The sequence below is a fragment of the Micromonospora sp. CNZ299 genome (genome assembly GCF_002754415.1).
Map to the genome: position 1 here is coordinate 5,139,071 of NZ_PEFG01000001.1, position 55,800 is coordinate 5,194,870.

The 55,800-nt window shown below is 71.4% G+C and carries 57 protein-coding genes (1 of these 57 running past the window's edge); 32 read left to right on the forward strand and 25 right to left on the reverse strand.

Annotation, left to right across the window (positions count from 1 at the left end):
- The first annotated feature begins 178 nt into the window (after positions 1-178).
- Complete coding sequence (locus CLT68_RS23455; RefSeq protein WP_099854061.1) at positions 179-1,000, forward strand: hypothetical protein; 822 nt, start codon at positions 179-181, stop codon at positions 998-1,000.
- 130 nt (positions 1,001-1,130) lie between these two features.
- Here CLT68_RS23455 and CLT68_RS23460 read toward each other — a convergent pair whose 3' ends face one another.
- On the reverse strand, positions 1,131-1,370 hold the full coding sequence (locus CLT68_RS23460; protein WP_099854063.1) for a winged helix-turn-helix domain-containing protein: 240 nt from the start codon (positions 1,368-1,370) through the stop codon (positions 1,131-1,133).
- A 322-nt stretch (positions 1,371-1,692) separates the two neighbouring features.
- On the opposite strand from CLT68_RS23460, the gene CLT68_RS23465 reads away from it, so the two are divergent.
- Complete coding sequence (locus CLT68_RS23465) at positions 1,693-1,977, forward strand: DivIVA domain-containing protein (protein WP_088951787.1); 285 nt, start codon at positions 1,693-1,695, stop codon at positions 1,975-1,977.
- Positions 1,978-2,299: 322 nt separating this feature from the next.
- Here CLT68_RS23465 and CLT68_RS23475 read toward each other — a convergent pair whose 3' ends face one another.
- The 6 genes from CLT68_RS23475 to CLT68_RS23500 form a co-directional block, all read right to left on the reverse strand.
- A complete protein-coding gene (locus CLT68_RS23475) occupies positions 2,300-3,064 on the reverse strand; it encodes a hypothetical protein (RefSeq protein WP_486482285.1) in 765 nt (254 codons plus the stop codon).
- Between the two features lie 493 nt (positions 3,065-3,557).
- Positions 3,558-4,127: a carboxymuconolactone decarboxylase family protein gene (locus tag CLT68_RS23480; RefSeq protein ID WP_486482286.1), complete on the reverse strand. Its 570-nt coding sequence runs from the start codon at positions 4,125-4,127 to the stop codon at positions 3,558-3,560.
- Between the two features lie 123 nt (positions 4,128-4,250).
- Positions 4,251-4,877 (reverse strand): restriction endonuclease, encoded by a 627-nt coding sequence (locus CLT68_RS23485; protein WP_199177128.1) that lies wholly within the window; start codon positions 4,875-4,877, stop codon positions 4,251-4,253.
- Between the two features lie 242 nt (positions 4,878-5,119).
- Complete coding sequence (locus CLT68_RS33435) at positions 5,120-5,830, reverse strand: hypothetical protein (RefSeq protein WP_199177129.1); 711 nt, start codon at positions 5,828-5,830, stop codon at positions 5,120-5,122.
- Positions 5,831-6,016: 186 nt separating this feature from the next.
- On the reverse strand, positions 6,017-7,642 hold the full coding sequence (locus CLT68_RS23495; protein ID WP_099854068.1) for an anibiotic ABC transporter: 1,626 nt from the start codon (positions 7,640-7,642) through the stop codon (positions 6,017-6,019).
- Positions 7,639-8,583, reverse strand: coding sequence for an ABC transporter ATP-binding protein (locus CLT68_RS23500; RefSeq protein WP_099854070.1), 945 nt, complete (start codon positions 8,581-8,583; stop codon positions 7,639-7,641). The genes CLT68_RS23495 and CLT68_RS23500 overlap by 4 nt, the downstream gene beginning before the upstream one ends.
- Before the next feature lie 109 nt (positions 8,584-8,692).
- On the opposite strand from CLT68_RS23500, the gene CLT68_RS23505 reads away from it, so the two are divergent.
- Positions 8,693-9,520 carry a TetR family transcriptional regulator gene (locus CLT68_RS23505; RefSeq protein WP_099857533.1) on the forward strand — a complete coding sequence of 276 codons (828 nt, stop codon included), beginning with the start codon at positions 8,693-8,695 and terminating at the stop codon, positions 9,518-9,520.
- Between the two features lie 45 nt (positions 9,521-9,565).
- Here the strand turns inward: CLT68_RS23505 and CLT68_RS23510 are convergent, their stop codons facing one another.
- Entirely contained in the window at positions 9,566-11,344 is a 1,779-nt protein-coding gene (locus tag CLT68_RS23510; protein ID WP_199177267.1) for an ABC transporter ATP-binding protein, read from the reverse strand.
- 99 nt (positions 11,345-11,443) lie between these two features.
- Between CLT68_RS23510 and CLT68_RS23515 the strand changes: the two genes are divergently transcribed.
- Both CLT68_RS23515 and CLT68_RS23520 read left to right on the forward strand, forming a co-directional pair.
- Positions 11,444-11,875, forward strand: a complete 432-nt coding sequence (locus CLT68_RS23515) for a MarR family winged helix-turn-helix transcriptional regulator (RefSeq protein WP_099854075.1) — start codon at positions 11,444-11,446, stop codon at positions 11,873-11,875.
- Between the two features lie 114 nt (positions 11,876-11,989).
- Positions 11,990-13,774, forward strand: a complete 1,785-nt coding sequence (locus CLT68_RS23520; RefSeq protein WP_099854077.1) for an N-acetylglutaminylglutamine amidotransferase — start codon at positions 11,990-11,992, stop codon at positions 13,772-13,774.
- Positions 13,775-13,784: 10 nt separating this feature from the next.
- Here the strand turns inward: CLT68_RS23520 and CLT68_RS23525 are convergent, their stop codons facing one another.
- The 3 genes from CLT68_RS23525 to CLT68_RS23535 form a co-directional block, all read right to left on the reverse strand.
- Positions 13,785-14,918, reverse strand: coding sequence for a carboxylate-amine ligase (locus CLT68_RS23525; RefSeq protein WP_099854079.1), 1,134 nt, complete (start codon positions 14,916-14,918; stop codon positions 13,785-13,787).
- 69 nt (positions 14,919-14,987) lie between these two features.
- Positions 14,988-16,196, reverse strand: coding sequence for an RNA polymerase sigma factor (locus CLT68_RS23530; protein ID WP_099854081.1), 1,209 nt, complete (start codon positions 16,194-16,196; stop codon positions 14,988-14,990).
- Between the two features lie 2 nt (positions 16,197-16,198).
- Positions 16,199-16,555 carry a YciI family protein gene (locus CLT68_RS23535; RefSeq protein WP_088948464.1) on the reverse strand — a complete coding sequence of 119 codons (357 nt, stop codon included), beginning with the start codon at positions 16,553-16,555 and terminating at the stop codon, positions 16,199-16,201.
- A 273-nt stretch (positions 16,556-16,828) separates the two neighbouring features.
- Between CLT68_RS23535 and CLT68_RS23540 the strand changes: the two genes are divergently transcribed.
- Entirely contained in the window at positions 16,829-18,169 is a 1,341-nt protein-coding gene (locus CLT68_RS23540; RefSeq protein ID WP_486482287.1) for a flavin monoamine oxidase family protein, read from the forward strand.
- Positions 18,170-18,280: 111 nt separating this feature from the next.
- On the opposite strand, the gene CLT68_RS23545 is transcribed toward CLT68_RS23540, so the two are convergent.
- Together CLT68_RS23545 and CLT68_RS23550 are read right to left on the reverse strand one after the other, a co-directional pair.
- Positions 18,281-20,917, reverse strand: coding sequence for a discoidin domain-containing protein (locus CLT68_RS23545; protein WP_099854083.1), 2,637 nt, complete (start codon positions 20,915-20,917; stop codon positions 18,281-18,283).
- Between the two features lie 230 nt (positions 20,918-21,147).
- Positions 21,148-22,347 (reverse strand): ROK family transcriptional regulator, encoded by a 1,200-nt coding sequence (locus CLT68_RS23550; protein ID WP_099854085.1) that lies wholly within the window; start codon positions 22,345-22,347, stop codon positions 21,148-21,150.
- A 237-nt stretch (positions 22,348-22,584) separates the two neighbouring features.
- Between CLT68_RS23550 and CLT68_RS23555 the strand changes: the two genes are divergently transcribed.
- The 5 genes from CLT68_RS23555 (at position 22,585) to CLT68_RS23575 (ending at position 27,958) form a co-directional block, all read left to right on the forward strand.
- Positions 22,585-23,883 (forward strand): ABC transporter substrate-binding protein, encoded by a 1,299-nt coding sequence (locus CLT68_RS23555; RefSeq protein WP_099854087.1) that lies wholly within the window; start codon positions 22,585-22,587, stop codon positions 23,881-23,883.
- Positions 23,884-23,953: 70 nt separating this feature from the next.
- Positions 23,954-24,946 (forward strand): carbohydrate ABC transporter permease, encoded by a 993-nt coding sequence (locus CLT68_RS23560; RefSeq protein ID WP_088948468.1) that lies wholly within the window; start codon positions 23,954-23,956, stop codon positions 24,944-24,946.
- Positions 24,939-25,778 (forward strand): carbohydrate ABC transporter permease, encoded by an 840-nt coding sequence (locus CLT68_RS23565; protein ID WP_088948469.1) that lies wholly within the window; start codon positions 24,939-24,941, stop codon positions 25,776-25,778. Before CLT68_RS23560 ends, CLT68_RS23565 begins: the two co-directional genes overlap by 8 nt.
- 29 nt (positions 25,779-25,807) lie before the next feature.
- The gene (locus tag CLT68_RS23570; RefSeq protein ID WP_099854089.1) at positions 25,808-27,184 is read left to right on the forward strand and encodes a GH1 family beta-glucosidase; all 1,377 of its coding nucleotides are present in this window, start codon (positions 25,808-25,810) and stop codon (positions 27,182-27,184) included.
- A gap of 105 nt (positions 27,185-27,289) precedes the next feature.
- A complete protein-coding gene (locus CLT68_RS23575) occupies positions 27,290-27,958 on the forward strand; it encodes a TMEM175 family protein (protein WP_099854091.1) in 669 nt (222 codons plus the stop codon).
- Here the strand turns inward: CLT68_RS23575 and CLT68_RS23580 are convergent.
- Positions 27,945-28,532 (reverse strand): nucleotidyltransferase family protein, encoded by a 588-nt coding sequence (locus tag CLT68_RS23580; RefSeq protein ID WP_099854093.1) that lies wholly within the window; start codon positions 28,530-28,532, stop codon positions 27,945-27,947. The genes CLT68_RS23575 and CLT68_RS23580 overlap by 14 nt on opposite strands.
- Before the next feature lie 65 nt (positions 28,533-28,597).
- Between CLT68_RS23580 and CLT68_RS23585 the strand changes: the two genes are divergently transcribed.
- From CLT68_RS23585 to CLT68_RS23620, 8 genes are all read left to right on the forward strand, one after another.
- Complete coding sequence (locus CLT68_RS23585) at positions 28,598-29,149, forward strand: 2Fe-2S iron-sulfur cluster-binding protein (RefSeq protein WP_486482288.1); 552 nt, start codon at positions 28,598-28,600, stop codon at positions 29,147-29,149.
- A complete protein-coding gene (locus CLT68_RS23590) occupies positions 29,146-30,129 on the forward strand; it encodes an FAD binding domain-containing protein (protein WP_099854095.1) in 984 nt (327 codons plus the stop codon). The genes CLT68_RS23585 and CLT68_RS23590 overlap by 4 nt, the downstream gene beginning before the upstream one ends.
- Complete coding sequence (locus CLT68_RS23595) at positions 30,126-32,222, forward strand: xanthine dehydrogenase family protein molybdopterin-binding subunit (RefSeq protein WP_099854097.1); 2,097 nt, start codon at positions 30,126-30,128, stop codon at positions 32,220-32,222. Before CLT68_RS23590 ends, CLT68_RS23595 begins: the two co-directional genes overlap by 4 nt.
- A gap of 28 nt (positions 32,223-32,250) precedes the next feature.
- Positions 32,251-32,616 (forward strand): metalloregulator ArsR/SmtB family transcription factor, encoded by a 366-nt coding sequence (locus CLT68_RS23600; protein ID WP_099854099.1) that lies wholly within the window; start codon positions 32,251-32,253, stop codon positions 32,614-32,616.
- Positions 32,616-33,257 carry an SRPBCC family protein gene (locus tag CLT68_RS23605; RefSeq protein ID WP_099854101.1) on the forward strand — a complete coding sequence of 214 codons (642 nt, stop codon included), beginning with the start codon at positions 32,616-32,618 and terminating at the stop codon, positions 33,255-33,257. The genes CLT68_RS23600 and CLT68_RS23605 overlap by 1 nt, the downstream gene beginning before the upstream one ends.
- Positions 33,258-33,310: 53 nt before the next feature.
- Positions 33,311-33,820 carry an NUDIX domain-containing protein gene (locus CLT68_RS23610; protein WP_099854103.1) on the forward strand — a complete coding sequence of 170 codons (510 nt, stop codon included), beginning with the start codon at positions 33,311-33,313 and terminating at the stop codon, positions 33,818-33,820.
- A gap of 52 nt (positions 33,821-33,872) precedes the next feature.
- Complete coding sequence (locus tag CLT68_RS23615; protein WP_099854105.1) at positions 33,873-34,310, forward strand: Rossmann-fold NAD(P)-binding domain-containing protein; 438 nt, start codon at positions 33,873-33,875, stop codon at positions 34,308-34,310.
- Positions 34,311-34,420: 110 nt separating this feature from the next.
- Positions 34,421-35,230: an SAM-dependent methyltransferase gene (locus CLT68_RS23620; protein WP_099854107.1), complete on the forward strand. Its 810-nt coding sequence runs from the start codon at positions 34,421-34,423 to the stop codon at positions 35,228-35,230.
- 155 nt (positions 35,231-35,385) lie between these two features.
- On the opposite strand, the gene CLT68_RS23625 is transcribed toward CLT68_RS23620, so the two are convergent.
- The 3 genes from CLT68_RS23625 to CLT68_RS23635 all read right to left on the reverse strand — a co-directional run bounded on the left by CLT68_RS23625 (position 35,386) and on the right by CLT68_RS23635 (position 38,953).
- Entirely contained in the window at positions 35,386-35,631 is a 246-nt protein-coding gene (locus tag CLT68_RS23625) for a hypothetical protein (RefSeq protein WP_099854109.1), read from the reverse strand.
- Positions 35,632-35,793: 162 nt separating this feature from the next.
- Entirely contained in the window at positions 35,794-37,233 is a 1,440-nt protein-coding gene (locus CLT68_RS23630) for an ATP-binding protein (protein ID WP_099854111.1), read from the reverse strand.
- 61 nt (positions 37,234-37,294) lie between these two features.
- On the reverse strand, positions 37,295-38,953 hold the full coding sequence (locus CLT68_RS23635; RefSeq protein ID WP_099854113.1) for an NAD(P)/FAD-dependent oxidoreductase: 1,659 nt from the start codon (positions 38,951-38,953) through the stop codon (positions 37,295-37,297).
- 153 nt (positions 38,954-39,106) lie between these two features.
- Between CLT68_RS23635 and CLT68_RS23640 the strand changes: the two genes are divergently transcribed.
- The 3 genes from CLT68_RS23640 (at position 39,107) to CLT68_RS23650 (ending at position 42,399) form a co-directional block, all read left to right on the forward strand.
- Positions 39,107-41,362 carry a hypothetical protein gene (locus CLT68_RS23640; protein ID WP_099854115.1) on the forward strand — a complete coding sequence of 752 codons (2,256 nt, stop codon included), beginning with the start codon at positions 39,107-39,109 and terminating at the stop codon, positions 41,360-41,362.
- 25 nt (positions 41,363-41,387) lie between these two features.
- Positions 41,388-41,879, forward strand: coding sequence for an SsrA-binding protein SmpB (gene smpB, locus CLT68_RS23645; RefSeq protein ID WP_088948483.1), 492 nt, complete (start codon positions 41,388-41,390; stop codon positions 41,877-41,879).
- Positions 41,880-42,006: 127 nt separating this feature from the next.
- Positions 42,007-42,399 (forward strand): SCO5389 family protein, encoded by a 393-nt coding sequence (locus tag CLT68_RS23650; RefSeq protein ID WP_099854117.1) that lies wholly within the window; start codon positions 42,007-42,009, stop codon positions 42,397-42,399.
- Between the two features lie 48 nt (positions 42,400-42,447).
- On the opposite strand, the gene CLT68_RS23655 is transcribed toward CLT68_RS23650, so the two are convergent.
- Positions 42,448-43,314 carry an aldo/keto reductase family oxidoreductase gene (locus CLT68_RS23655; protein ID WP_099854119.1) on the reverse strand — a complete coding sequence of 289 codons (867 nt, stop codon included), beginning with the start codon at positions 43,312-43,314 and terminating at the stop codon, positions 42,448-42,450.
- A 139-nt stretch (positions 43,315-43,453) separates the two neighbouring features.
- Between CLT68_RS23655 and CLT68_RS23660 the strand changes: the two genes are divergently transcribed.
- The 7 genes from CLT68_RS23660 to CLT68_RS23690 all read left to right on the forward strand — a co-directional run bounded on the left by CLT68_RS23660 (position 43,454) and on the right by CLT68_RS23690 (position 48,596).
- Positions 43,454-43,897: a winged helix-turn-helix transcriptional regulator gene (locus CLT68_RS23660; protein ID WP_099854121.1), complete on the forward strand. Its 444-nt coding sequence runs from the start codon at positions 43,454-43,456 to the stop codon at positions 43,895-43,897.
- A gap of 134 nt (positions 43,898-44,031) precedes the next feature.
- The gene (locus CLT68_RS23665; protein ID WP_088948486.1) at positions 44,032-44,454 is read left to right on the forward strand and encodes a TOBE domain-containing protein; all 423 of its coding nucleotides are present in this window, start codon (positions 44,032-44,034) and stop codon (positions 44,452-44,454) included.
- On the forward strand, positions 44,451-45,236 hold the full coding sequence (gene modA / locus CLT68_RS23670; protein ID WP_199177130.1) for a molybdate ABC transporter substrate-binding protein: 786 nt from the start codon (positions 44,451-44,453) through the stop codon (positions 45,234-45,236). Before CLT68_RS23665 ends, modA begins: the two co-directional genes overlap by 4 nt.
- Entirely contained in the window at positions 45,233-46,048 is an 816-nt protein-coding gene (locus CLT68_RS23675; protein WP_099854125.1) for an ABC transporter permease, read from the forward strand. Before modA ends, CLT68_RS23675 begins: the two co-directional genes overlap by 4 nt.
- Positions 46,045-47,112 (forward strand): ABC transporter ATP-binding protein, encoded by a 1,068-nt coding sequence (locus CLT68_RS23680; RefSeq protein ID WP_099854127.1) that lies wholly within the window; start codon positions 46,045-46,047, stop codon positions 47,110-47,112. The genes CLT68_RS23675 and CLT68_RS23680 overlap by 4 nt, the downstream gene beginning before the upstream one ends.
- Positions 47,113-47,265: 153 nt before the next feature.
- Positions 47,266-47,844: a dihydrofolate reductase family protein gene (locus CLT68_RS23685; RefSeq protein ID WP_088948490.1), complete on the forward strand. Its 579-nt coding sequence runs from the start codon at positions 47,266-47,268 to the stop codon at positions 47,842-47,844.
- Positions 47,845-47,921: 77 nt separating this feature from the next.
- Positions 47,922-48,596 (forward strand): uridylate kinase, encoded by a 675-nt coding sequence (locus tag CLT68_RS23690; protein WP_099857539.1) that lies wholly within the window; start codon positions 47,922-47,924, stop codon positions 48,594-48,596.
- Between the two features lie 68 nt (positions 48,597-48,664).
- Here the strand turns inward: CLT68_RS23690 and CLT68_RS23695 are convergent, their stop codons facing one another.
- From CLT68_RS23695 to CLT68_RS23710, 4 genes are all read right to left on the reverse strand, one after another.
- Positions 48,665-49,078: a type II toxin-antitoxin system Phd/YefM family antitoxin gene (locus CLT68_RS23695; protein ID WP_099854129.1), complete on the reverse strand. Its 414-nt coding sequence runs from the start codon at positions 49,076-49,078 to the stop codon at positions 48,665-48,667.
- A 39-nt stretch (positions 49,079-49,117) separates the two neighbouring features.
- Positions 49,118-49,690, reverse strand: coding sequence for a GNAT family N-acetyltransferase (locus CLT68_RS23700; protein ID WP_099854131.1), 573 nt, complete (start codon positions 49,688-49,690; stop codon positions 49,118-49,120).
- A gap of 80 nt (positions 49,691-49,770) precedes the next feature.
- The gene (locus CLT68_RS23705) at positions 49,771-50,211 is read right to left on the reverse strand and encodes a hypothetical protein (protein WP_099854133.1); all 441 of its coding nucleotides are present in this window, start codon (positions 50,209-50,211) and stop codon (positions 49,771-49,773) included.
- A 33-nt stretch (positions 50,212-50,244) separates the two neighbouring features.
- Positions 50,245-51,555: a glycosyltransferase family protein gene (locus CLT68_RS23710; protein WP_486482289.1), complete on the reverse strand. Its 1,311-nt coding sequence runs from the start codon at positions 51,553-51,555 to the stop codon at positions 50,245-50,247.
- A 95-nt stretch (positions 51,556-51,650) separates the two neighbouring features.
- Here CLT68_RS23710 and CLT68_RS23715 point away from each other — a divergent pair, with 95 nt between their 5' ends.
- Positions 51,651-53,210 (forward strand): NAD(P)/FAD-dependent oxidoreductase, encoded by a 1,560-nt coding sequence (locus CLT68_RS23715; RefSeq protein WP_099854135.1) that lies wholly within the window; start codon positions 51,651-51,653, stop codon positions 53,208-53,210.
- A gap of 49 nt (positions 53,211-53,259) precedes the next feature.
- On the opposite strand, the gene CLT68_RS23720 is transcribed toward CLT68_RS23715, so the two are convergent.
- Positions 53,260-53,757, reverse strand: a complete 498-nt coding sequence (locus CLT68_RS23720) for a YcxB family protein (protein ID WP_099854137.1) — start codon at positions 53,755-53,757, stop codon at positions 53,260-53,262.
- Positions 53,758-53,892: 135 nt separating this feature from the next.
- Between CLT68_RS23720 and CLT68_RS23725 the strand changes: the two genes are divergently transcribed.
- Together CLT68_RS23725 and coaD are read left to right on the forward strand one after the other, a co-directional pair.
- Positions 53,893-54,426, forward strand: coding sequence for a DUF6817 domain-containing protein (locus CLT68_RS23725; protein ID WP_099854139.1), 534 nt, complete (start codon positions 53,893-53,895; stop codon positions 54,424-54,426).
- 5 nt (positions 54,427-54,431) lie between these two features.
- Positions 54,432-54,878: a pantetheine-phosphate adenylyltransferase gene (gene coaD / locus CLT68_RS23730; protein WP_099854141.1), complete on the forward strand. Its 447-nt coding sequence runs from the start codon at positions 54,432-54,434 to the stop codon at positions 54,876-54,878.
- Between the two features lie 28 nt (positions 54,879-54,906).
- On the opposite strand, the gene CLT68_RS23735 is transcribed toward coaD, so the two are convergent.
- Positions 54,907-55,722, reverse strand: coding sequence for a hypothetical protein (locus tag CLT68_RS23735; protein WP_199177131.1), 816 nt, complete (start codon positions 55,720-55,722; stop codon positions 54,907-54,909).
- Positions 55,723-55,758: 36 nt separating this feature from the next.
- Positions 55,759-55,800 carry the final stretch of a hypothetical protein gene (locus CLT68_RS23740; protein ID WP_486482290.1) on the reverse strand. 597 nt of this gene lie beyond the right edge of the window, so the window shows 42 of its 639 coding nt (coding positions 598-639); the start codon falls outside the window, past its right edge; its stop codon occupies positions 55,759-55,761.

Here is a 55,800-nt window from a genome sequence, read left to right on the forward strand (position 1 = left end):
CGAGCCCAGTCTCACCGTTGCCGGTCGTCGGCGACAGCCCCGTCGCCCCAACTGCGCCACAATGCTCGGTGAACCCCGCACGACCCTCCGCCCTCGTGGTCCCTGACGGCGTGGCTACGGGCAAATCGGTCATCGGTTGTTAGCGTGAGACGCGGATCCGCGACCGTGGAGGGGTGCCATGACGGACGCCCCCGACGGGAGGCCGAGGCCCGCGGACCAGTGGCGACATCGGGGCGTTCGAGGGCTGACCATCGCCCGCGACGCGAGCATCCGGGGTTGGCGGTGGTGGGCGCGGCACTGGGATCGACTGGTCGCAGCCCTCCAGGACGAGGCGCCCGTCGGCTCCGGCTCGGCCCCGCCGCTCTCCGGCCCCCTCGTGGAGCAGCGCGACGCGCCCCGGCTGATCGCGGTCCCGGCACGCGGATACGTTTACTCGTTCCACATCCGCGCCACCTTCGCCTGGTCGTCGTCGACGAGCCTGCGCTCCGAGGTGCAGAGCTGGTACGTGCAGTACTTCCAGCCCAACGCGATCCAACGGCTGACCCGGCTCGCCGCCGACGCCGCCCGGAACCTGCCGCCGCATCGCGCGGGTGACCTGGAGGTGGCGTTGCGGCAGGCGCTCGCCGACGATCCGGAGTGGTCCTACGAGCGGGGTGACATCGTCATCACCTGCCGCCCCGACGCCGCCGTCCGGCTCGACGAGCGGATCATGCCGGCGCTGCAACCACACGTCGACCGGCTGCTCGAACTGGAGTACCAGTTCGACGAGCAGGTGCGCAAAGCCCGGTACGCCGAGGAACTGAGCCGCCAGTGGGCGACGCTCCTGAACACCCACGCCGACGACCAGGACGTCGCCGACGCCCGCGATCACATGCTCACCACTCAGCGGGAAGCCGCGCGCTGGATCACCGAACTCCTACGCCGCCACGCCGAATATCCGGCAGACACGGTGAGCAGCCCACTGATCCCGCCACAACAGAGCCGCCCCAGCCCCGACTAATCCCGCCCCCCCTCGCGCCTTCCGGTCGCGTCAAGATCACTTGAGGGTGAGTAGTTCCTGGCAGGCGGGCCACCAAAGCTCATTCGGCAGTGCATCCTCGTGCCGCTGCAGGTCGGACAAGAGCCGCTACCTAAGGCTCCCGCATCCAGGTGTTGGGGTCGGACACGAAGACACCCTTGCCCTGCTGCCGCCGAATCACCCGCAGCGCTTCCAACCGGGCGTAGGCCATCTGCACGGTCCCGTGGCTGACGTCGTAGCGAGCACGCAGCTCAGCAATTGAGGGCAGCTTGTCCCCCGGCTTCAACTTCTTCGACCTGACGTCGGCGATCACATCATCGGCGATGCGCCAGTAATCCGGCACTTCTCGCATGGCACTCCTCGCGTGGCAACCCGATTTGATCACACCGCGACGCGCCTAACAAGCAGCGTTGACTCATCTGACATGTCTAGCTATGTTGATTCCGAGCCGATCCTCGCGTGGCAACGAGTTCGGCTCATCCCCTCGGTCGGGGCGGGTGCGTGTGCCCGTCCCGACCCACCAAACTGCTCTGCTGTCGTACCGCTGAATTGGGCTGCGGCGGCGGAGCGGGCGGGTCGCCCGCGGCCCCCGAGCGGACGGCCCGCCCTTCCAGACCCACCACAAGGACCTTTCGCGCGCCCGCCTGCCCTCAGAGAGGATCGTCGTGACTCAGGTGTATCGAGGTGGCCAGCCCTACCCCGCCGGCTACCCAGGCAGGTTGACGCCGCACGAGGTGCGGACCCGCGCGTTCGCCGCATGCCGACGCGGCGTTGACCCCGATGAGGTACGCGAGTTCCAGGCCCGGGTGGCCGACGAGCTGGCCATGCTCAACGAGACGGTGCGGCTGCTCAGCCAGGAGAACGACCGGATCAAGCGGGCGCTGCGCGACTGGCAGACCATGCACGCGCGGGAGTGCCCGCCACCGCAGGAGCACCACCACAACTCCGGCCGCTGGTGACCGCGCGCCCCTCCCCCGGCGACCTGCTCGTCATCGACAGCCGGGCCTCGGTGCAGTTCTCCGGAGATCGCTCCCTGACCTTTCGCGTCGTCTCAGTCTGCGACCGACCGACGTACGAAGGTTGGATCTGGTTGACGGGCTACGTCCTCAACCGCCGAGGCAGCGCAACCGCCAAACGCGAGGTCTACGTCCAACTCGCCGGCCTCTGTCCCAGTCTCGTGCCCGCCGCACCCACTCCGAGATGGCAGGGCCGCCGGGGCGCTCGTTGATCTACACCACCCAGGTGCTTCTCGGCTCACTCGCGGATCCCTCAACATCGGTGTCACTGGGCAGTTGCTGGGCCCTTTCGCTGCCACCACGCGGCGAACAGGGTGTTCACCTGGGCCTTGACCTCCTCTGTGACGAGCCCTCGGGCGTCACCCATGAGCGGGACGACGGCGTGCTGGTAGACGTCCCGGTGCCGTTCGACTGATGGGCAGGCGAACACGGTCAAGATCCGCAGGACGCGCACGGTGTCCGCACCCAGGAGGGGAAAGTGAGCTTCGAGCAGGCGCGTCAGGGCCAACCACACCTTGTCGACAACGATGCCGGCGACGGCGTCCTTCACCTGCTCTGGGATGCGGGACGTGAGGTGATTCGACAAAGCATCCTGGACGGCCCGCTTGGCCGCGTCGGTGAAGATACCGATCGCCTTGTTGACCTTCTCGATCAACTGGATCAGCGCGACCAGCAGGTTGCACCAGCCGTGACTGGCCAGACCCTTCTTGACCTCCCGGGCGGTCTGCTTGTTCTGGACGAGGTCGTCGATACCCTCCGAGATCTCGTCCCACGGGTCAACCATGATTGAATCGGCGAGGATGTTCATCCGCCCGTTATCGAATGCCACCGCCGCCCGGTCGCCGACGTCGAAGGTACGCGGCAGCGGCGCGTCGCCCTTGGGGCGCGGGTCCGCTCCCCACAGGTGATTGGCAAGGTCCAGACGGGCGAGGTCGAGGGACTTCTGCCGATTCTTGGCGTTGAATTTCGGCGCCCCATTCCGATCCTTGCCGATATCCCTCTTGAGCGCGCTTCGCCGCTCGCCACGCACGGCAGGGGGCTCTACGGCGAGCTTCGCCCACCCATCCCAGCCATGCAGGGAGCCGCCGCAGCGAGAGCACGTACAGCCCGGATTCTGGGCGTTGGCGCAGTTCGCAGGGTGCATGTTCACAGCCATCCGCAGTCCGCCGTTCGGCTCGCCGTCGCTTGGGGTGAAGCACCAATGACCCTAAGTACCTGACTGGGCGCTGCCAATCGGGTCCTGTCGCTGAAGATCCGGCATTCCGCCGCTTCAGCGAGATTCCTTAGCTGCCAGACGGGTGTACGCGCCGCCTGCATCTATTGATCGTGTCGGATTTCTGATGGACGTGGCCGAAACGATCTGCAGGCCCGATGCCGACAAGCGTCTGGGCGACTCCGTCCCAGGGCTTACCGAAGGCGACGATGCCGCGCACGGGCATTGCGAGCGGCGAACGCTACCTCCTCGACAAGTCCGCGCTCGCCCGCTGGCGCTAGGACAGCCTCGTCGGTCGTTCTCTCTGGGTCTAACCGCCGAAGCTCAGCGCCTGCCGCAGATCCACGTCCAGACTCTCGTTGTACTGCGGATCGGGCTCAGCCCCGCCAGCGCTGAGGACGGTGCTGAAGAAGCATCTGGCGCCAACGGCGAGGATCACGCGGAAGATGTCCGCGTCATCGAGACCGTGAGCGCGCAGGCGGGCAACGTCGGCCTCGGTGATGGAGTTCGCGTTGGCCGCGGCCTTCCCGGCGAAGTTGACGACTGCGACCTCCTGCGCGGAGAGACCGGCGTCGCCGTAGTCTGACGCGATGGCGGCGACGGTCGACGCGTCGAAGAACTTGTCGCGTAGGACCTTTCCATGAGCCAGGCCGCAGTAGGAGGACTTCAGGGCCCGGGCCGCGGCGAGGGTCGCCAACTCATAGCGACGCAGCTCCATCCCGGCCTTCACCGCACCGTTGAGCTGCTGCCACGCCTGGTACACCGCCGGGCTGTGGGCGAACAACCTGGTGTAGTTGGGCAGGTAGCCCATCGCCTTCGTGTCCGTATCGAACATCCGCTCGGTGTCCGGCGACTGCTCTGCCTGCTGCAGGAAACTCATCCGACTCCTCCCCATTCTTGACCCGGGACGGTACGCCGTTGGAACTGCGGACGCTGTCGGGAAACCGGCCGTGCACGGGGCGCCTCGGGAGCGGCTGGCCAACCCGGCGGGTACTGAAACGCATCAGTGCGGTCCGTCTCCCGCGATGAACCCCGGCGCGGGTCTCCCCGTCCACGCCCACATTTCCAGTGCCTTGCGGTCGATGAGCGTGATGTTGAGCTGCCGGGCCATCCGGATGCCGTCGCCTGCGGTAAAGAAGCTGTTCGTCACGAGGATGCAGATCTCGCCACCGTGGATGTCCCGGCAGGTGCCGGCGAACCGCTGAATCGCGGCACTGCCGACCCGGTTGCTGAGGCTCTGCCGCTTGCACTGCGCCACGACGCGTCGACCGTCAGGAGCGATCGCCGTGACGTCGGCTCCCCGGTCACCGGAGCCGCCGCACACCGTCACATCCCGAAACCCGGAAGCAACCAGGATCCGGGCGAACCACTGCTCGAACTCTGGTCCGCTCATCGTGTCGGTCACCTCGATCAGCCTGTCCCGCTGGGCCTGGTCGGCCCGCTCGCGCGCACGCTGCTTCGACACGACAAGAACCGCCGCGGTCGTCCCCGCAACGAGGAGGCTCACCAGGAAAGCGGACCAGTATGGATGCCGCTGCACGAAATCGAGGACCATGCGGATGAGCACGAAAGCGACGACGGCACAGAGCACCAGAACCCAGCCGTTGGCGGATCTGCCGCCACCGGTCACGCGGCGGACCGTCGATCTGCGCCAAACGATGCCGCCGCGCTGCCTTCGGTAGTGCGCCCGAACCCGCGCGCCACCCTTCCTGGTGTGTGACCTGACGTACGGCACGAGGCACCTCCCCGATCGAGGAAGTCTCAGTGTCGCGGCAGCGTCCGACAAACCGAGTGCACGGCCGTCAACAGTGTCCGGAACCCGTCACTGTGCCCGTACCGTCGGCGTCAGCCGTCGTGCCGGCACCGGTGCACTCAGTTGGCGGGCACCTCCGGAGGCGTCGCGGTGGACGGGTCGACCAATGCCTGCCGCAGCGTCGCGGACTGCTCCACCGATCCCCCACGCACCCCGAGACTCCGCCGAGCCACCCGGTAGTACCCGTCGCGGGCCTCGTCGACGCGGGTCAGCATCTCCGCCACGTCCGGTGGCGCCCCGACAATTCCCCGGGCCAGCCGTTCGACCTGCCAGATCGCGTCCCGCCAGCTGGCGGCGGCGGCGACTGTCGGTTCGTCGCCGAGCAGCAGCAGGTTCTCCCAGACGATGGTGCGTCGAGCGTCCGCCTCGGCCGGCGGTGCGATGAGCAGACCGCGCCGTCGATGCACGACCACCCCGGGTCGGGTGCGCAGGTTGGCGGACGTCGGTGTGCTCAGGTGGACGAGGTCGCCCACAGCCGGCGGACGCAGCCCCCACGCGCTGAGCGCGCTGAGATGACTGAGCGCGGCGCGGCCGCCAGCCCAGGCGAGGGCCGCGCGATGACCCAGAACCGGGTCCAGCCGACTGAGGGCTGGGGCGCCGGGCCGACCGCCGACGAGGTGTGCCGGCACGAACACCTCGGGCAGCACCCTCACCAACTCGCCGTTACGGCAAGCCGACTCCAACGTCCACGATGGCACCACCTGCCGGGCAGCTCCGAGCGTCACCATCCCGCCGCCAAGCTCCACCAGATCCCGAAGCACCGAGTTCACACCACGGACCGTTGCGCCCCACCCAACCCTTGGCAACCACGCCACTCACCCCTCTGTGGACAGCAGGCAACCTGTGGACGGCGCCCGAACGCGCCCGATCTGTGCTGGCCAAGATCGGTGGCAGTTCAGCAGTCTGGTGCGCGGCGTGTCGAGCTGCTCAGCTGCCAACGATCAAGGCGAGCAGGCTCAGCTCGGCACGTCGCGACGGCGGAAGGCCGCCACGCCGACGGCGAGCAGGGCCGCGGCCACCGCCGTCAGCACCACCAGCGGCAGCACCGCCGGGTCGACCGCGGGCACGGACGGCACATGGGTGTACGGCGAGACGTTGAGGGCGGCCTGGGGCAGCTCGAGCACCGCGCCGAGTTGCCCGAGGAGCAGGAAGATCAGCAGGGCTGTCCAGGACAGCACCACGGACCAGCGGGGCAGCAGCCCGAACAGGGTGGTCACCACCCCGGCGACCACGAGCAGGGCGGGCAGTCGCAGCAGCGCGGCGCCGCCCAGCTCGACAGCCTCGCCGAGCGGGTCGTCGGTGACGAGGCCGTAGCCGAGGCCGGTGGTCACGCCGGCGAGCAGCAGCAACGCGACCGCGCCGAGCGCCGCGGCGAGGACCTGGGTGCCGAGCCAGCGGGTACGGCTGACCGCCGTGGCGAGGGCGGCTTCGAGGACGCCGTCGGTTTCGTCGCCGCGTACCCGGAGCAGGGCCTGGACCACGTACGCGCCGATGGTCAGCGCGAAGAGGCCGAGCATCGCGGCCAGGTACGCGTCGAGGAGGTTGGCTCCGCCGCCCATCGCGTTGATCGCCTCGGCGGCGGCCGGATTCTGGTCGATCATGGCGTTGAACTCGTCGCCGGCGATGCCCATGGAGAAGCCGAGTACGGCCACCCCGACCGCCCAGCCGAGGAGCGTGCCGCGTTGCATCCGCCAGGCCAGCCCGGCGGGGCTGAGCAGCCGTGGCGTGCCGCTCGCCGGTCCGCGTCGGGGCGCGATCAGCCCGGCGCCCAGGTCGCGTCGCTCGGCGAGGGCGTACGCCAGTGCCACACCGGCGAGCAGCAGCGCGACGGGTAGGGCGAGGGCCCACCAGCGTTCGCCCTCGAAGGCCCGCACCTGGTTGCCCCAGCCGAGCGGGGAGATCCATGAGGGCCAGGCGCTCTGCACCCGGGTGCCGTTGGCGCTCTGCTCGCCGAGCACGTCGCCGCCTGCGCGCAGCACGAAGGAGAGCCCGACGGTGGCGGCGGCGAGCGCGTTGGCGCCCCGGGAGGTGACGGAGAGCTGGGCGGTGACGGCGGCGATCGCCGTGAAGGCGACCCCGACACCGCCGATCGCGGCGGCTGCGGCGAGGGAGCCGGCCAGCGGTAGGCCGGCGCCGATGAGGGCGAGCGCGAGCAGTCCGGCGGCCAGCACGTTGGTGGCGACGATGACGAGCAGTGCGGCGGTCAGCGGCGCGTACCGGCCGACCACTGAGGCGCCGAGCAGCTCCGCCCGGCCGGTCTCCTCGTTCTGGCGGGTGTGCCGGGTCACCGCGAAGGTGCTCAGCAGGGCGACGATCAGGGCCAGCGTCACGTACGTCTCGGCGACCACCACCGCGCCGAGCTCGGTGCCGGCGATGGGGCCGTTGAAGGCGCGGGCGACCAGGCTGGACGCCGAGGTGGTGGCGTATCCCTGGCGGGCCGCCTGGTCCGGGTAGATGCCGGCGACGCTGGCCGCGAGGGCGTAGCCGAGCAGGGGTGTGCCGAGGACCCAGATCGCGAGGCGGATCCGGTCGCGGCGCAGCACGAGCCGGGCCAGCAGCGCGGTGTTGGTCAGCGCGCTCACCGGGCACCGGCCTGCGGGGCGCCGGCATCCGAGGCGACGGCAGCGCTGGCGCCGGCGGCGGGGTCGTCGCCGTAGTGGCGCAGGAAGAGCTGCTCCAGGGTCGGTGGGGTGCTGGTGAGGGCGCGGACGCCGAAGCGGATGAGCTGGCCGAGCAGCGCGTCGAGGTGCGCGGGGTCGACCTCCAGGTGGGTGCGCCCGTCGACCTCGTGCACGTCGTGCACGCCGGGCAGCGTGTCCAGGCCGGTGACCGGCCGGGCGGTCTCGACGGTCACCGCCGTGCGGGTGAGGTGGCGCAACTCGGTGAGGGTGCCGGACTCGACGGTGCGGCCCTCGCGGATGATGCTGACCCGGTCGCAGAGGGCCTCGACCTCGGCGAGCACGTGGCTGGAGAGCAGCACTGTGGCGCCGGCCTGCTTGACCCGCCGGACCTCGTCCTGGAACACCGCCTCCATCAGCGGGTCGAGGCCGGAGGTCGGCTCGTCGAGCACGTACAGCTCCACGTTGGAGGCGAAGGCGGCGACGATGGCGACCTTCTGCCGGTTGCCCTTGGAGTACGTGCGGCAGCGGCGGGTCGGGTCGAGGTCGAAGCGTTGCAGCAGCTCGTCGCGACGACGCCGGTCGAGGCCGCCGCGCAGCTGACCGAGAAGGTCGATGGCCTCCCCGCCGGTGAGGTTGGGCCAGAGGTTGACGTCGCCGGGCACGTACGCCAGCCGGCGGTGCAGGCCGACGGCGTCGCGCCACGGGTCGGCGCCGAGCACCCGGGCGTCGCCGGAGTCGCTGTGGAGCAACCCGAGCAGGATCCGGATGGTGGTGGACTTTCCGGAGCCGTTGGGCCCGAGGAAGCCGTGCACCTCCCCCTGCTCGACCCGCAGATCCAGCCCGTCGAGTGCCCGGATCGCGCCGAACGTCTTGACCAGGTTGCCGATCGAGATGACGGGCATCGCCCCTCCTGCCGTTGGCTGCGTCGATCGACCTCACTGTACTGACCAGCGGTCAGTCGAATCAACCGTGATCGTGCCCACCGGTCAGGACGTCGCTAGGCTGGCCGGCATGACCGCCGATCCCGCGGACGACACCCGTACCCGGATCCTGCGCGCCGCGCTCGACCTGTTCGCCGAGCACGGCTACCAACGCACCTCGCTGCGCCAGATCGGCGAGCGGCTGCGGCTGACCAAGACCGCGATCCTGTACCACTTCCCGGCCAAGGAGCACCTGCTCGCCGCCCTGGTCGAGCCACTGCTGGCCGACCTGGAGAGGCTGCTCGACGCCGCGCAGACGCAACCCACCGAGCGGGCCCGGTGGACGGTGCTGGAGGGCTGGGTGGACGTCATACTCGCTCATCGTCGACCGCTCGGCATGCTCTACCACGACATCGCGCTGGTCGGTCGGGGCGACACGTACCATCGGTTGATCACGATCGCGATGCGGGCCAACGACATCATCGCGGGGCCGGATGCCGGACGTCGGGAGCGGGTCCGGGCGGTGCAGGCGGTCGCCGCGTGCAGCGATCCGGTCGTCTTCTTCACCGACGTGTCCGACGAGGTGCTGCGCGCCGACATGCTCGACGGCGTACGCCGACTGCTGACCGCACCGACAGCGGACGCCGCAGGTCCGACGGAAGCCGACCGGGCGGGCGCGGCCGTGCGCCCCACGGACCCGGTGGCCGCGGCTCTGGCCCACGCGAACCGGCCGGACGTGGCGCCGGGCGGCGGGGCGGCTGCCCGTCGGCGGCGGCCCGGTCGACCGCCGGCGCTGGGTCGGGAGCAGGTCGAGGCGGCCCGGCGGATGCACGCGGCGGGCACCCACTCGGTAGACGCCATCGCCGCCACGTTGGGTGTCTCGCGGGCCACCGTCTACCGCCACCTGGACCGGCAATAATGAGACAGTTTTAGCGACGGTTTCGAGACGGTTGTGAGCGGATGCTCAGGCCGCCAGGGTGGCGTAGCGGCCGTTGCGGTCCAGCAGGCTGTCATGGGTGCCGGCCTCGACGATCCGGCCGTGGTCCAGCACCGCGATCTGGTCAGCGTCGCGCACCGTGGAGAGCCGGTGCGCGATGGTGATGGTCGTCCGCCCCTCGGCCAGCACGTCGAACGCGCGTTGCACGGCACGCTCGGTCTCGGTGTCCAGCGCGCTGGTGGCCTCGTCGAGGACCAGGATGCGCGGGTCGCGCAGCAGCGTGCGGGCGATGGCCAGCCGCTGCTTCTCGCCGCCGGAAAAGCGGTGGCCGCGGGAGCCGACAGTGGTGTCGTACCCGTCGGGCAGCCCGGCGATCAGGTCGTGGATCTGGGCGGCGCGGGCGGCGTCCTCGATCTCGGCGTCGGTGGCGTCCGGTCGGGCGTAGCGCAGGTTCTCCCGGACGCTGGTGTGCAGCAGGTACGTCTCCTGGCTGACCACGCCGACGATCGCGGCCAGGTCGGCCAGTCGCAGGTCGCGTAGGTCGACGCCGTCGATGGTGACCCGGCCGGCGGTCGGGTCGTGCAGTCGGCTGACCAGACCGGCGAGGGTGCTCTTGCCGGAGCCGGTCTCACCGACCAGGGCGAGGCTGGTGCCTGCGGGCACGTCCAGGGTGATCCCGGCGAGCGCCGCGGTGTCGCTGCCCGGGTAGCCGAAGGTGACGTCCTCCAGGCGCAGGTGGCCGCGCACCCGGGCCGGGTCGAGGCGGACCGGCTCGGTGGGGTCGGCCACGTCGACGGGCAGGTCCAGGTATTCGAAGATCCGGGCGAACAGCGCCAGCGACGCGGTCAGCGAGACGCCCACGTTGAGCAGACCCATCAGCGGTCGGAACAGGCCGCCCTGCAGGGCGGTGAACGCCACCAGGGTGCCGATGCTCAGCGTGCCGGCGGTGCCGGGCAGGCCCGCGGCGAGGTAGATGACCGCCGGTACGGCGGCGAAGATGATGCTCATCGAGGCCATGCGCCAACGGCCGGCCAACTCGCTACGCAGTTCCAGGTCGACCAGGCGGGCCGACGAGGCGGTGAACCGGTCGACCAGAGCGGGGCCGGTGCCGAGGGTCTTGGCCAGTTGCACGCCGCTGATCGAGAGCCCCTCCTCGACGGTGACGTTGAGGTCGGCGAGTTCGCGTTGCCGTTCGGCGGTGATCTCGCGGCGCATCCGGGCGACGCGGCGGGTCAGCCAGATGGCGGGCGGCAGCACCACGAGCGAGACCAGGGAGAGCTGCCAGGAGAGCGCGACCATGGCGACCGCTGTGGCGACCACAGTGGTGAGGTTGGACGCGACGGCGGTGGCGGTGGACGTGACCACCGACTGCATGCCGCCGATGTCGTTGGTGATCCGGGACTGCACCTCGCCCGTGCGGGTGCGGGTGAAGAAGCCGAGCGACTGGCGCTGGAGGTGGCTGAAGACGTCGGTGCGCAGCCGGTGCATGACCTGCTGGCCGACCTGGGTGGAGATCCAGGTCTGCACGACGCCGAGGGCGGAGGTCACCGCGGCCACGGCGACCATGCCGACGACCAGCCAGACCAGCAGGGTCACGTCGCCCTGGGGTAGGGCGCTGTCGATCACGGCACGCAGCAGGAACGGGCTCGCCATCGCGATGATCGAGGAGAGCACGATGATCGCGGTGACGGCGGCCAGCGCGGGACGGTGGGGGGTGAACAGGCGGCCGATGCGACGCAGCGACACCTGGCGGGCCTGCGTCTTCTCTTCGGCGCTGACGGTGCGGTGGCCGCGGTCGCGGCCCATGGGGGTGCGTTCCAAGGGGCACTACCTTCCGGTCAGGGGAACATTGCTGAGGTTACCTCAACATGAGGGAACAACCGCATCGGCTGCTACGGTATTCCGGTGATCGAGCACACGTCCGACGGCGCGGACGACGAGAGCCTGGCCGAGACGTTCTGGGCGGTGGCGTCCCGTCTGCGCCGGCAGACCCGCGAGTCGTTGGCGCCCTGGGACATCACCCCCAGCCAGTCCCGGGCGCTCGGTGTCCTGGGCCGGCACGGCGAGGTCCGCCCCGGCACGCTCGCCGAGCACCTGCACATCGCACCCCGCTCGGCGACCGAGGTCGTCGACGACCTCCAGACCCGTGGGCTCGTCGAGCGCCGGCCCGACCCGGCCGACCGACGGGCGACCCTGGTCGCGCTCACCGAGGAGGGCAACCGGGTCAGCGCCGCCATCCGGGCCGCCCGCCGAGCCGAGGCGGACCGCTTCTTCGGCCACCTGGACGACACCGACCGGGCCGAGCTGTCCCGCATCCTGCGCACCCTGCGCGCCTGACACCACGGGTTTACCCACACCGGGCGGGGGTAGCCAGCGGCCCCGTTCGGGGACGAGGTGACAGGAGGACGCTGTGTCGCTGGTGCTGCCACACCTGAACCACCGTCCCGCCTGATGTGCGGGATCACCGGGGAGGCCCGATTCGACGGCCGCTCCCCCGACGCGGCGGCGGTCACCCGGATGACCGAGGCGATGCGCTCACGCGGCCCGGACGACGAGGGCCTGTTCACCGACGGCTGGGTGACCCTCGGGCACCGCCGGCTGACCATCATCGACCTGTCCGACGCGGGCGGACAGCCGATGGTCCGCGACGACCTGGGCCTGGCGCTGGTCTTCAACGGCTGCATCTACAACTACCCCGAGCTGCGCGAGGAACTGCGGAACGCCGGGTACGCCTTCCACTCGACCAGCGACACCGAGGTGATCCTGGTCGCGTACGCGCACTGGGGCGAACGGTTCGTCGACCACCTGGTCGGCATGTTCGCGATCGGCCTGGTCGACCGGCCGCGGCGGCGGCTGATCCTGGCCCGCGACCGGCTCGGCATCAAACCGCTCTACCTCGCCGAGACACCTGGACGGCTGCGGTTCGCCTCCACCCTGCCCGCGCTGCTGCGGGCCGGCGACGTCGACACCAGCATCGACCCGGTGGCGCTGCACCACTACCTGTCCTGGCACTCCATCGTGCCCGCGCCACGGACGGTGCTGCGCGGTGTGCGCAAGCTGCCGCCGGCCACCCTGCGGGTGATCGAGGCGGACGGGCGCAGCCGCGAGGAGGTGTACTGGCGACCCGACTACGTGCGGGAGCCCGCCGACGCGGGGATGGACGCCGCCGACTGGAAGGCCGCCATCGGGGACGCGCTGCGCGCGGCGGTACGCCGACGGCTGGTCGCCGACGTGCCGGTCGGCGTGCTGCTCTCCGGTGGACTGGACTCCAGCCTCATCGTGGCGCTGCTCGCCGAGGCCGGGCAGCAGCACCTGCGGACGTTCAGCATCGGCTTCGACAGCCGCGACGGCGAGTCCGGCGACGAGTTCCACTACTCCGACCTGGTGGCCCGCGCGTACGACACCGACCACCACCGGATCCGGCTGGCCGACGACGACCTGGTGCCCGCCGTACGGCGTGCCGTGCTGGCGATGACCGAGCCGATGGGCAGTCACGACGTGGTCGCCTTCCACCTGCTGTCCGAGCAGGTGGCGCAGCATGTGAAGGTGGCGCAGTCCGGGCAGGGCGCCGACGAGGTGTTCGCCGGCTACGGCTACCACCAGCCACTGGTGGAGGCGCCCCGACACAGCGCCGCCGAGACGTTCGCCGCCGCGTTCTTCGACCGCGACCACGACGAGCTGCGGGGCATCGTCGGCCCGGCGTACGCGCTGGAGCACGACGCCAGCCGGGAGCTGCTCACCGAACACCTCGCCGCGCCCGGGGCACAGACCGCGCTGGACGCCGTGCTGCGCCTGGACACCCACCTGATGCTCCCCGACGACCCGGTCAAACGGGTGGACAGCATGAGCATGGCGTGGGGGTTGGAGGTGCGTACGCCCTTCCTCGACCAGGACCTGGTCACCCTGGCCGCACACTGCCCGCCGGAACACAAGGTCGCCCAGAACGGCAAGGGCGTGCTCAAGGAGGTCGCCCGGGAGGTGCTGCCGGCCGAGGTGATCGACCGTCGCAAGGGCTACTTCCCGGTGCCCGCGTTGCGCAACGTGGACGGCCCGGTGCGGCACCTGGTCGCCGAGGCGTTGCAGGCGCCGGCCGCGCGCGAGCGGGGGCTGTTCCGCCCGGAGTACGTGGCACAGTTGCTCGCCGAACCGGACCGGGCCGAGGCGGCTGCCGGCAGCAACAAGCTGTGGCAGCTCGGCCTGCTGGAGCTGTGGCTACAGACCCACGACATCCGCTGAACGCCGCCGATCAGCCGGCAGTCGTGCGGGCGGCCAGGTCGTCCACGACGGCGCGCAGGTCACCGGTGCGCTCCAGCACCCGACGCTGCCGGGTCGCGCCGGTGCCGTCGCGGCGCAGCCGGGCCAGTTGCGCCAACACGTACCCCAGGTCGCCGTGGCGCAGCAGGGCCGGGGCGATCACCGCCATCAACTCGTCGACGAGCGCCCAGGCGGGGCGGGTGCCGCCGGCGCGCAGGTCGATCAGTTCGCCGTCGAGGCCGTCGTGGGCGGCCCGCCAGTGGGCGGCGGCGACCAGACAGTCGCGCACGGGCGGCGCGGTCACCCCGGCGCGAACGTCGTCGGCGAGGGTGGCGACCAGTGACCGGACCAGCGCGGCGACCAGCACCGCGTCGTCCACGTCCGGGCAGACGTCGCCCACCCGGATCTCCACCGTCGGGTAGGCCGACGACGGTCGGGCGTACCAGTAGACCATCGCGGCGTCGAGCATGATGCCGGCGGCGATCAGCTCGTCGACGGTCCGGTCGTAGTCGGCTGCGGAGTCGAAGTACGGCGTGGGGCCGATGCTGGGCCAGCGTTCCAGCTGCATGGACCGCCAGCTGGCGTGGCCGGTGTCGTGCCCGTCGTGCAGCGGCGAGTTGGTGGTGATCGCCTGCACCACCGGCAGCCACGTCCGCAGGTGGTTGCAGACCTGCACGGCCAGTTCCCGGTCGGGCAGCCCGACGTGGACGTGACAGCCGCACACCGCCGGGTCGTGCGCCACCGGGCCGTACCGGCGCGACATCGCGTGGTAGCGCGGTTCGTCGGGGACCGTCCGGTGCGGCTCGGCCACCGGGGTGGCGCCGATCGCCACCAGCCGGGCCCCGGCCGCGGTGGCGGCCTCGGCGGCGGAGTGGCGCAGCGCCACCAGGTGCGCGCGCAGCTCGCTGAGGTCGGCGCAGACCGGGGTGACCATCTCCACCATGCTGTGCCGGAACTCCTGGCGGCTCTGGTCCCGGGCGGAGCCGCGAAGCGCGGACAGCACCTGGTCGGCCACCGGCAGGTTGCGCCCGCTGTCCGGGTCGAGCAGCAGGAACTCCTCCTCGACGCCGAGCGTGAGGGTGGACAGGTCGGGCACGGTGCCGGCGGTCGCCGAACGGTACTTCATGGTTTCTCGCCCTCCACTGCTGCGGCCGGCGCCTCGGTTTCCCGGCGCAGCCCGGCGGCAAACGCCCGCTCAGGAGGTCGCCAGGGCCGCCGCGCGGGCGGTGAGGAAGGCCCGTTCGGCCGCGTTGTCCGTCAGGGCGACGGCTGTCCGGTACGCCTCGACGGCCTCCGCCTCCCGACCGAGGCGGACGAGCAGGTCGGCGCGGACCGCGTGGTGCACGTGGTAGCTGTCCAGGTCGAGCCGATCCACCTCGGCCAGCCCCGCGGCCGGCCCGGCCACCTCGGCGAGCGCGACGGCCCGGTTCAGCGCGACCACCGGGCTGGGGGCGACGACCGTCAGGTGGTCGTACAGCTGGAGGATCTGACCCCAGTCGGTGTCGGCGCTTCGCGGCGCGGCGCTGTGCACGGCGGCGATCGCGGCCTGGATCTGGTACGGCCCGGGCCGGTCGCGGCGCAGGCAGCGGCGCACCAGCGCCTGCCCCTCGGTGATCAGCTCGGCGTCCCACCGGGCCCGGTCCTGGTTGGGCAGCGCCACCAGCTCACCTGCGGCGTTGGTCCGCGCGTTGCGGCGGGACTCGGTGAGCAGCATCAACGCGAGTAGACCGAGCGCCTCCGGCTCGTCCGGCATCAGCTCGACCAGCAGCCGGGTCAGCCGGATCGCCTCGACGCACAGCTCGGCGCGGACGAGCTGTCGCCCGGCGCTCGCCGTGTACCCCTCGTTGAAGATCAGGTAGAGCACCGCGAGCACCGCGTGCAGCCGGTCGGGCAGGTCGGCGTCGCGGGGCACGCGGTACGGGATCCGGGCGTTGCGGATCTTCGACTTGGCACGGACCAGCCGTTGCGCCATGGTCGCCTCGGGCACCAGGAAGGCCCGGGCGATCTCGGTGGTGCTCAGCCCACCGAGCAGGCGCAGGGTGAGCGCGACCCGGGCCGCCGGGGCGAGCGCCGGATGGCAACAGGTGAAGATCAGACGGAGTCGGTCGTCGCGCACGGGTCCCTCCTCGACGGGTCCGTCGGCCGCGAACAACAGGGCCGCCTGGGCGTGCCGGTCGACCCGGGACGCGTCGCGGCGCAGCCGGTCGATCGCCCGGTTCCGGGCCGTGGTGATGATCCAGCCGGCCGGACTGGGCGGCAGGCCGGTCGTCGGCCAGCGCGCCACCGCGACGACGAAAGCCTCCTGCACGGCCTCCTCGGCGAGGTCGATGTCGCCGAGGAGGCGAACCAGAACGGCGACCGCGCGCCCGTACTCCGCGCGGAACACCGCCTCCACATCCGGCACGGTCAGTCTCCGGCCCCCGCCTGGAAGGGGCGGACCTCGATCGGCAGCGTCGTGGCCAACGCGTAACGACGGCCCACGTCCAGGGCGGCGTCCAGGTCGGGCACGTCGATGATCGTGATGCCGCCCAGGTACTCCTTGCCCTCGACGAACGGGCCGTCGGTGACCAGGACGTCGCCGTCGCGGGCGCGCAGCACGGTGGCGGTCTCCGGGCCGTGCAGTCCCTGGCCGAAGACCCACGAGCCGGTGGAGACCAACTCGGCGCGCAGCTCACCGAGCTGGCGCATCACCCCGGCCAGAAACTCCGGGTCCGGGGGCAGCTCGCCCTGCGGCTGGTGAAGGCTGAGCAGGTACAGCGTCATCGTTCCTCCTCGCGGGGGGCCGGCCCGTCGCCGGCCTCTCATCCTCCACACGATCGGCCCGGGCCCGGATCGACAGGCCGGCGGAAAGTTTCTCGGAGGCCGGCCCGGCCCGGGGGTCGGCGTGCCCTTTGCTCTGCACCCACGAATGCGACAGTCGGCGGCCCACCGAGGCGTCGCCTCGGTGGGTGCAGAGCAAAGGACGAAGGACAGGGGTACGGTCCGCCGCGGGCCGCGACCGGTGCCCGGTCGTCGCGGCAGCCATGCCGTCGACGGTTGTGGGTAGACCCCGGTGTGACCGACGGCATGCGGGTGGTCGTGGTCGGCGCCGGTTTCTCCGGTCTCGCGGCCGCGCTGGCGCTGACCCGTGCCGGTGCCCAGGTGCGGGTGTTGGAGGCCCGCGACCGGGTGGGCGGTCGGGTGTTGACCCGCTGGCTGCCCGAACTCACCCAGGTCGACCTGGGCGCGCAGTGGATCGGTCCGACGCAGGACCGGATGTACGCGCTGGTCGCCGAGCACGGGTTGGCCACCTTCGCGTCCGCGGCGGTCGGCGCGCCCACCCTGCTCTGGGCCGGCCAGCGCCGGGCCGAGCCGCCGGCAGACGTCGCCCGGGTGCTCAGCCTGCTCGACGAGTACGCCGCACGACTGGACCCGGCCGCGCCGTGGCGAGCGCCGGAGGCCGCGCAGTGGGACCGGACGATCCTCGGCGGCTGGCTGCGCTCCACTGCCGGTGACGGTGACACCGCCGACTACCTGGGGCGTCTGCTCGCCGGCGGGCTGCTGGCCAGCGGCGCGGACGAGCTGTCGCTGTTGCACCTGCTGTTCTACCTGCGCAGCGCCGGCGGGACCGCACCCCTGCTGGGGATGGCGGGCGGCGCGCAGCAGGACCGGATCGTGGGCGGGCCGCCGGCGCTGGCCGAGCGGATGGCCGGTGCGCTGCCACCAGGGACGCTGATGTTGGCCGCACCGGTGCGGGCCATCGAACAGAACGCTGAGGGGGTGACGGCGTGGACCGACACCGGGCGCGTCGACGGCGACGCCCTGGTGGTCGCGCTGGCACCGGCACTGGCGGGGCGGATCCGGTACGCCCCACCGCTGCCCGCCCTCCGGGACGGCCTGACCCAGCGGATGCCGATGGGTTCGGCGCTGAAGGTGCACGCCGTCTACCCGGAACCGTTCTGGCGTGCCGACGGGCTGTCCGGGGTGTCCACCAGCTCCGCCGGTCCGCTCACCGAGACGGTCGACAACTCCACGCCGACCTCGCCGCTCGGGGTGCTCACCGGGTTCAGCTACGCCTCGGACGCCGCTGCGCTGCGCGGGATGTCCCCCTCGCAGCGCCGACGGTGTCTGCTGGAGGCGTTCGCCGCCGTGGTCGGGCCACGGGCCGGTGACCCGATGGACCTCGTCGAGTACGACTGGTCGTCCGAAGAGTGGACGCGGGGCTGCTTCTCCGGTGCGCCCACCCCGGGGACCTGGATCGCGTACGGCCCGCATCTGCGGTCGCCGGTGGGGCGGGTGCACTGGGCGGGGACCGAGACGGCGACCCACTGGGCCGGCTATCTGGAGGGTGCGGTGCGGGCCGGTGAACGGGCCGCGGCCGAGGTGCTGGCCGGCTGAGGCGGAACGACCGGAGCCGGCCCGGTCTCGGCGGGACCGGGCCGGCCACGGCCCTGGGTGCTACCCGGGCCGACCCGGTCACGGAGAACCGGGCCGGCGCGGGCGCCCCGGTCAGGGGTAGGTGGTCAGGTACACCTGCTGGTTGGCCGCGTTCGCGGTGCCACCGGCGTTGTTGATCACCCGGTTGATGGTGCCGACGCCACCGAGCGAGACGGTGACCATGTTGGTGAAGCGCACGTTCGGGTTGTTGGGCACCTCGAAGGCCCGCTCCTCCACAACGGCGGGGTTCACGTTGAAGTAGCTGTAGCTGCCCAGCCCCCACGCCTGGTGGCTGGTCACCGAATCGGCGACCTTGTACGCGGCGTAGCCCCGGGTAGACCCGTTCATCCAGGCCGCCTGGTTGGGCGGGTCGTACGGCAGCTCGTTCTGGTAGAAGTACGTCCGGCCGCCGTTGCCGTTCCAGATGGTCTGGTACTTCTGGTAGTGCTCGACGAAGAGGCCGTACATGGTGACGTTGTCGCCGTTGACCGTGAGCCCGGTGTCGGCGGTGTTCAGCGTCCACCCGGTGGGTACGCCGCTGGCCGCGTGGTCGGCCCGCCACAGCCACATGTGGTCACCGATCACGTTGTCGCTGTTGACGGTCAACGTGTTGGTGGCCTTGCCGACGTGTGGGCCGCCGATGCGGAAGAACACGTCGTGCAGCGAGGTCGGGTTGCTGGCGTGGCTCGCGGACGAGCCGGACGGCCCGACCTCCATCAGCACCGGCGAGTTCGTGGTGCCGGCCTCGAACATCAGGCCGGCCACCTTGACGCCGTCCACATCGGCCACCCGCATCCCCACGCTGCCGTTGTCGGCCTGGATGGTGGCCAGACCGAGGCCGAGGACGACAGTGTCGGCGCGGTTGACCTGGATCGGTTCGGTGACGTGGTGCACGCCCGGGGTGAAGAGCAGGTGCCGGCCCTGGGCGAGGGCCGCGTTGATGGTGGCCGCGCTGGTGCCCGGCTGGACGACGTAGAACTGCGACAGCGAGATGGACGAGCCGGCCGGGGTCTTGTTGTACCAGCTGGTGCCGGTCGAGTTGGTGCGCAGTGCCGGCACGAAGACCCGGTACTCACCGGTGCCGTCGACGTAGAGGAACGGCTTCTCCCGCACCTGCGGGGTCTGGCCGATGACGGTGTGCGACGGGTTGGGGAAGCTCGGCGCGGGAGCGCCGTTGACGCCCTGGAAGACCATGTTCCACACCGAGCCGGTCCAGCCGTTGCCGAACTCGCTGTTGCGCGAGTACCACTGCTGCTGCGAGCCGGAGACGACCAGGCCGTCGACGCGGGTGTCGGCCATCAGGCCGCCGCTGGACCAGCCGTCTCCGCCGTTCCAGAGCTGGATCTGGTTCTGCGCGCCGCGCAGGTGCATCCGCCGGTACGGCGCCGCCTGGGACACCGCCCAGCGCTCCACGGTCTGCCCGGCGGGCAGGGAGACCGACAGGTTCTCGGCGGCCCGCCAGAAATTCTGGGTGGCGTTGCCGCCGAACCAGAACGCCTCGGTGCGCACGTGACCGTTGAGGTTGACGTCGTCCGGGCTCAGGCCGAGGCCGGCGACCTGGGTGAAGAAGCCGAGGTTGACGTCGGCGGTGTAGGTGCCGGGCTTGAACAGCACCGCGTAGCGCTGCGGGCCGAACTGGTTGGTCTCCTGCTGGGTGAAGAGGGTGTTGAGTCGACTCTGGATGGTCGAGGTCGGGGTGCTCGGGTCGAAGACGAACGTGTTCGGCCCGAGGTTCGGGTTGCGCGGGTCGGTCGTGTCGACCGGTGGCTCGCTGGTCCCGCCGCCGGTGGTGTTCACCGCCAGCTCCCACAGCGAGTAGCCGTACGCGGTGCCCCGGGCGGTGCCGTACATCCGCAGGTACCGGCCGCTGCCGCTGACGGTCAGCGACTGCGTGCCGCCGGTGCCCGTGGTGGTCGAGTAGATGGTGGTCCAGGTGGCACCGTCGGCCGAGGTCTGGAGCTGGAACGCCCGGGCGTACGCGGCCTCCCAGGTGAGCACCACCCGGCAGATCGTGCGGGTGCTGCCCAGGTCGACGCGCAGCCACTGCGGGTCACTGGCGGCGCTGGCCCACCGGGTGCCGGTGTTGCCGTCGACCGCGGCGGACGCCGCGAGGCCGGCGTCCTGCGTGGACGACGCGGTCGCCGGGCTGCCCTGCGCGACGTTGGTGCTGCCGCAGGTGGGCGTGCTGCCGCCAGTCTCGCCGTAGACCTGGAACTCCCAGAGCGAGTAGCCGTAGCCGGTGCCCCGGGCGGTGCCGTTCATCCGCACGTAGCGGCCGGCGCCGGTGACGGTGAGGTTCTGGGTGCCGCCGGTGCCGGTGGTGGTCGAGTAGATCGTTGTCCAGGTGGCGCCGTCGTCGGAGGTCTGGAGTTGGAAGGCGCGTCCGTAGGCGCCCTCCCAGAGCAGGTTCACCTGGCTGATGGTTGCCCGGGCGCCCAGGTCGACCTGGAGCCACTGCGGGTCGCTGAACGCGCTGGCCCAGCGGGTGCCGGTGTTGCCGTCGACCGCGGCGGAGGCCGGGGTGCCGGCGTTCTCGGTGGACGACGCGGTGGCGGGGCGGCCCTGGGAGAGCAGGGTGGGTGCGGCCTGCGCGGGTGTGGTGGCACCGGCCGGGGTGAGCGCCGCGACCAGGGCCACGGTGAGCCCGACGATCAGGTGCCGGACGGCCCCTCGGGGACGCGGGCGTGCGGATATTGCACGAGATGTCATGACATCGCCTGTCGATAGGGGGTTACGGATGCCGGACGGGTGGGATCGGGTTGGGCCCCGTGGCGCCGTGGGTGGTGCCAGCGATGGGCGGCGCCGCGGACCGGAGAGCGCTCTCGAGTGAGTGTTGCGGCGAGATTGCGACGGCGTCAAGACATCGATCTATAACACCGTTATTTATCCCGAGCTTCGGGTTTTGTGTAATTTGCCGTTGCCGGCGCCGTCGTTCCGCCTCAGCGGCGGATGCCACCCTCGGTGAGGAAGCGGGCGATCGGCAGGGTGGCGGCGCCCAGCGCCACGGCGTCCACGCCGAGCCGGCACAACTCGATCGACGCCTGCTCGTACGGCTGGCGCAGCGCCTGCCGGCCGGCGGCCTCCCGGACGGCCGGCAGCAGGTCGCCCAGCGCCATCGCCGCCCATCCGCCGAGCACCACCCGCTCCGGGTTGAACAGGTTGATCAGGTTGGCCACCCCGGCGCCGAGGTAGCCGGCGGTGTCGTCCAGCACCCGCCGGGCGGTGGCCGAGGTCTCGGCGGCGGCGACCAGCGCGGCGATCTGGGACTCCTCGTCCTCGCCGGGCACCGGTCGACCCCGGCGCGCCTCCCGATAGCGGTCGATGATCGCCTCGGCGCCCACGTACGCCTCCAGGCAGCCGCGCGCGCCGCACCGGCAGGCCCGGCCGCCGTACACGAGGGTGGTGTGCCCCCACTCCCCCGCGCTGCTGGACGCACCCCGGTAGGTGGCGCCGTTGGTCACCACCGACGCGCCGACCCCGGAGCCGACAAGCGCGAAGACGGCGTGCCGGGCGCCCCGGCCGGCGCCGAACCACATCTCGGCCTGGCCGAGGGTCTTGGCGCCGTTGTCGATGTGCAGCGGCAGATTGGTGCCGGCGCCGATCAGACGCTCCAGCGGCACCCGGTCCCAGCCGAGGGCCTGGGCGTGCACGACCGCCTCGGCGCCCTGCTCGACCACGCCCGATACGCCGATGCCGACGCCGAGCACGTCGCCGGGGGCCACCTGCGCCTGGGCGGTCACCGCGTCGATGCCGGCCACCACGTGCCCGGCCACCAGGTCCGGCTCGGTCCGGGCCGGGTCGAGCGGGTACTCGATGCTGGCCAGCAGGGTCATCGCGAAGTCGAACAACTCCACCCGGACCCGGGTCTCGCCGACGTCCACGCCGACCACGAAGGCGAACCGGGGTGCGATCCGCAGCAGCATGCTGGGCCGACCGCCGTCGGACTCGGCGGCGCCGGCCTCGGCGACCAGCCCCTCGTCGATCATGTCGGCCACCACGTTGCTGACCGCCGGCTGACTCAGGCCCGTGCTGCGCACCAGGTCCTGTCGGGTGAGCGGGCCGTCGAGGAAGAGCTTGGTCAGCAGGGCAGACCGGTTGCGCAGCCGCACACTGCGGTTGGTGGCACGCGCCAGCTCCACTCGTCACCTCGTTTCCCGTCGGCCGTTCGAGGCGACTGTAACCGCCTCGTGCTTGACGACCCACCGGCCAGCAACTTTAATGACGACATAATTTAAGCCGTGATGTAACTCCCGGGAAACGCCGACGGACCCTGACGGCGCACCCCGAACCCTGTCCGCAGCCGGCCGCCCGTCGTCCCGACCCCTATCGGCGACGGAGGTCGGCGGACCCCCACCACGCACCGGAAGGGCTGACCCGTGTCGAGACGACACCTCGGGATATTCACCGCCGCCGTACTGGCCGCCGCCTCGCTGACCGCCTGCGGTGGCTCCGGCGACGACTCCGCCGCATCACCCAAGACCCTCACCTACTGGGCCAGCAACCAGGGCGCCAGCCTGGAGGCCGACAAGACGATCCTCCAGCCCGAGCTGGACAAGTTCGAGAAGCAGACCGGGATCAAGGTCACCGTCGAGGTGGTCCCGTGGTCGGACCTGCTCAACCGCCTGCTCGCGGCCGCCGCCTCCGGCAAGGGCCCGGACGTGGTCAACATCGGCAACACCTGGTCGGCCTCGTTGCAGGCCACCGGCGCGCTGGTCGAGTTCGACGACGCCGCGCTGCAGGCCGTCGGCGGCAAGGACCGGATCGTGCCGGCCGCGCTCGCCGCCGCGGGCGCCCCCGGCAAGCCGCCGGCCGCCGTGCCGCTCTACAGCATGGCGTACAGCCTGTACTACAACAAGAAGTCGTTCGCCGACGCCGGCATCACCGCACCGCCGACCACCTGGGAGCAACTCGCCGAGTACGGCAAGAAGCTGAGCACCGGCGGCAAGTGGGGCCTGGCGATCGAGGGGGCCAACCCGTCGGAGAACGCCCACCACGCATTCACCTTCAGCCAGCAGTACGGCGGTGAGTGGTTCGACTCGGCCGGCAAGCCGACCTTCGACACCCCGCAGAACGTCTCGGCGATCAAGCGCTACATCGACTTCATGGCCGCCGACAAGATCACCAACCCGAGCAACGCCGAGTACGCGCAGAACCAGTCGGTCTCCGACTTCGCCAACGGCAAGGCCGCCATGCTGCTGTGGCAGTCCGCCGGCTCGAACCTGAAGACGCAGAACATGCCGGCCGACGCGTACGGGGTGGCCCCGGTGCCGTTCCTGGCCAGCCCGCCGCCCGGCGGCAAGAAGGTCAACAGCATGGTCGCCGGGATCAACATGGCGGTCTTCAAGCACACCAGGAACAAGGACGGCGCGCTGAGCTTCGTCAAGTTCATGACCAGCGACGAGGAGCAGACGCTCCTCAACAAGACGTACGGCTCGCTGCCGGCGGTGAAGACCGCGGGCTCCGACCCGGCGTTCAGCGCCACGGAGCAGAAGACCATCCAGGAGACCCTGGTCACCACCGCCGCCCCGCTCCCCCAGGTGCCCGAGGAGAGCACCTTCGAGACCCTCGTCGGCACCGCGATGAAGGAGCTGTTCGCGGACGCGGCCAGCGGCAAGCCGGTCACCGAGGCGTCGGTGAAGGCGAAGCTGACCGACGCGCAGCAGAAGATGCGCTGACCCAGGCGTCACCGGTGGCCGTGGTCGGGCGCTGAGCCCGGCCACGGCCACCGCCTCCGAGAGGACCCCGATGGCAACCAGCACCACCGCGCCGGACGCCGACCGGCGCGAACCCCGGGCCGGGTCACCGGCCCGGAGGCCGGCCCGCCGGCCCCGCGGCCCCCGCCGCTCACTCCTGCCGTACCTGCTGCTCGCACCGGCCATCGTGCTGGAACTCGCCATCCACGTCATCCCGATGGTGGTCGGCGTCTGGATGAGCATGCTGGAGCTGACCCAGTTCCACATTCGCGACTGGTCCACCGCACCCTTCATCGGGTTCGAGAACTACCGGGCGACGCTCGACCTGAACAGCGCCGCCGGCAAGGAGCTACTGCACTCGTTCTGGGTCACCCTGGCCTACAGCGTGCTCTCGGTCGGGTTCGCCTGGCTGCTGGGCATCTCGGCGGCCGTCGTGCTGCAACGGCCCTTCCGGGGGCGGGCGATCCTGCGTGCGCTGTTCCTCACCCCGTACGCCCTGCCGGTCTACGCCGCGGTGATCACCTGGAGCTTCCTGCTGCAGCGCGACACCGGCCTGGTCAACCACGTCCTCGTCGACCAGCTCGGGCTGCTGGGCGAGCGGCCGTTCTGGTTGATCGGCGACAACAGCTTCTGGTCGCTGCTGGTGGTGTCGGTGTGGCGCAACTGGCCGTTCGCGTTCCTCTGCCTGATGGCGGGTCTGCAGAACGTGCCGGGCGAGATGTACGAGGCCGCCGCCATCGACGGCGCCGGGTTCTGGCGCCGGCTGCGCTCGGTCACCCTGCCGATGCTGCGGCCGGTGAACCTGGTGCTGCTGCTGGTGCTGTTCCTGTGGACGTTCAACGACTTCAACACCCCGTTCGTGCTCTTCGGCGGCTCCGCGCCGGAGCAGGCCGACCTCATCTCCATCCACATCTACCGCAGCTCCTTCAAGACCTGGGACTTCGGCTCCGGCTCGGCGATGTCCGTGGCGCTGCTGCTGTTCCTGCTGGTCGTCTCGGCCGTGTACCTGCTGATCACCAACCGTCGGAGGGACGACCATGCGTGAGACCGCCGGTGAGCGCTGGGGCCGGCGCATCGTGCTGACCCTGCTCACCCTCTTCGTCGTCATCCCGCTCTACGTGATGGTCACCTCCGCGGCGAAACCGTTGCAGGACGTGCAGAACGGCTTCACCTGGTGGCCCAGCCGGCCGACGCTGCAACCGTTCGTGGACATGTGGAGCACCGTCCCGCTGGCCCGGTACCTGGTGAACAGCCTGGTGGTGTCGACCATCGCGGCGGTCTGCTCGGTGGTGGTGGCCATCTTCGCCGCGTTCGCGGTGAGCCGGTACCGGTTCCGCGGCCGGGGAGTCTTCTCGGTGACGGTGCTGTCCACCCAGATGTTCCCCGGCATCCTGTTCCTGCTGCCGCTGTTCCTCATCTACGTCAACCTGGGCAACGCCACCGGCATCGAGCTGTACGCCAGCCGTACCGGCCTGGTGATCACGTACCTGACCTTCTCGTTGCCGTTCTCGATCTGGATGCTGGTCGGCTACTTCGACTCGATCCCTCGCGGGCTGGACGAGGCGGCGCAGGTCGACGGCGCAGGTCCGCTGCGCACCCTGTTCCAGGTGATCCTGCCGGCCGCAGTGCCCGGCGTCGTCGCGGTCACCGTGTACGCGTTCATGACCGCCTGGGGTGAGGTGCTCTTCGCGTCGGTGATGACCGACGAGGGCAGCCGCACCCTGGCCGTCGGCCTCCAGGGCTACTCCACCCAGTTCAACGTCTACTGGAACCAGATCATGGCCGCCTCGCTGGTGGTCAGCATTCCGGTCGTCGTCGGCTTCCTGGCCCTTCAGCGCTACTTCGTCGCCGGCCTCACCGCCGGCGCGGTCAAGTGAGTCATCCAAACCCAGAGGAGATCCGTCCCGTGCCCGACCTGTCCAAGCTGCCACCCGACTTCCTCTGGGGCGTCGCCACGGCGGCGTACCAGATCGAGGGGGCCGTCGACGTCGACGGCCGGGCACCGTCCATCTGGGACACCTTTTCGGCGACCCCCGGCAACGTCGACAACGGCGACACCGGCGCGGTGGCCTGCGACCACTACCACCGGTGGCCCGAGGACTTCGCGTTGCTGCGCCGGCTCGGCGTGGACGCGTACCGTTTCTCGGTGGCCTGGCCCCGGGTGATGCCCGACGGTGTCGGGCGGGTCAACCCCGCCGGGCTGGACTTCTACGACCGGCTCGTCGACACGCTGCTCGCCGACGGGATCCGACCGTTCGTCACCCTCTACCACTGGGATCTGCCGCAGGCGTTGCAGGACCGGGGCGGTTGGCCGGAGCGGTCCACCGCCGAGGCGTTCGCCGACTACGCGGCGGTGGTGGCCGCCCGGCTCGGCGACCGGGTCGGTGACTGGAACACGGTCAACGAGCCGCTCTGCGTGTGCTGGATCGGGCACCTGGAGGGGCGGATGGCCCCCGGCGAGCGGGACCTCACCCGCGCGGTGCACGCCTCGCACCACGTGCTGCTCGGGCACGGGCTGGCCACTCAGGCGATCCGCGCCAACGCCGCCCGGCCGGCCTCGGTGGGCCTGGTGCTCAACCTCAGCCCGATCGAGGCGGCCACCGACCGACCCGAGGATGTCGCGGCTGCCCGCCGGGCGGACGGGCACGTCAACCGGTGGTGGCTGGACCCGATCCACGGACGGGGCTACCCCGCCGACATGATCGCCACCTACGGCGTCGAGCCACCGGTACGCGGCGACGACCTCGCGGTGATCGCCACGCCCACCGACTTCCTCGGGGTGAACTACTACTTCCGTCAACTGGTGGTCGACGACCCGACCGGCGCGGCACCGTACGCCCGGCAGGTGCCGGTGCCCGGCTCGGTGGAGACCGCGATGGGCTGGGAGATGTACCCGGCGGGGCTGGAGCGGCTGCTGGTCGACGTGCACGAGGAGTACCAGCCCGGTCGGATCATCGTCACCGAGAGCGGTTCGGCCTGGCCGGACGAGGTCACCGCGGACGGCAGGGTGGAGGACAAGGAGCGCACCGACCACCTGGAGCAGCACCTGGCGGCGTGCGCGTCGGCGGTGGCCCGGGGTGTGCCCCTGGACGGCTACTTCGTCTGGTCGCTGCTGGACAACTTCGAGTGGGCGTACGGCTATGACAAGCGCTTCGGGTTGGTGCACGTCGACTACCCGACCCAGACCCGGACGGTGAAGGCGAGCGGTCTGCGTTACGCCGAGCTGATCCGCGCGCACCAGCGTCTCGCCCGCACGACCGGGACGGCCGCACCGGTGGCCTGATCGGGGGCGGTGCGGTCGGCCGCCCGGGGTAACCCGGGCGGCCGTTCCCGTTCCGATCGGACGAAACCGCCACCGGCCCCCACACCCGGTGGCTAGCCTGCGGCAATGTCCGCAGCACCCGACGAGGCCGAGCGGCCCGACGCCGGAGCGCGAGTGTCCGGCATCGACCGGATGACGGCGTTCAGCGACGGCGTCTTCGCCATCGTCATCACCCTGCTGGTCATCGAGTTGCGGGTGCCGGAATACCACGAGGGCGAGTTGCTGACCGGCCTTCTCGGCGAGGGTGCCTCCTACCTGGCCTTCGTGGTGTCCTTCGTCTACGTCGGGGTGCTCTGGCTCAACCACCACGCGCTGCTGCGGTTGATCCGCGGCACCACGCTCACGCTGAGCTGGATCAACCTCGGCGTGCTCTTCGGCGCGGTGATCATTCCGTTCCCCACCGCGGTGCTGGCGTCGGCGTTCACCCACGGCGACACCGACGACCAACGCGCGGCCGTTGCCCTGTACGCGCTGTCCGCCGCGCTGATGTCGGCTCCCTGGCTGGTGTTCTTCGGCTACCTGCACCGGCACCCGGCGCTGCTGAGGCGTGGGGTCAGTCCCGAGTACGTGCGCACGCAGCGGCTGCGACCGGTCACCGGCCTGGTGCTCTACGGGCTCAGTGGTCTGCTCGGCTGGTTCGTCAACCCGCTGCTGGGCCTGATCGGCGTCATCGTCATGATCACCTATCACGCGGTGACCAGCGAGGGGTTGCCCCGCTGGCTCACCCGTCGGTGAGGGCGCGCAGCCGCAGCAGGTCGGCCGGGGTGTCCACGTCGAGCGGTGCGCCGACGTCGTCGCAGGGCACCTCGACCACCAGGTCCGGCCGGTCACGCAGCAGGTCGCGGGCACCCCGGTCGCCGACTGCGTACCGGTCCAGCAGCGGCCAGGTCTCCCGAGTCAGGAGCACCGGGTGCCCCGGCCGACCGGCGTAGGTGGCGACCGCGACGAGCGCACCGCCGGCGTACGCGGCCCGCACCCGGCGGACCGCGGCCGGGCTGAGCAGCGGCTGGTCGACGAGGACCACGACCGCGGCCGGTACGTCGGCCGGCAGGGAGGCCAGGCCCCTGCGCAGCGACGATCCCAGCCCTTCGGCCCAGCCGTCGTGTCGGACCGGCACCGCGCCGGGCAGATCGGGCACGTCGTCGGCGCCGGCGCCGAGCACCACGTGCACGGGTGTGCAACCGCCGTCGCGGAGCAGCGTGATCCCGCGCCGCACCAGCGGCACCCCGTCCAGCTGGACCAGCGCCTTCGGACGGCCGTACCGCCGCCCCGCGCCGGCGGCCAGCAGCAGCCCTGCGGTCACCGGCATCACCCCCGTACGAACTGCTTTGCGTTATTCGCCCTCAGATGTACCGACAAAGCTAGTCTGGGCCGGTGCAGGGCGGACCCGAGAACGCGACGACGACCGACGAGCGGCACTCGTCCCGGGTGACGTTCGAGGTCAACGGCTCGTCCCGCGAGATGATGCTGGACAACCGCACCACGCTGCTGGACGCGCTGCGCGAGCACCTCGACCTGACCGGGGCGAAGAAGGGCTGCGACCACGGCCAGTGCGGCTCCTGCACGGTGCTGCTGGACGGTCGCCGGGTGAAGAGCTGTCTGGTCTTCGCGGTCACACTGGACGGCCGCTCGGTGATCAGCGTCGAGGGGCTGGCCGGGCCCGACGAGCTGTCCCCGTTGCAGGCCGCGTTCATCGCCCACGACGCGTTCCAGTGCGGCTACTGCACACCCGGGCAGCTCTGCTCCGCCCGCGGCATGCTCGACGAGGTCGCCCGAGGCTGGCCCAGCGCCGTCACCGACGACCTGAGCGCAACGGCCGAGCTGACCGACGCGGAGATCCGGGAACGGATGGCCGGCAACCTGTGCCGCTGTGCCGCGTACCCGCACATCGTCGCGGCCGTGCGCGAGACGGCGGCGTCCTCGTGAGGGCGTTCCGTTACCACCGGCCCGCCGACGTGGCGGAGGCGGTCGCCGTGCTGGCGGCCGAGCCGCAGGCCGCGTACCTGGGCGGCGGCACGAACCTGGTGGACCTGATGAAACTCGGGGTGCAACGCCCCGACGTGCTGGTCGACGTGACCCGGCTCCCGCTGGACACCGTCGAGGAGTTGCCCGACGGCGGGCTGCGGATCGGCGCGACCGTCCGCAACAGCGACCTCGCGGCCCACCCGGTGGTCCGCCAGAACTACCCGGTGCTGGCCCGCGCCCTGCTCGCCGCCGCCTCCGGACAGCTGCGCAACATGGCCACCACCGGCGGCAACCTGTTGCAGCGCACCCGCTGCGTCTACTTCCAGGACACCGGCAAGGCGTGCAACAAACGTGAACCGGGCAGCGGTTGCGCCGCCCTGCACGGTCAGAACCGCGACCTGGCGGTGCTGGACTGGTCCGAGCAGTGCGTGGCCACTCACCCGTCCGACCTGGCCGTGGCGCTGGCCGCACTCGACACGGTGGTGGAGGTGCACGAGGCCGACGGGCCGCGCGACGTCCCGCTCACCGCCCTGTACCGCTCCCCCGGCACCCACCCGGAACGGGAGACCACCCTGGCCCGGGGCACGCTGATCACCGCCGTCCGGTTGCCACCGCTGCCGGCCGCGCGCCGCTCGACGTACCTCAAGGTGCGCGACCGGGCATCGTTCGCCTTCGCCGCCGGCTCTGTGGCCGCGGTGCTGGACCTCGACGGCGACGTGGTCCGCGACGTCCGGCTGGCGTACGGGGCGGTGGCCCATCGACCGTGGCGGGCGTACCGGGCCGAGGAGGAGCTGCGGGGCCGACCGTTCAGCCCCGAGCTGGCCGCCCGGGCCGCCGATGCGGAGCTGGCCGAGGCCCGCCCGTTGCGGCACAACGGTTTCAAGGTGCCGCTGACCCGGGCCATCACGGTGCGGGCGCTCAGCGAGCTGGCGTCGTCGTGAGCACCGACGCGGTCGGCCACGCGTACCCCCGGCTGGAGGGCCGCGAGAAGGTCACCGGCACGGCCCGCTACGCCGTGGAGTACCCGGTGGACGGGATCACCTACGGCTGGGCGGTGCCGTCGGCGGTGGTACGGGGCCGGATCACCCGGGTCGACACATCGGAGGCGCTCGCCTCCCCGGGCGTGCTGGCGGTCCTGCACCACGGCAACGCGCCCCGCCTCGCGGCCGGCCCCGAGCCGGAGCTGTGGCTGTTGCAGGATCCGGCGGTGCACTACCGGGGGCAGTACGTCGCCGTGGTGGTCGCCACCAGCCTGGAGGCGGCCCGCGAGGGCGCCCGGCTGGTCCGGATCGACTACGACGCCGCCCCGCACAGCACGGTGCTCACCGACGACCACCCCGGCCTGTACCAGCCGGACCACGTCAACCCCAGCTATCCGACGGACACCGCCGAGGGTGACTTCGACGCCGGGTACGCGGCAGCCCCGGTGCGGGTGGACGCCACGTACCGCACCCCGGCGTACCACAACAACCCGATGGAGCCGCACGCCACGACGGCGCAGTGGCGCGACGGACGGCTGCTGGTGCACGACTCCAACCAGGGCGCGTCGTCGGTGCGGGGCACCCTCGCCGAGCTGTTCGAGGTGTCCCCGGAGTCGGTGCGGGTCGTCACCGAACACGTCGGTGGCGGTTTCGGCAGCAAGGGGTACGCCAAGGCCGCTGTGGTGCTGACCGCCCTCGCGGCCCGGCACGTGGACCGACCGGTCAAACTGGCGCTGACCCGCCAACAGCTCTTCGGGCCGGTCGGCTACCGCACCCCCACCATCCAGCGGGTCCGCCTCGCCGCCGACGCCGACGGGCGACTCACCGCCATCTGCCACGACGCGATCAGCCAGACGTCGACCATCCGCGAGTTCGCCGAGCAGACGGCCGTCTACACCCGCAGCATGTACGCCGCACCCCACCGCCGCACCACCCACCGGCTGGTCCGCCTCGACGTGCCCACGCCGTTCTGGATGCGCGCCCCCGGTGAGTGCCCCGGCGCGTACGCCCTGGAGTCGGCGATGGACGAGCTGGCCATCGCCGTCGGCATCGACCCGGTGGAGCTGCGCATCCGCAACGACACGGAGGTCGACCCCGACCAGGGGCGGCCATTCACCAGCCGCAACCTGGTGGCCTGCCTGCGCGAGGGTGCGCAGCGGTTCGGCTGGACGGACCGGGACCCGACGCCCCGCGCCCGGCGCGACGGTCGCTGGCTGATCGGCACGGGGATGGCCGGGTCGAGTTACCCGGCCCGGGCCAGGCCGTCGTCGGCCAGGGCCACCGCCCGGCCCGACGGGAGCTTCCTGGTCCAGATCAACGCCACCGACATCGGCACCGGCGCCCGGACGGCGATCTGGCAGGTGGCCGCCGACGCGCTCGGGGTGCCTCCGGAGCGGGTGGAGATCCAGATCGGCGACACCGCCCTGCCGGCCGCGCCGGTGGCCGGGGGCTCGATGGGCACCGCCAGTTGGAGCTGGGCGGTGATCCGGGCCGGTCAGGCGCTGCGCGACAAGCTGCGGGACACCCCGGGCGGCGTACCGACGGACGAGGTGTCCGCCGATGCCGACACCACCGACGAGGTGGGCGGGCAGCCGGCGCTCCCCCGGTACGCGTACGGGGCGCAGTTCGCCGAGGTGAGGGTGGACGCGGACACCGGCGAGGTACGGCTGAACCGGATGCTCGGCGTGTTCGCGGCCGGCCGGGTGGTGAACCCGACGACGGCGCGCAGCCAACTCATCGGCGGCATGACGATGGGGCTGTCGATGGCCCTGCATGAGGAAGGACTGCTCGACGAGCGGTACGGCGACTGGGTCAACCACGACCTGGCCACGTATCACATCACCGGCTGCGCGGACGTGGAGTCCATCGAGGCGTACTGGCTCGACGAGCACGACGACGAACTGAACCCGGCCGGCGTGAAGGGCATCGGCGAGATCGGCATCGTCGGGGCGGCGGCGGCGATCGCCAACGCGGTGCACCACGCCACCGGCGTACGGGTCCGGGACCTGCCGATCCGGTTGGACAAACTCGTAGGATCATCAGCCTTGGCTTAAATAAGCCGGTGGTGATATAAAGGTCGTCGTGCACGCCTTCGACGTGCTGGGCGATCCGGTCCGGCGCCGCATCCTGGAGCTGCTCGCCGACGGCGAGCAGACCGCCGGCGCGGTCAGCGCGGTCATCCGCGAAGAGTTCGGCATCTCCCAACCTGCCGTGTCCCAGCACCTCAAGGTGTTACGGGACAACGGCTTCGCCACCGTGCGGCCGGAGGGCACCCGGCGTTTGTACGCGGTCGACCCGCGCCCGCTGCGCGAGGTCGACGGCTGGCTGGAGCACTTCCGCCGGTTCTGGACCCCACCCCTGGCGGCACTCGCCACCGAGCTGGCCCGGGGCCGACGCGAGCGTCGGCTGCGTGGGCCCGCCGACCCACCCGACGAGAGGAACACCTGATGTTCGACGCGACCGAGCAGATCAACGCCGTGCAGCGGAAGGTCGGCAGCCGCACCCTGGAGGCCGGTGAGGCTCGGGTGACCACGATCAGCCAGACCTACCAGGCGACCGCCGAGGACCTGTGGGACGCCTGCACCAGCGCCGAGCGCATCCCGCGCTGGTTCCTGCCGATCACCGGTGACCTGCGGCTGGGCGGCACGTACCAGCTCCAGGGCAACGCCGGCGGCACCGTCGAGAGCTGCGAGCCGCCGCGCCGCTTCACCGCCACCTGGGAGATGGGCGGCGAGGTGAGCTGGATCGAGGTCCGCCTCACCCCGGTCGGCGACGAGCGGACCCGCTTCGAGCTGGACCACATCGCGCACGTCGACCAGGACCGGTGGGCCCAGTTCGGGCCGGGCGCGGTCGGTGTCGGCTGGGACCTCGGGCTGCTCGGTCTCGCCTCGCACCTGGCCGGCGACGGCAGCGGGATCACACCGGAGCAGGGCGCTGAGTGGACCGCCTCCGCCGAGGGACGGCGGGCCATTGAGTTGAGCAGCCAGCTGTGGTGCGAGGCGAGCATCGCCGCCGGCACCGACGCCGACGAGGCGAAGGCCGCCGCCGAGCGCACCACCGCCTTCTACACCGGCGCCCCGCAGGCCTGAGCGCGGGCGGGCGGCGCGGCAGCTTCAGCGGCGACCGGGGTAACGTGCTGCGGATGACCGGCACGCCGTACTCGCACTGCTCCTACTGCGGCGCCGCCTACCCGCCGGCCGCCGGATGGCCGCGGGTCTGCGCGGCCTGCGGCGAGACCGTCTGGCGCAATCCCCTGCCCGTGGCGGTCGCGGTGCTGCCGGTCCGCACGGCCGAGAGCCTGGGCGTGGTGGTCGTCCGCAGGGACATCGAGCCGGCCCGCGGCCTGCTCGCGCTGCCCGGCGGCTTCATCGAGTACGGCGAGGAGTGGTCCGACGCCCTCGTCCGTGAGCTGCGGGAGGAAACCGGCCTGGTCGCCGCGGCCGAGGACGCGCGACTGTTCGCGGTGCACGGCGCCCCGGCGGGCGGCACGATGATGATTTTCGGGGTGCTGCCCGAGCGAGCGGCCGAGGATCTGCCACCGTCGACGCCGACCGAGGAGGCGACCGAGTGGCTGGTGCTCACCGACCCGGTCGAGCTGGCGTTCTCCACCCACACGCGGGTCCTGGCCGAGTTCCTGACCGGCACCCCCTGAGTCACCGACGCTGCGCAGGTCGTCCGACACGTTCGTGGGGGATGATGAGGACATGGTGCAGGCGTTCGCAGCCCACCCGCCCTGCGCGGTGTGCGGCCGACCCGCGACACACGTCGAACTCGTCGCCCCCGGTGCCAAGCCCGCCGACTGGGCCGACCGCTCACCGCAGGAACGCGACGTGTTCGACGCCGCCCGACAGCGTCATGGCGACCAGCAGTGGTGGCTGATCTTCTCCGGCATCGAGGCCGGCAATGGCACCGGCGACCCGGTCGATCTGGCGAGAGCGACGCGGATCGCCGCCGCCTTCACCGAGCCGTACCGGTTCGCCGCCGTGACGACTGCCGGCTTCTACGATGACGCTGGCTTCTGCGGCCCCTGCGACGCACCGTACTGCCACCGCCACTGGAACGTCTCCAGCACCGGATACGGCACCTGCCCACACGGCCACGGCAAGAGCCTCGATCCATTCTGGTGGCCCGACGACCTCTGACCGTGGCCGTTGCCGCCATCAAGGGTTACGTCGATCCGCAGTATCAGCGAGCGCCGTCGCACCGCTAGGCTACGGCCTCGACATCGCATGGCTGGTAAGGGGAGACGGACATGTCGCAGGACCACGCTGAGCAGCCCGTGGGAGGTTCGGCCGCCAAGCTGGACACGACGGTGCCGCACTCGGCACGGGTGTGGAACTACTGGCTCGGCGGTAAGGACAACTTCGCCCCGGATCGCGAGGTCGGCCAACAGGTACGGGCGGTCTTCCCGGAAATCGTCGAGGCGGCACGGTATTCGCGCGCGTTTCTCGGACGAGCCGTAACCTATCTCGCCGCGGAGGCGGGGATCCGTCAGTTCCTCGACGTCGGTACCGGCCTGCCCACGGCCGACAACACCCACCAGGTCGCCCAACGGATCACACCGCAGGCACGCGTCGTCTACGTCGACAACGACCCGATGGTTCTCGCGCACGCCCGGGTGCTGCTGACCAGCAGCCAGGAGGGTGCCACCCAGTACGTCGACGCCGACCTGCGCGACCCGGAGAAGATCGTCCAGAGCGCTCGGGACACACTGGACTTCGGTGCGCCGATCGCGCTGATGCTGCTGGGCGTCATGGGTCACGTCGAGAAGCCGGCCGAGGCGCGGGCCATCGTCGACGCTCTGGTCTCGTCCCTACCGCCGGGCAGCTTCCTGGCGATGTCCGACGGTACGGCTACCAGCGAGCGGGTCATCGAGTCGCATCGGCAGTACAACGAAAGCGGTGCTCTGCCGTACCACCTGCGTGAGGTCGCGGACTTCACGGCGTTCTTCGACGGCCTCGACCTGGTCGAGCCGGGTGTCGTGCCGCTGGGGCACTGGCGGACTGCCAGCGGGCCCCCGGCCAAGGTGGACGGCTACTGCGGGGTCGCCCGCGTGCTCTGACGCGGGAACTGCCTGGCCGGTCGGCACGGCATAGACTTCGCCAATGCCTGAGGTGTCGGGGGACTTCGAAATCCACATCACGCGAACTGCGGGCCACCGGTATGTACGTGAACCGCACGAGGATCGAAGCGGCACCGTGGTGCCCGGTGTCGGCGTCAGAGACCCCGCGTCAGGGCGCTGATCTCGGCCATGGCGTCCCGCCAGTGCAGCGACACACGGTCCCGGCCAAGTTGGACGTGCTCCAGGCAGAACCAGACGGCGTTGTCAGGGTGACCGACCCAGCCGCTCGCGCTACGTCGGTCCGCGGCAGCCTCCTCGGCTGGGCTCAGCGCGAAGTACACCAGTTCCGCGTTCTCGGCGCTCTCCCACGACCCGCAGGCGAAACACGTCGGCGGTTTCACGAGTGGCGCTCCTTGAATTCAACCGTGGCCAGGCCAGCATCTGCGGAGCGGCCGACCGTGGACGGCTGCCGCTGACGTCCGGTCTTCACCCCGTACGACGTTCGGCGGGTCGCTTGAAGGTTAGTTGCTGGCGTCGGCCATGACCAGTTCCCCGACGCGCCTCTAGGTAGCCTGCGCGTCGCCCGGCACCTCGGTGATCGGCAGCAGGACCCGGAACGTGGTTCGTCCGGGCTCGGTCTCCACCCGAATGTCGCCGTGGTGCTTGTGCACCACGATCCGGTACGAGATGTCCAGCCCCAGGCCGGTGCCCGCGCCGACCGGCTTGGTGGTGAAGAACGGCTCGAAGATGCGCGGACGCACCTCGGGTGGGATACCCGGGCCGGTGTCGGTGACCTCCACCGCCAGCGAGTCACCGGCACGTCCGGTGTGGACGGTCAGCACGCCCTTCTCCCCCATCGCGCCCAACGCGTTGTCGATCAGGTTGGTCCACACCTGATTCAGCTCGGCCGCGTACGCCGGGATGGGCGGGATGCCGCGGTCGTACTCGCGGACCAGCTTGACCCCGGCGGGAATCTTCCCCTTGAACATCACCAGCGTGGCGTCGAGCAGGTCGTGCACGTCCACCACCCGGTGCGGCGCGCGGTCCAGCTGCGAATACTGCTTGGCGGCGCCGACGAGGCCGGAGATCCGGGTGACCGAGTCCCCGATCTCGCGCATCAGCAGCTCGGTGTCCACTGCGTAGGTGAGCCACCGCACCGCCGCCTCCAGGTCGGCGGATCCGACCGCAGCCTTCACCTCCGTCAGCCAGGCCGTGTCGAGCCCGCCCCCGACCAGGATCGGCGCCAGGTCCCAGGCGCCGCCGACGCCGTGCTCCTCCAGCCAGTCGGTCAGGGTGTCCTCGGCGTCGGCCGTGGCCATCGGGGTCAACTTCGGCGCGGTGGCAACGCGGGCGACCGCCTCCTCCTGCAACGCGACGAGACCGTGCAGGGCCCTGCCATCGAGCCGCCCGTCGGCGATCATCGCGAGCTTGTGCCGCATCCCGGCGACCCGGTCGCGCAGCACCGAGGTGGCCCGCACCGCCGCCGCCGCCGGGTTGTTCAGCTCGTGGGTCAGACCCGCCGAGAGCGAACCGAGGGCCAGCAGCCGCTCCCGTTCACCGACGATGGTCTGGGAGTCCCGCATACCGAAGAACAACCCCTCCAACAGGTGCATCGGCATCGGGAACCAGGACCGCAGGGCGTGCGCGAAATCCTCCGCCGGCAACACGAAGAAGTCCGCGTCGGTCACCGCCCGCAGGCTGTTGCGGTAGACCTGGTCGACCTGGTCACCGAGGTACGCCTGGACAGCCCCGCCGTACACGCCGCGCTGGTCGGTGCGGCTGACCTCGACGTCGTCACCACGAACCTGCCGACTCAGCGCCACCGCGCCGCGCACCAACACGAAAAAGCAGGTCGCGGGCTCGCCCTCGGCGTACACGAGGGTGCCGCCGGCGCGCTGCTCGACCCGGCCGCGCTCGGCCAACCAGTCGAGCTGCCCGTCGTCCAGGGCCTCGAACAGGAACAGGGTACGCAGCTGCGCGGGTGTCAGCCGATCAGACTCCATGGTCACTGGGCCTCCTTCGTTCGCGACTGCGGGGCTCGCAAAACCGGCTCACTCCTCGCGCTCACTGGGCCTCCAGGTAGCGGTGCACGAGCGAGACTGCCATCGCACCCTCGCCGACGGCCGAGGCGACCCGCTTGACCGACTCGGCGCGCACGTCACCGGCGGCGAACACCCCCGGCACGCTGGTCTCCAGGTGGTACGGGTCGCGCGACAGCGACCAGCCCGCCGGCCGTCGTCCGCCGGCGAGCAGATCCGGGCCGGTGACGATGAAGCCGCGCGGGTCGCGGACCAGCACCCCGTCCAGCCAGTCGGTGCGCGGCTCCGCACCGATGAAGATGAACAGCCAGGACGTGTCGACCGAACGGGACTCCCCGGTCCGCGTGTCGCAGAGGGTGAGCCGTTCCAGGTGGTCCTCCCCGGACCCGCCGACCACGGCGGTGTGCGGGTGCACGGTGATCCGGTCGATCCGTTCCAACTGGTCGATCAGGTAACGCGACATCGAGGCGGTCAGGTCCGCGCCGCGGATCAGCAGGTGCACCTTCGACGCGTACCGGGAGAAGTGCACCGCCGCCTGCCCGGCGGAGTTGGCCCCGCCGACGATGTAGACCTCCTGCTCGACGCAGCTCGGCGCCTCGGTGGCAGCGGCACCGTAGAACACCCCCCGGCCGGTGAAGTCGGCCAGCCCGGGGGCGTCGAGCACCCGGTACGACACGCCGGTGGCCAGCACCACGGTGTGCGCCGCGATCTCGGTGCCGTCGCCGAAGCGCAGCAGCCGGGCGCCCCCGGCCTCACTGAGACCGACGACCTCCCGGGCACTGAGCAGCTCGGCGCCGAACTTCACCGCCTGCCGCCGGGCCCGGTCGGTCAACTGCGCGCCGGAGACGCCGTCCGGGAAGCCCAGGTAGTTCTCGATCCGGCTGCTCTGCCCGGCCTGACCACCGGTGGCCCGCCGCTCGACGAGCACGGTCCGCAGCCCCTCCGACGCGCCGTACACCGCCGAGCCGAGGCCGGCCGGACCACCGCCGATCACCACCAGGTCGTAGAAGTCGCACGCCGGCACCACTGTCAACCCGGCCAGCGCGGCCAGCTCGGTCTCATTGGGGGCGATCAGCGCCTTGCCCTCGGGGGTCACCACCAGCGGTACGTCCGCCTCGGTGGCGCCGGCCGCGTCGAGCAGGCGGACGCCCTCCGGGTCGTCCGACAGCAGCCAGCGGTACGGCACCAGGTTGCGGGCGAGGAAGTCGCGGACCTTGAACGACGGCGCCGACCAGCGGTGCCCGACGACCCGGATCTCGGCGCTGGCCGCGTCCGGGGTGACCGCCCACGCCTCCAACAGCCCGTCCACCACCGGGTACAGCTTCTCCTCCGGCGGATGCCACGGCTTGAGCAGGTAGTGGTCCAGGTCGACCACGTTGATGGCCTCGATCGCGGCGTCGGTGTCCGCGTACGCGGTGAGCAGCACCCGGCGGGCGGCCGGGAAGATGTCCATCGCCGCCTCGAGGAACTCCACCCCGGTCATCTCCGGCATCCGGTGGTCGGCCAGCAGCAGCGCCACCTGTTCGCCGCGCAGTTTGACCTCTCGCAGCGCGTCCAGCGCCTCCGGCCCGGAGGAGGCCCGCAGCACCCGGTAGCGGTCGCCGTAGCGGCGCCGGACGTCCCGGGCCACCGCCCGGGACACCACGGGGTCGTCGTCGACGGTCAGGATCACCGGGTTCGCCATGGCGCCATGAAACCACCTGGCACGGGTCGACCGCACCAGGGCGTGAGCTCCACCGCACGGTTGACCGGCCCGGGACCGGGTAAGCCGGTGAGCCGCACGGGCGCCCGAAACACCGGCGACCCGCCCGGTTGCCGTGCACACCTCGGGGGGCCCATGGCGGACGCGACACCGACCGGACCGACGATGTCGGGCGCGATCGTGGAGCTGCGGGTGCACGGCGTCTCCGGCGCGGGGGCGGACCAGGTGCTGAACCGGCCGTACGTGCACCAGGTCGCCGGGGACCGCAGCGGAGGGTTCTACCGACCGCGCCCCGGCTATCCGGACTCGACGGGGACGGACGGGGTGACGCTGGAGGCGTACCGCTGGAGCGACCTGCCGTCCGGCACGGCCGTGCGGACGCTGTCGTTGGTGTTCCTGTTGCCGTTCATGCTCTGCAACGTGGCGCTCTGGATGCGCCCGGCGAACACCGCTTCGAAGCTCGGCTTCATGGCGCTGTGCCGGGTACTCGCCCTCACCCTCACCATGCTCTACGTGCTCTCCATCGTCGGGGTGGCGTTGGACCTGGTCGCCTGGCGCTGCATGGACACCCCGTCGTGCCTGGCCGGGCGGAGCTGGCTGTCCTGGCTCGGCGGACGGCCGACCGGGCTGCGCCTGGGTGTGCTGGCGTTGGTGCCGGTCGCCGCCATCGGGTTGGTCTGGTGGCTCGGCGCCCGCCCGGGCCACTCGTTCGACGCGTTCCGGACCCCGTCGACCCCGACCTCGAAGCACCAGTTGAGCGCGGTCGGCCAGTGGGACGGCGAGCCACTGGTGGGTCGGCTGCGCTCGGTCCACGTCGCGGCGGCGTTCGCCACCCTCGACGGAAGCCTGCTGGCCGCCCGTGCCAGCCAGCACCGCTCGTGGGTGATGGTGATCCTGTTGGCGGCCACCGGGGCGGTGCTGCTGACCTGCCTGGTCCTGCTCACCGTGGTGCGGAGCATCGACCGGACCGACCCGGCGCCCCGAGTGGACGCCTTCTTCCGCGGGCTGCGCACGATCGCCTGCGGTCTGACGATGCTGGTGATCGTGCACGTCGTCATCAGTCCGGCCCCGTGGCCGCAGGGCCGCGCGCTGCCGGGTTACGGCGCGATGGTGGCCTGGCTGTTCGTCAGCCAGATGATGCTGGTGACCGCCCTCGCCGCGCTGGTGATCTGGCGGCGGGGCGGCGGGCAGCGCGGGGCGCCGCTGCGTGCGTTGGGAGCGCCGGTCTTTGTCACGATCGCGGCCGGACTCGCCGTGGCGTTCTCCGCCGAGCTGGTCTACCGGGTGGCGGACCTGCTTGATCGCGAGGGGACGACCGCGGACGGCCTGGAGACCAGCCCTCCCCTGCCATACAAGTGGGCGATCTTCGGGTTTTTCATGGCGGTGGTGACCGCCCTGCTGGTGGCGGCTCTGGTCACCAGGCTGACCAGGCGCGGGCGGCGGCGGGCCGCCCAGGCGATCGTGGCCGCCGACTTTCCGCACGCGCCCGCGTCGGCGGCGGACCGGCTGCGTCGGGTCGAGCGGGCGATAGCCCGGGCCCGGTTCACCGAGCGGCTGGAACCGCTCTCCGTGGTGTACGCCGGGCTGGCGGCGCTCGGCCTGTCCACCAGCGTTCTCGGCCTGCTCCAGCTCATGCCGGGCGAGCTGGCGCAGCGCTACGTCGGGGTGCCCGAGGGCATGGTCAACTTCCTGATCGGGTCGGGCAGCTACGCGATCGCCGCGATCCTGCTCGGCCTGGTGATCGGCGGCCTCTTCGCCTACCGCACGGCCGGGTTCCGTCGCTACGTGGGTGTGCTCTGGGACCTGGGCACGTTCTGGCCCCGGGCGGCACACCCGTTCGCGCCGCCCTGCTATGCCGAGCGGGCCGTGCCGGAGTTGGCCAAGCGGATCTCCTACCTGGTGGAACAGGGTCACGGCGTGCTGCTGGCCGGGCACAGCCACGGCTCGGTGCTGCTCGCCGCCACCGTGCTGCAACTGCCCACCCGGATCACCGACCGGGTCGCCCTGCTGACCTACGGGTCGCCACTGGGTCGGTTGTACTCGCGGCTGTTCCCGGCGTACGCCGACGAGCCGGCGCTGCGGGAGATCGGCGAGCGGGTCGGCTGGCGCTGGATCAACCTGTGGCGCGACACCGACCCGATCGGCGGGTGGATCTTCGCCTCGCACCGGCCCGGGGAGGCGGAGACGCTGACCGGGCCGGCGGCGATGGTGGATCGCCGGTTGGTCGACCCGGAGGATGTGGTGCCGGCGCCCAGCGACAGCGTTCCCCCACCGATCCTGGGGCACTGGCCGTGTGAGTCGCAGGATGAATTCGCCGAGTCGGTGCGGGAGCTGACCGGGCGACTGCTCCCGGGGCGGCAGGCGACCGGCGGAGCCGGCCGGCCCGGCTGAGGCAGCGGCCGGATATCGTCGCGGGGTGAGCCCCTCCAAGCAGCCCGAACGCCGGTTGATCGCCTCGAACAAGAAGGCCCGGCACGAGTACACGGTGCTGCGGACGTACGAGGCGGGGATCGTGCTGGTCGGGACCGAGGTGAAGTCGCTGCGCGAGGGGCGGGCTTCGCTGGTGGACGCGTTCGCGCACGAACGCGACGGTGAGATCGTGCTGTACGGCCTGCACATCGCCGAGTACACCTACGGCACGTGGACCAACCACGCTCCCCGCCGCAACCGCAAGCTGCTGCTGCACCGGGCCGAGATCGACCGGATCCTGGACAAGGTCCGCGAGGGTGGGGTGACCATGGTCCCGCTGTCGATGTACTTCGAGAACGGCTACGCCAAGGTCGAGCTGGCCCTCGCCAAGGGCAAGCGCTCCTACGACAAGCGGCAGACGCTGGCCGAGCGCGACGCCAACCGCGAGATCGCCCGCGAGCTGGGCCGGCACCTCAAGGGCCATCCCCGCCGTCCCTGACCTCCTTCGATCGTAGTTCTTTCGCGCGGCACGCCGGCGGGTCGTTGACGTCCCCTGCGATGACGTGGTCTGCTCAGTCGACGCCGTTAATGAAAACGGTAATCGTTAGCTGATGCGGAGGAGAACCATGTCGCTCACCGTTTCACCCGCCCTGCTCGACGCCGCCGAACGAGGCCCGATCGACGACGAGGCCTTCATCGCCTGCGTCCGTGACTCACTCCCGTACGCCTGGGCCACAGTGAGCCGGGTGGTCGCCGAACTGGAGGCCGGCGACGACGACCTGGCCGACAACGTCGTCCCGCCGCCCACCGACGTCGACCGAGGACAACTGCTCCGGGCCCTGGCCAGCGACGCGATCCGCGCCGGCCTGGAACGGCACTTCGGCGTACGCCTGGCGTTCCAGAACTGCCACCGCGTCGCCGCGTTCCGCCCGTCGGCCGTCGACGGGGAGCGCTACCGCCGCTTCGTGTCGACCCGTGGCCAACTGCTCAACCAGTCGCCGGAGCTGCGCAACTGCTGACGACACCGGGTGGACCCGTCGGAAACGCCGGCGGGTCCACCCTTCTCGCTAGCGGCCGATCTTGTCCAGCTCGGCGAGGTCGTCGTCGGAGAGGGGCAGTGCGGCGCCCGCGATGTTCTCGCGCAGGTGCGTCGTGGACGAGGTGCCCGGGATCAGCAGGATGTTCGGCGAACGCCGCAGCAGCCAGGCCAGGGCGACCGACATCGGTGCCGCCTCCAGCCGAGCGGCCACGGTCGAGAGCACCGAGGACTGCAGGGGGCTGAAGCCGCCGAGCGGAAAGAACGGCACATAGGCGATGCCCTGCTCGGCGAGCGCGTCGATCAGCTCGTCGTCCTGGCGGTGCGCGAGGTTGTACATGTTCTGCACGCACACGATCGGCGCGATGGCCTGCGCCTCGGCGACCTGTTCCGGCGTCGCGTTGCTCACTCCGAGGTGCCGGATCAGGCCCTGCCGCTGAAGGTCGACGAGTGTCTCGAACGCCTCGGCGACCGAACCGGGCTGCGGGCCCGCGGCATCGCCGAGCCGGAGGTTGACAAGGTCGAGCACATCGAGACCGAGGGTCCCGAGGTTCTCGTGCACGGACCGGCGCAGGCTCGCCGGGTCACGGGCCGGTGGCCAGCCGCCCTGCTGGTCGCGGTTCGCGCCGACCTTGGTCACGATGTGCAGCGAATCGGGGTACGGGTGCAGCGCTTCCCGGATCAGCTGGTTGGTGATATGCGGCCCGTAGGCCTCGGAGGTGTCGATGTGGGTGATGCCCAACTCGACGGCCGCGCGAAGGACGGCGAGTGCGCCGCCGTGGTCGGCCGGCGGTCCCATGACCCAGGGGCCGGCCAGCTGCATGGCGCCGTAGCCGAACCGGGTGACCGGCAGGTCTCCCAGCGTCCAGGTGCCGCCGGGAAGGGAGGTGGAGACCATGTTCGTACCTCTGGCTTTCATGTCGCACCGAGCGGTGCTGGTGCATCGTCTACCTGCTCCACTATCGGGGTGTAACTTCACCATGGGAAGTAGGCACCTAAAGGTGCGTAACGCCCCCAGCGGCGGGAGGAACGGTCCGATGGCAACGACGACGGCGGCGCGGAAGAGGGATCAGGCCAAGGCGGAATATGACGCCTTCCTGGCGCAGTGTCCGAGCCGCAAGCTGCTCGACCGCATCGCGGACAAGTGGGTCACGTTGGTTCTGGCCGCGCTCCGCAGCGACGGTTCGCACCAGTTCGGCGCCGACTGCGCCGGCGAGCCGCGGCCGATGCGGTACTCGGAGCTGTCGCGCCTCCTGGCCGGGGTCAGTCAGAAGATGCTGACCCAGACGCTGCGCTCCCTGGAACGAGACGGTCTGATCACCCGCACCGTGGTGCCGACCGTGCCCGTCACCGTCACCTACGAGCTGACCGACCTCGGTGTCTCCCTGCACGAGGTGATACGCGGCCTCAAGGACTGGGCCGAGACGCACATGGGCGACGTGCTCGCCAACCGCGCGACGTACGACAACCAGGTCGCCTGAGCCGCTCCGTCTCCCCACGACGGAACCACGCAACACCGGGTCGCGCACCTACGGCCGGAGAAGCCCTCAGGAGTACGCAGACACAGCACGGTCCGGCCTTTCGTGCTCGCAGATGCGGCAGCTAGGGTGAGCCGATGACGATGTTCCGGATCGGTGAGGCGGCCGACCTGCTCGGCGTCAGCAGCGACACCATTCGCCGCTGGGTCGATGCCGGGCGGCTGACGGCCGGGCGCGACGAGCACGGCCACCGGGTGATCGACGGGGTCGACCTGGCCGCGTTCGCCCGCGCCCAGGCCGCCGACCCGGACGCGGGCGCCGAGTTCTCCTCGGCCCGCAACCGGCTGCGCGGCATCGTCGTCGACGTCCGCAAGGACACGGTGATGGCCCAGGTCGACATCCAGGCCGGCCCGTTCCGCGTCGTGTCGCTGATGAGCCGGGAGGCGGTCGACGAGCTCGATCTGCGGGTCGGCTCGATGGCCGTCGCGGTGATCAAGTCGACCACGGTGGTGGTGGAGCGGGCCGCACCCGCCCCGAGCAGGGGAAGGTCGGGCGGATGAGCGCGCGGGCGACGCGTACGGCGATGGTCGTGGTCATGGCGTTGACCGTCGCCGGCTGCGGCGCGGGCGACGACCGGGCCTCCGGCGGCGCCGCGGACGGCCGGGGCACCGGCGCGGTGACGGTGTTCGCGGCCGCCTCGCTGACCGAATCGTTCCGCCGGATCGGCAAGGACTTCGAGGCCGCCAACCCCGGCAGCACCGTGACCCTCAACGTCGCGGGCAGCTCAGCCCTGGCCAACCAGATCAACCAGGGTGCGCCGGCGGACGTGTTCGCCTCCGCCGCCCCGGCGAACATGGCCACGGTCACCGAGGCGGGCAACGCCGACGGCGCGCCGACCACCTTCGCCCGCAACCAGTTGGTCATCGCGGTGCCCCGGGGCAACCCGGGAGGCGTGACCGGGCTGGCCGACCTGAGCAGGCCCGGCGTGAAGGTGGCGCTCTGCGCCAACCAGGTGCCCTGCGGTGCGGCGGCCCGCACTGCCCTGGACACGGCCGGCGTCGCGCTGACGCCGGTCACCCTGGAGCAGGACGTCAAGGGTGCGCTCGCCAAGGTGAAGCTCGGTGAGGTCGACGCGGCCCTGGTCTACCGCACCGACGCGCGAGCGGCGAGCGCCGACGTGACCGGGGTGGAGTTTCCCGAGTCGGCGCGGGCGGTCAACGACTACCCGATCGTCGCGCTGAAGGACGCGCCGAACCCGGCCGGCGCGAGGGCCTTCGTCGCGTACGTCCGCTCGGCGCCGGCGCAGGCGGTCCTCGCCGAGGCCGGTTTCCAGGCGCCATGAGCCAGCTCCTTGAGCACGCCGCGCCCCGACGGCGGGGGCGGGTGCCGATCGCGCTGCTGATCCCCGCCGGGTTGGGGCTGCTCTTCCTCGTCCTGCCGTTGGCCGGGCTGGTGATCCGGGCGCCGTGGACCACGCTGCCGCAGCGGCTCACCGAGCCGGGCGCGCTGACCGCTCTGCGGCTGTCCGTGCAGACCGCGACCCTGGCCACCGTGCTCTGCCTGCTGCTCGGGGTGCCCCTCGCCTGGGTGCTGGCCCGGGTCGAGTTCCCCGGCCGTCGACTGGTGCGCGCGCTGGTCACCGTGCCGCTGGTGCTGCCACCGGTGGTCGGTGGGGTGGCGCTGTTGCTGGTCTTCGGTCGGCGTGGGCTGCTCGGCGGCTGGCTCGACGCCACGTTCGGCATCACCCTGCCGTTCACCACAGCGGGTGTCGTGTTGGCCGAGTCGTTCGTGGCCATGCCGTTCCTGGTCATCGCCGTGGAGGGTGCGCTGCGCGCCGCCGACCACCGTTTCGAGGAGGCCGCCGCGACGCTGGGCGCGAGCCGATGGACCACCTTCACCCATGTCACGCTGCCCCTGGTGGCGCCCGGGTTGGCCGCCGGCGCGGTGCTCTGCTGGGCCCGGGCTCTCGGCGAGTTCGGCGCCACAATCACCTTCGCCGGCAACTATCCCGGCCGTACGCAGACCATGCCGCTCGCCGTCTACCTGGCGTTGGAGACCGACCTGGAGTCCGCGATCGTGCTCAGCCTGGTGCTGCTCGTCGTGTCGGTGGGCATCCTGGTGGCGTTGCGCGACCGGTGGATGAGCAGCGCATGAGCGGTGCACTGCTGGACGCCCGGCTCGTCGTCGACCGGGGCGCCTTCCGGCTCGACGTGCCGCTGCGGGTCGCGCCCGGCGAGGTGGTTGCCTTGCTCGGCCCGAACGGCGCAGGCAAGACCACCGCGCTGCGCGCGCTGGCGGGGCTGCATCCGCTCACCGCCGGTCACGTCACCCTCGATGCCATTGACCTGGACCGCCCGGCGACGCGCGGCTGGGTCCCCACCGAGCGCCGGCCGATCGGTGTGGTCTTCCAGGACTACCTGCTGTTTCCGCATCTCAGCGCACTGGACAACGTGGCCTTCGGGCCTCGCCGGCACGGCGTCGACCGGAAGACCGCCCGGGCCACGGCCCGGCACTGGCTCGACCGGGTGGGGCTGGACGCCCAGGCGCACCGCCGCCCCAGACAGCTCTCCGGTGGTCAGGCGCAGCGGGTGGCATTGGCTCGCGCGTTGGCCGTCGCGCCATCGCTGCTGCTGCTGGACGAGCCACTCGCCGCGCTGGACGCCCGCACCCGACTGGACACCCGCGCGGAGCTGCACCGCCACCTGTCCGCGCACCCGGGCGCGACGGTGCTGGTCACCCACGACCCGCTGGACGCCCTCGCGCTGGCCGACCGACTCGTCATCGTCGAGGGTGGTCGCGTGGTGCAGGAGGGTGACGGGCCGAGCGTCACCGCCCGCCCGCGCACCGACTACGTCGCCCAGCTGGTCGGGCTCAACCTGTACCGGGGCAGGGCCGAAGGGCACGGGGTACGCGTCGCGCCGGACCTGACCCTCACCGTCGCCGACCGGTTGGACGGCGAGGCCTTCGTAGCGTTCCGTCCGGCGGCGGTGGCCCTGCACCCGTCCAGACCGGAGGGCAGCCCACGCAACACCTGGGCGGGGACGGTGGCCGGCGTCCAGCGGCACGGCGACAACCTCCGGGTGCAGCTGGACGGGCCGATCGGGGTGGCCGCCGACGTCACGCCGGCCGCCGCCGCCCAGCTGCGACTGATTCCCGGTCAGCGGGTCTGGGTGGCGGTCAAGGCGGCCGAGACGCACGCCTACCCGGCCACCGGCTGACCGCCGGGCCACCAGCCCGCCCGGCTCATGAGGACACGGACGAGGAGCCAGCCGCGACGGTGGTGGGCCCGCTGTCGTTTCGTCCAGGACGGCCACCGCAGTCGCCATCTAGCCTGGACCCGGCAGCTCACCCGAGCATGAGGAGACAGCACAATGCGCAACCTGGTCTACACCGGTTTCATGTCGCTGGACGGCGTCGTGGACTCGCCCGGCGGCGGGCCGTCAGAGGAGCACCGCAGCGGTGGGTGGGTGTTCAAGGACCTCGAGTTCGTCCCGGAAGCCTGGTCGCTGAAGGGCGAGGAGCTCGCGGACACGACGGCGTTGATGTTCGGCCGTCGCAGCTACGAGGCGTTCGCGGCGGTCTGGCCCGGCTCCGAGGACCACGCCGACTACAAGGAACTGCCCAAGTACGTCGTGTCGACCTCGCTGTCCGACGACGCCATCGTCGACGGTTGGGGGCCGACCACGATCCTGCGCTCGACGGAGGACGTCGCCGCGCTCAAGGAGGGCGAAGGCGGCGCGATCTTCATCCACGGGAGCGCGGAGCTGGCTCGGCGGCTGTCCGACGCGGGCCTGATCGACCAGTACAACCTGCTCGTCTTCCCCGTGCTGCTCGGTGCCGGCAAGAGCCTGTTCGGCCGGGCCGACCGGGACAAGCACATGCTGACGCTGCGGGAATCGGAGAGCTACCCGAACGGGATCCTCAAGCTGGTCTACGACGTCAAGCGGTGATCCAGGTCGAGGGCGATCGCGCCGCCGGCCCTGTCGCGCAGCTGCCGGGCGGTGCGATCGACGGGAGGAGCGCTGTGATGGAGCAGGGCACGCGCGAGGAGGTGCTCGGCCGGCTGGCCGAGGCCGTCGGGTCCGTGACGGTCGCACACCCGACGCGGGTGGCCGTCGACGGACCGCCCGCGGCCGGCAAGACCACCTTCGCCGACGAGCTGGCCGTCGTCCTGCGAGCACAGGGTCGCGACGTCATCCGGGCGACGATCGACGATTTCCTCTTTCCCCGGGCACAGCGCTATCCGCGTGGCGAGTACTCGGCCGAAGGCTGCTACTTCGACACGCACGACCACGGCGCGCTGAACCGGGTCCTGCTGGATCCGCTCGGGCCGAGCGGAGATCGACGCTTCCAACCCGCGGTCTACGACCACACCACAGACGCTGTGCTGGCCCCGCCGGTCACGACTGCCGCAGCCGACGCGGTGCTGCTCTTCGACGGCGTCTTCCTCATGCGCCCGGAACTGATCGACCGGTGGGACCTGCGCGTCTTCGTGTCGACCGCGCTCGAATCGACAGTGGAACGTGCCGTGATCCGGGAGGGTCGGGTGTCGTCACAGGTCGACGTCGAGCGGCGCTGGCGCGAGCGTTACATCCCCGCCCAGCAGCTCTATTTCGCCACCGCCCGTCCGACCGATCACGCCGACATCATCGTGCACAACGACGAGCCCCTACGGCCGCTCTGGGAGACCCGGACACGCTGACGGTGCTCCGGGTCCGGATGCCTACAGACGCCGAACTGCCCGCCGCCAACCGGGCGGCGCGGAGGCGGTCAGTCGGCGAGCAGATCATGGTGTGCGGCGCGCAGCCGGGCCAGCGCCGGGTCGCTGCCCGGGACGACCCGGCGATCCAGCTCAGCCCACACCTCGGCCAGCGCCACGCGGACCGCACTCAGCTCGGCGGCGTGCCGCTGGCTGCTGCGTCGGTGCTGCTCGTCGAGGCGCCGGGCCCACCCGGCGGTGACCGTGGCGAGCCGGTCGGCGTCGGCGCGGGCCTGCGCGGCGCTGCGGGCGGCCGAGGCGGGGACGATCGCGGCGACCGGGCGGGGATCGCCGTCGCGGGTGACGACGGTGACCGCGTCGGTCAGCTCGGCCAGCGCGACGAGCTGGCTGAACCGGGTGCGCGCCTCACGCAGCGGCACGGAACGCGGCGGGTCGGGATGAGGGGTGAGCGCGGGGACGGCCATGGATGCATGGTGTCGCCCGGGTACGACAGATTTGCGTCGTCAGTGGACGGTGGTCGGCGATCCGCTCGCTCCGGCCAGCCACTCGTCGGCCAGCACCGACCAGACTTCGAGGTCGATTCGTCCCTGCGGGCCCGGGATGACCTGGCGCAGCGTGCCGTCCAGGCGCAGGCCGAGTCGACGGGCGAGTGCCTTGCTGCGGGTGTTGTCGGCGTTGGTCCGCCACTCCACCCGCTGGATGCCGCGCTCGCGCACCGCCCAGTCGACGATCCGGCGGACCGCCGGCGCCACCATGCCCTTTCCCTCGGCTGCCGGCTCCACCCAGCAGCCGACCTCGCAGACACCCCGGGTCACGTCGAACGACACGAGCATGACCCCGCCGACCAGCGTGCCGCGCCACCACAGCCCCCAGATGCCGCCACTGTCGCTGGCCCACCGGTCGGCGTACCGCTGTAACACGGCACGGGCCGACGCCAGGTCGGTGGCCACGAAGGTCGGCGACACCCAGGGCTGGATGTGCTCCCGGGCCCGGTCGAGATTGGCGAGGAACTCCTCGGCAAGCCAAGGGTCCAGCGGGCGCAGCTCGACCTCCTCGGTCAGCGGCAGGGCGAACACCGGGCCTCCCCGAAGGTGCGCTGGCAACGACGGGTAGCAGACTCGCACAGGGCCGCAGGCCGGCTGCGGGCCGGGGCCGCTCACTCCGGCAGATGGGTACGCAGGGCGGCGAACTGGGCCACTGTCAGGTAGGAGGGGTTGGCGGCCTGAGGTTGACGGAACACCTCCAGGTCGGCGAGTCGGTCATCGGCGCGCAACACCGTGCGGGGCACCCGGTCGCCGGCGGCGAGGATGGGCAGGTCCAGTGGCACCGACCAGGGCTGACCCCCAGCGCCTGGCTCGGCCACCCCGGTGACCCGTCCGACACCCCACACCCCGTACGGCAGTCGGGCACGGCTGCCGCTGGCCCAGAAGACCACCGGCTGCCCGGCGCGCATGAGCCGCGCCCGATAGCCGGGGCGTACGCACCAGCTCGTCACCAGTGGCTCGGCGGCGAACCGGGCGGTGAGGTCGACCAGGTCGGCGTTGCCTTTGATCAGCCAGGCGCCCAGGTCGTCGAGGCGCACCCGTGGCTCGGTCATCCGCTCATCCTGCCCGGCCGACGGCCACCCCAATCAGATGATCATGTGGGTCCAGTAGCTGAGCCAGAGCACGAACAGGGCGCCCTGCACGACGGCGAGCGTCGCGGTCAGCCACACGTCGACGCTGGCGCGGCGGGCCCAGCGCGCCAGCACCAGAGCCACCGGGAAGGCGGCGAGCAGGTAGCGCAGCAGACTCTTGTACACCGCCGGGCCCATCGACAGGGGCACCAGCACCATGAGTACGCCGTACACCAGGTAGGGCAGCTCCCGGCGGCGGAACCCGGCGACCAGCACCGCCAACACGGCCACCGCGAACCACAGCCGCGCGGCGTCGCGTGGTTCCCCGGCCAGCCCGTGCAGCAGCACCGGCACCGGGTTCTGCACCCTGATTCCCCAGCCGGTCTCCTGGGCGTGCTGGTAGGCGAACCAGTCCCCGCCGCGCCACCGGCAGTACGCCATGAAGGTGAACCACCCGGCGGGCAGCAGCAGCAACGGCCAGCCGATCCGCAGATAGCCGAGCAGGGCGCGCGGGCCGAGCCGCCAGTCGTGCTGGCGGAGCAGCACCAGGGTCAGCGGCAGCGCCACGAGCAGCCCGACGGAGCGGCTCATCGCCAGGAAGTAGCCGAGCACGCCGACCAGCAACCAGCGGCGCCGCTCGGCGTAGTAGAACGCGGCCAGCGCGAGACAGACGAACAGCGACTCGGTCAGCGCCGCCTGGAACAGGAAGGCGGTCGGCAGCAGCACCAGGTACCGGGTGAACCGGCGGGCCGCGGCCGCGTCGCCGAGCAGGAGTTCGGCCAGCCGGTAGCCGTACCAGAGCGCCAGCAGGAACGCCACGTTGCTGATCACCAGCAGGGCCAGCGCGTTGTCGCCGCCGAGCACCGCGCCGAGGGGCCGGGCCAGGAACGGGTACAGCAGCGGGAACCCGAAGTCCCGCCACGGCCCGGTCAGCGGCAGCTCGCTCAGCCGCAGGTAGAGCAGAGCGTCCCAGGCGAACCAGAAGGAGATCCACCGGTGCTCGGAGATCTCCCGCTGTTGCGCCCACATCAGCGCCTCGTCCGGCGGTGGTGCCCCGGGAATGCCGTCCCAGGCGTGCAGGGCCAGCAGACCGAGCAGGGTCAGCAGCACCTTCGCGCCGAGGAACAGACCGATGACGTACGCCCAGGGCTCCGGCACCCGGCGAGCCAGGCGGGCCGCGCCGCGGCCGGCTGCGGCCGTGCGGGCGGCCAGCGCCGCCGCGCCGCGCCGCCACCGGTGCATCCGCCCCGCTCCCCCACCTCCGTCGGCCCGCCCGCCGCCGCGCGGGGTGTCGCCCTTCTCGTTGTACGCCGCCGCACGCCGCACCGGAGCGAAAATGAACCATCATCAAGGGTGACATTAACCGCAGAACGGGTACGCGCCGCGCCTCAACCATGACGGTGGGCAGGGAGCGCGGCAGCATGAACGAGCAGCACGGCACGGTGATCATCGGTGCGGGGCCGGCAGGGCTCACTGCGGCGTACGAGCTGCTGAGACACGGCCTGCCGGTGCAGGTGTTCGAGGCGGACGAGGTGGTCGGCGGGATCAGCCGGACCGTGGAGCGCGACGGGTGGCGGTTCGACATCGGCGGGCACCGGTTCTTCACGAAGGTGGCCCGGGTGGAGGCGTTCTGGCACGAGATCCTGCCCGACGAGGACTTCCTGACCCGACCCAGGATGAGCCGGATCTTCTACCGGGGCGCGCTGTTCAACTACCCGCTCAGCGCCATGAACGCCCTGCGCAACCTGGGGCTGCCCGAGGCGGCCCGCTGCCTCGGTTCGTACGCCCGGGTCCGCTTGCGCCCACCGAAAGATCAGTCGCACTTCGAGGGCTGGGTGTCGGCCCGATTCGGCTGGCGGCTGTACTCGATCTTCTTCAAGACGTACACCGAGAAGGTGTGGGGAATGCCGGCCGACCGGTTGCAGGCCGACTGGGCCGCGCAGCGGATCAAGAACCTGTCGCTGGCCACGGCGATCCGCAACGCGCTGCTGCCCAGCCGCCGACGCACGGACGTGACCAGCCTGATCGAGGAGTTCCAGTACCCGAAGTACGGGCCGGGGATGATGTGGGAACGCTGCGCCGAGCAGGTCCGCATGCGTGGCGGACAGCTGTCGACCGGCACCTGGGTGACCGCCGTGCACCGCGACCCGAAGCGACGGCGGGCGATCAGCGTGACGGTCGACGGCGCGGGCGGGCAGCGTACCCAACCGGCCGACGACGTGATCTCGTCGATGCCGATCTCGGAGCTGGTGGCCGCGCTGCGTCCGCCGGCACCGCCGGAGGTGCTGGCCTGCGCCGCTGACCTGCGCTACCGCGACTTCCTGACGGTCGCGTTGGTGGTGCCGGCGGAGTTCTCGTTCCCCGACAACTGGATCTACGTGCACGACCCGGGAGTGCGGGTGGGCCGGATCCAGAACTTCGGCTCCTGGTCGCCGTACCTCGTCAAGGACGGGCGCACCTGCCTCGGGCTGGAGTACTTCGTGTTCGAGGACGACGAGATGTGGCGTACCCCGGATGCCGACCTCGTGGCGTTGGCGACTGCGGAGCTGGAGCGGTTGGGGTTGGTCCGACCCGGTGTGGTGGAGGCCGGCTACGTCGTGCGCATGCCGAAGGCCTACCCGGTGTACGACGAGCGCTACCAGCACAACGTGGACGTCATCCGTGCCTGGCTGGCCGAGGCGGTGCCGAACGTGCACCCGGTGGGCCGCAACGGCATGCACCGCTACAACAACCAGGACCACTCGATGCTGACCGCGATGCTCACGGCCGAGAACATCGCCACCGGCAGTACGCATGACGTCTGGTCGGTCAACGTCGAGCAGGACTACCACGAGGAGTCCTCCGGCGGCGACGGTCGACGGGGCACGGGCCGGGACGCCCCGGTGGTGCCCAGCCGGATCATCGCGGCTCCCATCAACGCGCCCGAGGGTGTCGGCGCCGCGGGGAGTGGCGATCGACCCAGGCAGGTGCCGCTGGGCTGACGCCGCCGGACCCTGCGCCGCGCCACACATCGGCGATCCCGACGGCAGTTCAGCGATGTTGAAGCAGCCCTCGCTCGGCCATGTGGGCTCGCAACGTCTCGGCATCCTCGGCGGACATCAACCAGCGTGGGATCACGGTGGCCGGCATCCGGCCGACGTACACGATCCAGAAGTCCGGAGTGTCCCTGACCTGGGCGACCCCGTCCCAGGCGATGCCGCCGGACTCCGAGCCGCTACGCATCATGATGTTGGCATCGGTGATGTCGTAGGCGCCCTCGACGGCATAGCCACTGGAACGGCGTCGGGCGCGCAACCGCACCCAGGGCCAGTAGAGCATCGACAGCACGCCACCCACGATCAGCGCCACCCACAGCGGCGAGATCTGCTCGCCCCACGAGAACCCCCGCGACAGTGCCAGACCGATCGCTCCTGCCGCCGCCAGCGTCGCACCGATGTAGCTGAACCTGCGCAGCCGAACACTGGCGAGCGCAGCGGCCACCTGGCCCGGGTAGGCGGGGTCGGCGGGGACGTCGAATCGGATGTGCACGTCAGAACGATAGTGCCCCGAACCACGTCCGGGTCTGGCGGACACCGAACCGCCGGAGTGCTGGCCAGGGTGCTGTGACATATCGCCCACCCCAGGGGGCCAGCCAAGCCGCAAGCCGATACCTACAGTCGGGCCATGAGCACCGACGAAGGCGCGCGGGCCTGGCTCCGCCGGCACGGAGCGGAGCAGATCGCCCATCCCGGTGGCAACCTGTACGACCACCTGTGTCGGGTCAGTGAACGACTCGCCGTGCTCGGCTGCGGCAGTGACGTGCAGGTCGCGGGCCTCACCCACGCCGTCTACGGCACCGACGGGTTCGACCTCGCCCTGCTCGATCGCGCCGATCGCGCGGTGCTGCGAGACCTCGTCGGCGCCGACGCGGAAGAGCTCGTCTATCTGTACGGCGCCTGCGACCGTAAACGCAGCTGGCGAAAGCTGGCACAGACCGGCCAGGTGTTCGACCGCTTCGCGCATCAGGTGCGGACGCCGGACGCGGCTCAACTGCGGTCGCTCGTGGACCTGAGCATCGTCAACGAGCTGGACGTCATTGAGCAGGATCCTGCGGTGGCGGACCGGCACGGCGCCTACTTCCGCGACCTGTTCGCCTCCTGGGCCCCACTGGCCTCCGAGCCGGTCATCCGCGATGCGCAGCGGGTCCTGCGGCCGTGACATCGATGACACACACGCGCGTACGCGTCCGAGCCGTCTACCCCGGCAGCTTTGATCCCTTCACTCCCGGGCATGCGAACGTGGTGAACCGGGCACGCGGCCTGTTCGACGAGGTGGTCGTGCTCGTCGCGGTCAACGGCACCAAGCATCCGACGATCAACGAGCAGGAGCGAGCGGCCGCCGTTCGGGCCATCCTGCCGGTGGAGTGGACCTCCGTCACCGTTGTGGCCTGGAGTGGATTGACCTCCGCCTACTGCCGAAGCCACGACGTGGGGGTGATCGTCCGCGGCGTGCGCAACACCACCGACCTTCAGGCCGAGTGTCAGCTCGCCGCGATGAACCAGTCGCTGGGCGTCCCCACGGTATTTCTGCCCGCGCGGCCCGAACTGGCCGCGGTGTCCTCCACCGCGGTGCGGGCGCTGGGGACGTTGCCCCCGTCCACGCGGCCGTAGGCAGCCAGACATCGGCGGACCCCAGGCATCACGGCAGGTGCGTGCAGTGGGCCACCGTGGCGTCGTCCGGGGCCTGAGCGGCAACGGCACCGAGGCCGTCGACTTCGGCCTGCCGGACGCGGCGGACGACACCGGATGGGCCGTCGGCGGCGAGCATTTCCAGGACGCCCGGCCAGTCGGTGAGGCCGTACGGACTGACGATACGGCTGGCACCGTTGCTGAGCAGCGCGGCACCGTTCAGGTCGGCGAGGGACCGGCTGCCGGTCACCGCCTCCCGGGCCGCGCGCGGGTCGTCCTTGGCGATCCAGTAGCCGCCGACCTGGTTTCGGCGGGCCCGCAGCGCCTCGGCGCAGGAGTCGCGGACGCGGTCGTACTCCAGGGTTCCCGGTGCAATGCCGTCCAGGGGCGCCGAGCAGTCACGCCGGGCGGTGACCTCACGGTCGTCGGTGATCACCTGAGGGCCACCGTGGGCCGGGTCGAGGATGAGGAACGAGTCCGCGAGCAGCAGATAGTCAAGGCGGCCCCGGTACGCGCGCACCACCGCGACGGTGGCCTGCGGGCTGCGCGGGTCCCCGATGTCGCAGGTGTCGCCGTGCGCGGCGGCTGTCTCGCCGATGGCGGTGGCGAGGACGGCCGTGAGGTCCTGCCCGTCGTCGCGCGACAGGTGGCCGAGCAGTGCTCCGCCGAGGCGCTGCGTGTACCAGGCGACCCCGTGGAAGCAGAGCGATTCGGCCCCCGGGATGCCGGCACCGTCGAGCAGGACGACAGCGCCGGGAACCGCCCCGACGAAGTCCTCGTTCGACCGACCGGCCCGACCGGCGCTCGTCGCCAGGCTGACGTGCACGTGTGCGCTCCTGTGCGACAGATGCCTCGATTGAGGTCAGACGTCTCCGGTCCAGGGTTCTCCGACGCCCGCGCGCAC

Bases quoted from the DNA above. Each gene is read 5' to 3' on its own strand.
- CLT68_RS23610 (WP_099854103.1), top strand. From the start codon at position 33,311: ATGACCGGCACGCCGTACTCGCACTGCTCCTACTGCGGCGCCGCCTAC.
- CLT68_RS23640 (WP_099854115.1), top strand. From the start codon at position 39,107: ATGGCGGACGCGACACCGACCGGACCGACGATGTCGGGCGCGATCGTG.
- CLT68_RS23620 (WP_099854107.1), top strand. From the start codon at position 34,421: ATGTCGCAGGACCACGCTGAGCAGCCCGTGGGAGGTTCGGCCGCCAAG.
- coaD (WP_099854141.1), top strand. From the start codon at position 54,432: ATGACACACACGCGCGTACGCGTCCGAGCCGTCTACCCCGGCAGCTTT.
- CLT68_RS23695 (WP_099854129.1), bottom strand. From the start codon at position 49,078: ATGGCCGTCCCCGCGCTCACCCCTCATCCCGACCCGCCGCGTTCCGTG.
- modA (WP_199177130.1), top strand. From the start codon at position 44,451: ATGAGCGCGCGGGCGACGCGTACGGCGATGGTCGTGGTCATGGCGTTG.
- CLT68_RS23635 (WP_099854113.1), bottom strand. From the start codon at position 38,953: ATGGCGAACCCGGTGATCCTGACCGTCGACGACGACCCCGTGGTGTCC.
- CLT68_RS23715 (WP_099854135.1), top strand. From the start codon at position 51,651: ATGAACGAGCAGCACGGCACGGTGATCATCGGTGCGGGGCCGGCAGGG.
- CLT68_RS23560 (WP_088948468.1), top strand. From the start codon at position 23,954: ATGGCAACCAGCACCACCGCGCCGGACGCCGACCGGCGCGAACCCCGG.
- CLT68_RS23705 (WP_099854133.1), bottom strand. From the start codon at position 50,211: ATGACCGAGCCACGGGTGCGCCTCGACGACCTGGGCGCCTGGCTGATC.
- CLT68_RS23455 (WP_099854061.1), top strand. From the start codon at position 179: ATGACGGACGCCCCCGACGGGAGGCCGAGGCCCGCGGACCAGTGGCGA.
- CLT68_RS23525 (WP_099854079.1), bottom strand. From the start codon at position 14,918: ATGAAGTACCGTTCGGCGACCGCCGGCACCGTGCCCGACCTGTCCACC.
- CLT68_RS23660 (WP_099854121.1), top strand. From the start codon at position 43,454: ATGGCAACGACGACGGCGGCGCGGAAGAGGGATCAGGCCAAGGCGGAA.
- CLT68_RS23680 (WP_099854127.1), top strand. From the start codon at position 46,045: ATGAGCGGTGCACTGCTGGACGCCCGGCTCGTCGTCGACCGGGGCGCC.
- CLT68_RS23685 (WP_088948490.1), top strand. From the start codon at position 47,266: ATGCGCAACCTGGTCTACACCGGTTTCATGTCGCTGGACGGCGTCGTG.
- CLT68_RS23535 (WP_088948464.1), bottom strand. From the start codon at position 16,555: ATGACGCTGTACCTGCTCAGCCTTCACCAGCCGCAGGGCGAGCTGCCC.
- CLT68_RS23480 (WP_486482286.1), bottom strand. From the start codon at position 4,127: ATGAGTTTCCTGCAGCAGGCAGAGCAGTCGCCGGACACCGAGCGGATG.
- CLT68_RS23655 (WP_099854119.1), bottom strand. From the start codon at position 43,314: ATGGTCTCCACCTCCCTTCCCGGCGGCACCTGGACGCTGGGAGACCTG.
- CLT68_RS23565 (WP_088948469.1), top strand. From the start codon at position 24,939: ATGCGTGAGACCGCCGGTGAGCGCTGGGGCCGGCGCATCGTGCTGACC.
- CLT68_RS23545 (WP_099854083.1), bottom strand. From the start codon at position 20,917: ATGACATCTCGTGCAATATCCGCACGCCCGCGTCCCCGAGGGGCCGTC.
- CLT68_RS23665 (WP_088948486.1), top strand. From the start codon at position 44,032: ATGACGATGTTCCGGATCGGTGAGGCGGCCGACCTGCTCGGCGTCAGC.
- CLT68_RS23605 (WP_099854101.1), top strand. From the start codon at position 32,616: ATGTTCGACGCGACCGAGCAGATCAACGCCGTGCAGCGGAAGGTCGGC.
- CLT68_RS23460 (WP_099854063.1), bottom strand. From the start codon at position 1,370: ATGCGAGAAGTGCCGGATTACTGGCGCATCGCCGATGATGTGATCGCC.
- CLT68_RS23500 (WP_099854070.1), bottom strand. From the start codon at position 8,583: ATGCCCGTCATCTCGATCGGCAACCTGGTCAAGACGTTCGGCGCGATC.
- CLT68_RS23580 (WP_099854093.1), bottom strand. From the start codon at position 28,532: ATGCCGGTGACCGCAGGGCTGCTGCTGGCCGCCGGCGCGGGGCGGCGG.
- CLT68_RS23505 (WP_099857533.1), top strand. From the start codon at position 8,693: ATGACCGCCGATCCCGCGGACGACACCCGTACCCGGATCCTGCGCGCC.
- CLT68_RS23675 (WP_099854125.1), top strand. From the start codon at position 45,233: ATGAGCCAGCTCCTTGAGCACGCCGCGCCCCGACGGCGGGGGCGGGTG.
- CLT68_RS23690 (WP_099857539.1), top strand. From the start codon at position 47,922: ATGGAGCAGGGCACGCGCGAGGAGGTGCTCGGCCGGCTGGCCGAGGCC.
- CLT68_RS23615 (WP_099854105.1), top strand. From the start codon at position 33,873: ATGGTGCAGGCGTTCGCAGCCCACCCGCCCTGCGCGGTGTGCGGCCGA.
- CLT68_RS23630 (WP_099854111.1), bottom strand. From the start codon at position 37,233: ATGGAGTCTGATCGGCTGACACCCGCGCAGCTGCGTACCCTGTTCCTG.
- CLT68_RS23650 (WP_099854117.1), top strand. From the start codon at position 42,007: ATGTCGCTCACCGTTTCACCCGCCCTGCTCGACGCCGCCGAACGAGGC.
- CLT68_RS23510 (WP_199177267.1), bottom strand. From the start codon at position 11,344: ATGGGCCGCGACCGCGGCCACCGCACCGTCAGCGCCGAAGAGAAGACG.
- CLT68_RS23520 (WP_099854077.1), top strand. From the start codon at position 11,990: ATGTGCGGGATCACCGGGGAGGCCCGATTCGACGGCCGCTCCCCCGAC.
- CLT68_RS23725 (WP_099854139.1), top strand. From the start codon at position 53,893: ATGAGCACCGACGAAGGCGCGCGGGCCTGGCTCCGCCGGCACGGAGCG.
- CLT68_RS23575 (WP_099854091.1), top strand. From the start codon at position 27,290: ATGTCCGCAGCACCCGACGAGGCCGAGCGGCCCGACGCCGGAGCGCGA.